The sequence below is a fragment of the Emticicia fontis genome, assembly GCF_054779675.1.
In genome coordinates this window covers 1-57,671 of sequence record NZ_BAAGXU010000030.1, presented here as the reverse complement: position 1 = coordinate 57,671, position 57,671 = coordinate 1, and the positions used below count along the sequence as shown (strand labels likewise).

The window sequence follows — 57,671 nt, the reverse complement described above, 5'->3', positions numbered from 1 at the left end:
TTCTTTACTGCTCCTCATCTGAAAGTACTACACGTAGCACCAGAATATTGTTTTATTGACCGTTTTGAAGCCATGAAAAATCTGGACTATATTACGGCCGATATTGAGTCTCCACTGGCAAAGGTAAAGATGGATATTCATCAGATACCTTTTGAAGCTAATACTTTTGATGTAGCCTTCTGCAACCATGTGATGGAACACGTAGAAGATTACCATAAAGCCATGTCAGAATTACATCGTGTACTGAAACCGGGTGGCTGGGCAATCATCCAATCGCCACAGGACTGGACAAAAGAACATACTTTTGAAGACCCGACTATTACCGACCCTCGTGAGCGCGAGCGTATTTTCTGGCAAAACGACCATTTACGTTTATTTGGTAGAGATTATGGCAGAGAACTTGAAAAAGCAGGTTTTAAAGTAAAAGAAGACGATTTTGTATTGAAAATGCCAAAAGATTTGGTAGAAAGATATGCATTGCCGGCTGGAGAGATTATTTATTTTTGTGAGAAGTAAGTCTATTGAGTGAATGAGTGAGTTAGTGATTGAGTGATTAATTATCACTTTTAACTCGATTACTTTAATAAAAACTACGCTTACTGTACTATTAACCTAATTAAAAATCTATTCGCTCAATCACACATTCACTAAATCACTAAAAAATTCAACACCTATGAAATTCGAAGATAAAATAGTAATCATTACGGGTGGTAACTCTGGTATTGGTAAGGCTGCTGCGCTGTTATTTGCTCAGGAAGGGGCTAAAGTGATGATAGCTGATTTAGCTGACACATTAGATACCGAATTAGCTGAAACAGTAGAACGAACAGGTGCTGAATTGAGCTTGGTGAAAGTGGATGTCACAAAGCTAGACGAGATTGAAAACATGTTTGTTCAAACTATTAGTCTTTGGGGGAAATTTGATATACTGGTTAATTCAGCAGGAATTTTAGGGCCACGTATACGCACAGAAAAATATCCTGAGGAAATTTTCGATAAGGTGATTGATGTTAATGTAAAAGGTTTGTGGCATTGCATGAAGGTAGCACTTCGATATATGGTTGAGCAACGTAGCGGGAATATTGTTAATATTGCTTCGGTAGCCGGGCATCTGGGTATGGTTGGGCATATTGCTTATTCGGCGAGTAAACACGCTGTAGTTGGTATGACTAAAACAGCTGCTATTGAATTTGCCAAGCATGGGATCAGAATCAATGCGGTTTGTCCGGGTTTTACGAAGACACCGATGCTAGAAGGAGCAGATACCGATGCCGCTTATCTGGAAGCTTTACAATATGCTACGCCTATGAAACGCTTTGGTAAGCCAGAAGAAATTGCTAGTGCAATTTTGTATCTGGCGGCAGATGATGCCTCATTCATTACTGGTCAGAGCATCATTGTAGATGGTGGTCTGATTTTACAATAAAATACTTCTACCCTATTCTCTATAAGATTGTATGAAAAACGTTTTTGATTTAACCGATAAAGTAGCCCTTATCACCGGAGCAAGTAAAGGAATTGGAGAAGCGATTGCAAGAATATTTGCTGAATATGGTGCGAAAGTAATTATAAGTAGTAGAAAGCAAGCCGACCTCGACGAGTTGGCGAACGATATAAAGGCATCAGGTGGCGAATGCACAGGTATAGCTGCCCATGCAGGAGAAATCGCTCAGCTTAAACTATTGGTTGAAAAAACAGTTGAGGTATATGGAGGCATTGATATTTTAGTGAATAATGCTGCTACTAATCCGGTGTATGGGCCAGCATTAGATTGTGCAGAAAGTGCGTTTGATAAAATCATGCAGGTGAATGTGAAAGCTCCGTTTGAGCTGGCAAAGATGGTGCACCCGATTATGAAAGCCCGTGGTGGTGGAAGTGTAATTAATATCAGTAGTATAGCGGGGCATACACCAGACCCAGGCTTGGGGATTTATAGTGTAAGTAAAGCTTCATTAAATATGCTCACTAAGGTATTAGCCAAAGAATGGGGTGAAGATGGAATCAGAGTAAATGCGATTTGTCCGGGATTGATTAAAACCAAATTCAGTCAGGCTTTGTGGGATAATGAGAAGACTCTGGCGCATTTTACCAAACGCTTACCTATCGCTCGCATGGGTACAGTGGAAGAAATTTCGCCAATGGCTTTGTATCTGGCTTCATCAGCCTCTGCTTATACCACCGGAGGATTGTTCTCGATTGATGGCGGAACGATTATCTGATTTTAATTCCCTTTTTGAGATTAACCCTTGTTTGTTTTGGAAAAGCCCAGTGTTTGTGTCATTATACCCGTTTATCAGCAGAGTCTAAGCCCCTATGAAGCTATCTCGCTTGAGCAGGGGGTCAGGATTTTAGGCAAATACCCTATTATACTTGTAAAGCCAGCTTCTTTAGATGTTAACTATCTTTTAGATAAGTATCCTCAGTTGCAGACACAGAATTTTGAAGATGCCTACTTTAAAAGTACATTGACTTATAATAAATTATTGCTGTCGGAGGAATTTTACAGGCGTTTTCTGGCTTATGAGTATATGCTTATTTATCAGTTAGATGCTTTTGTGTTTAGGGATGAACTACCTTATTGGTGTAGCCAATGCTATGATTATATAGGTGCTCCGTGGAGGATTGAGATAGATTTTGATGCCAGATGGAAAGAGTGGATATGGAATCTGAAAAAGAAAATAGCCATCTGGTTTGATTTGAAAGAAGAGCGTTACGGCAAATATGGGCCAAAGGAGATTATCATGAAACGTGGGGTTGGCAATGGAGGATTCTCTCTAAGAAAAACCCAGAAACTTTTAGAACTGATTCCTAAAAATCAGAAGAAAATTGAACAATATTTAGCGCTAGCCAAAACGCATCCCGCCTACAATGAAGATATGTTCTGGTGCATTGAGTTGAACCGTTATTTTCCAAAACTGAATATTCCTGATTGGCGAACAGCATTAAAATTTGCGGTAGAACATATGCCTGAAAAGGCATATCAGCTAAATAATGGCCTGCCTTTTGGCTGCCATGCCTGGGATATTTACGAAACGGAATTCTGGAAAAAATATATTCGGGAATTTGGGTATCAGTTATAACAATTGAGTGAATGAGTGATTGAGCGAATTAGTGATTAGTAATTATTAATTCAATCACTCATTCACTCAATCACTCAATTTTAAGAAACTATGAGGAAATATTGTGGAACGCCACGAGAGACTATTCCATTCACTATATTGGATTTCTTTGTGGATATATATGCGAAACTTTTTTTTAAGAGGCGTGCCCGAAAGATAGATGCTTCTTCTCCCAAACGTATCCTGATTGCTTCATTGGGTCATTTAGGAGATGCGCTTACCGTTACTTATATTTTCCCACTTATTAAGAAAAAGTATCCCGATGTAAAAATTGACTTCCTGGCACCTAAATGGTGTGAAGCAGTTAACCAGTATAATCCCTATATAGACCGTACTATTTACATTAATCATTATCAGACTAACCGTAAGAAGATTTCTCGCTGGGAGAAAATTAAGGAGCATTATCGTACTTTTAAAGAAGCTTTGCCCCTGTTGCAACAGGAATCTTATGATTATTACATAGATATTAGATATAGCGATGCAGTAGCGCATTTTGTTTTACCTTATATTAAGGTAGGCAAAGCATTCGGTTTTGCCCGCCGAGGGCTAGGAGGCTTATTAGATAAAGAGTTTGACGTACCACAAGGTGAGTTTCATCATTTTGATATGTATTTCATGCTGTTAAAAGAAATTGGTGTTGAGGCAACGCTGTCTGATGTCGAGCCTTATTTTCCGATTTCTCCGGGTACTACTTTTGAAAAGATTAAACAGAAGATAACTTTACCCAGAAATTCTTACCTTATGCTTTTTCCTGAGTCAGGTGGCGAGCATAAGCAATTATCACCATCCTTCTGGGCCTCGATTCTGACAGAGATTCTAGAAAAAACCGGGTATTATGTATTATTATGTGGGCAAACTGGTCTTTCGAAGAAAATATGGAATTTGGTTGAAATACCTACTTCTAATCGGGTGATTGATACTTCAGGGAAAATCAATATTCACGAGATAGCACTTTTATCGCAGAAAGCTAGTTTTGCATTGACACTTGATTCTTTTCCTGAGCATTTGTGTTGCATCTTTTGTAAAACGATTTCCGTCTATAAGGGCACAGGATATCCGTTTTTCCCTTTGGCTAATTTTCCTGTCTATTTGGTACATAACCATAAGCCAAGTGTAGATCTGGTTTTCGATCGTGACAATGTTGAATTAGTTTATGAGGAAAACCTGGAAACAACTGAAGTTAAAGAATTGATTTTGAACAGAGTAAGTACTGTAACTATAGATGAGTAAAGTTGTATTAGATGGCGCTGTTTTAGGTCTGGGATTCTTTCATGAGCAATCCCGCACGGGTATTTATCGGGTAGCAGAAAACCTGATCAGAGGATTGTCGAAAGGCAATGCTGCTGAAGTAGCTGTGGCCAGTACCGAGCACCTGCCTGAAACGATTGCTTATCTGAAAAAATTTCATCTGAACTGCAACTTTCCGATTGTTAATAAGCCTAAAGATATACAGATTGCCAATTTTGAAAATAATATTGTTTCATCCTTTGGCTATAAATCTTTACCTCAGAAGGTTGTCAGAGAAATTTTCACCCGTCTGCGTGCCCGATTCAAATCCTTTTATAGTTTTGATGTAAATACCTTAGGTGCCTATGATATTTATCATTCACCATTCCTGCCAATTCCGCAAGAATTAAGAGGTGCCTCAAAACCTACTAAAGTCATTACCATTCATGATTTGATTCCACATTTATTTCCATCCTATTTCGGTGAATGGAATGTAAATATAATGAAGAAAATCCTGGCAAGTATTGATGAAAATACCTATCCTATCTGCGTATCAGAGGCTACCAAAAATGATTTATGCGAGGTAACGGGTATTTCGCCAGATAGAGTCTTTGTGGCCCAACTAGCTGCATCGGAGGATAAATTTTATCAGGTACGGGATCATGAGGAAATTGAGCGTATTTTACAGAAATACGACATTAATATCCATAAACACTATTTATTGTCGATAGCAACACTTGAGCCTCGCAAGAATATTGAACGGACAATCAGAGCATTTCTGAAACTGGTTCAACAAGAAAAGATAGAAGATTTAAACCTTGTGCTGGTTGGTACAAAGGGTTGGGATTTTGAAACTATTTTTGCTGAAATAAAGGCCAATCCGCTCTTAAAAGAAAGAATCATTGTGACAGGCTTTGTGGCCGATGAAGACCTTGCGGCTCTTTATTCTGCTGCTACTGCCTTTGTATATCCTTCTCTCTATGAAGGCTTTGGCTTACCTCCACTTGAAGCCATGCAATGCGGCACACCCGTGATTACTTCCAACAAAAGTTCACTTCCAGAAGTGGTAGAAGATGCCGGTATATTGGTTGAACCTACCGATGAAAATGCCATTGCCGATGCTATGCTGAAACTCTACACCGACAAAAATTTGCGTCATACCCTTAGTAAAAAATCTTCGCTACAAGCACAAAAATTCTCCTGGAAAAAATTTACTGAGCAGCACATTCGGATTTATCAGCAAATTTCATAAATTCGAAACTTGTATAGACAAGTAATTATTCAACCTAATTGAAAAATATGTTTTTCTCTAAGAAAGCCTCTGCTCTCTTTTCGGTTAGCGCTGCCTTAGTGTTGGTTACTGCCTTTGTGCCTACCCCTCCTGAGGATGATAAAAATAAACTTTATGTACCCGACGACCTAGAGGCTACCCTTTGGGCAGAAACCCCAATGCTGCACAATCCTACCAATATGGATGTAGACTATAAAGGGCGTATCTGGATAACCGAAGCCGTAGACTACCGGAATTTCAATACTAAACCCGGCGATCGGGTAAATAATGAACAGAAAGGAGACCGGATAGTAATATTGGAAGATACGGATGGAGACGGGAAAGCGGATAAATCAAAGGTTTTTGTGCAGGATAAAGATTTGATAGCTCCCTTAGGTATTGCAGTAATTGGCAAAAAAGTCATTGTTTCGGCAGCACCAAACCTGATTGTTTTTACTGATGAAAATGGAGATGATATACCGGATAAAAAAGAAATCTTGCTCAAAGGTTTTGGTGGTATTGACCATGACCATTCATTACATTCAGTTACAGCCGGGCCAGATGGCAACTGGCATTTCAATACTGGTAATGCCGGGCCGCACAATGTGACTGACAAAAGTGGCTGGACACTGCGCTCGGGTAGTTCTTATTATGGAGGTACGCCTTATAACAAATCAAATCAAGGTAACCAGAAATCGGATGATGGAAGAGTCTGGGTTGGTGGGCTGGCCTTGAGAATGGATACAGAAGGTAAAAATCTGAAAGTGATGGGGCATAATTTCAGAAATAGTTATGAGGTTGGTTTGGATTCTTATGGAAATATGTGGCAGAATGATAATGATGATCAGGTGATTACATGCCGGGTGAGTTATTTAATGGAAGGTGGAAATGCTGGTTATTTCAGTGCCGATGGTACACGCTTCTGGCAGGCTGACCGTCGTCCCGGACAAGAGATGTTTACTGCACACTGGCATCAGGATGATCCAGGGGTTCAACCAGCCATAGATAATTCCGGCGCAGGCTCTCCTACCGGCATTGCCTTTTACGAAGGTGACGCTTTAGGTGAAAAATATAGAGGTACTCTATTGAGTTGTGAAGCTGGGAGAAATGTCATTTTCTCTTACCAGCCAACTATTCAAGGTGGTGGATTCAAGATGGAACGCCATAATATGATTAGTTCTTTTCCGAAAACTGATGACCATTATATCTGGCATGATGAAAGCGAGGACGTTCGTAAATGGTTTCGCCCGAGTGATGTAGCAGTGGGTACTGATGGCGCCATTTACATAGCCGATTGGTATGATCCTGTGGTTGGCGGCCATGCGATGCACGATAAAAAAGCCTATGGCCGTATTTTCAGAATTACTCCTAAAGGTAAAAAGTTAGCCCCTCCTACTATTGATTTATCAAGCGTGCAAGGGCAGATTGAGACTTTAAAGAATCCGGCAATTAATGTGCGGAATCTTGGTTTTGAGGCACTTCGCAAAGGTGGTAATGTGGCAGAAGTAAGTAAATTATTAAAGGATAAAAATCCGTATGTACAAGCAAGAGCGGTGTGGTTATTAGCTAAAATGGGTGATGAGGGGATAAAAGAAGTAGAAAAGGTTTTGGATGGTGAGAATGTTAATCTAAAAATCACGGCTTTCAGGGCTTTGAGACAAGTAAAAACAGATATTCTGCCGACTGCTGAAAAGTTATCAACTGACCCAAACAAAGCTGTGCGGCGTGAAGTAGCCATTGCTTTGCGTGATTTACCTTTGACATCTATTAAAGGCATTGTGAATAATCTGATAAAAGCGTATGATGGCAACGACCGCTTTGAGATAGAAGCCATCGGGCAGGCCTTAGATGGTAAAGAAAGTGCTTATTATCAATCCATCAAACCTACTTTGCCGCAAAATGCTATTGTCTGGAATGAACCGACAGCTAGTTTAATCTGGCGTTTGCATCCGGTAGAGGCAGTGAATGATTTGAAACTCAGGGCAACTGCTAAAAATCTGACCGAAGCGCAAAGAAAGCAAGCTATTACGGCGCTGGCTTTTATTAAAGATAAACGCGCTGTGACAGCGATGTTAGAATTAACTAAAAATCCTTTAAAAGATGTATCGGAACAGGCTTTCTGGTGGGTAAATTTCAGGAAGACGAATGATTGGGCGGATTTAATGGATTGGGAGAAAGCTGTTAATACGCAAATGTCAGCACAGCAAAAACAAATGCTGGCTCTGGAGAAACAAATGCTTGATAAAAATCAGCCACAGGCAAGCCGTGAAAAAGCAGCTGAAAAACTAGCCAATGATATGATTGGAGGCAAAATGCTATTAAGCCTGGCAGGAGAAAACAGATTACCTAAAGAGGTAAGAAACGTGGTAGCTGAGCATATTTTTAATAACCCTGATAAATCTATTCGCATGATGGCGAGTGATTATTTTCTGCGCCCGAGTGGCAAAGAAATATCAGTCAATTTGGCTATTGAAATGCCGTCTGATACAAGGAAAGGTTATGAGGTTTTCAGAAAGAATTGTGCTACGTGCCATAAGTTTGGGAAAGAAGGCGCTGAAATTGGCCCTGAACTCACACAAATCGGAAATAAATTTGATAAAGCAGGTTTGCTCGATGCCATCGTGAATCCATCAGCGAGCATGGCATTTGGGTATGAGCCTTTTATTATTACCACCAAAGATAAGAATACATATTATGGTTTTCTGGTAGGTGATGGGGAAACTGTTACCCTAAAAGATGTAGCGGGGCAACTAACCAGTATCAAAAAAGCGAACATTGCCAGCCGTAAACAATTAAAAAATAGTCTGATGCCTGAGCCGTCTTCGATGGGATTGAAAGAAAAGGATTTATCCGATCTGGCAGGATTTTTATTAAAATTGCCTTTGGCTGAATAAAAAAAGGCCCGCAATTTCAAACAGACATTGCGGGCCTTCTTATTATTACAGCTTACGCCAAAGTAGCGTCAACAGTTATTTTGGTATTCAACAATTTAGAGATTGGGCAATTTGCTTCAGCATCTGCTACTAACTCATCAAATTTTTCTTTTGAAATCTCAGGAACTTTGGCTGTCAAAGTCAAATGAGAAAGGGTGATTTCGCCATTTTCAAAAGTAATTTCACATTTAGTTTCAAGTGTGTCCGGCGTAAAACCAGCACCTGAAAGATTGAAGCTAAGTTTCATAGTAAAACATCCGGCATGTGCCGCTGCCACTAATTCTTCAGGGTTAGTACCTATACCCTCTGCAAAACGAGAATTGAAAGAATATTGAGTCTGATTCAAGACTGTACTTTGAGTAGTCAGATGTCCATTACCTTCTTTACCTGTTCCTTGCCAAACGGCTGTTGCGTTTCTTTTCATTTTGTTGAATTTTTAGATGTACAAAATTTTCGTTGCAAAAGTAATCTTTTTACGATTCGAGCGTTAAAAATTCCGATAAACTTATTGCAAATTATTAATGGATCATTTATGCTATCCAGAAATTTGGAACGATTTTTTCAGTATTATCTCTAAAAACAGTATTTTTGTTTAACGTGTGCTTCATCTACTTGTTTCGGAAATGCCCTTAAGATTAAAACTGATTTATATACTCTGTTGTTTGATTGATGCATTAGCCTTTACGTTTCATAATAAATGGCTTGTTCCGTTTGGTGCCTTACCGATGCTTTGCTTAATTGTATTCTATGTATTCGGACGCAAAGGAGAATATAAAATCAAAGACTATTATTATACCCTTGCACTAGCATCAGCTGCCATTGCTGATTTCGTGTTTGAGTTCAGAAGCATGACGGCCAAAGTAATTTCAATGATACTTTTTGTATTCTGTTTTTCTTTCTACATAGCCACTATTCGGGGAGAAGTAGAAAAAAACACGCCATTAAAAGAATTGGTAAAAATATTCGTGCAACTGCTTCTTATTGTGTCTCCACTTTTCTTTGTTTTTTCATCGATACCGACCGATTACTTTTTCTCGTCTATCATTTATATGGTATTTTTATCCTTACTATATATCAATGCTTGTTTGCGTCAAACTAATAAAAGTAGCTATCAATGGTTTTTGGCTGGGGTATTAGCCTTTGTTTCATTAACTGTAACGGATATTTATTTTGGTTTTGTGATTAAAATGCCTTATGGTGATCTTATCAATAAAATCCTTTATCAGTTTGCTCAATATGGAATCTTTGTTGGCGTTATCAAAACTCACAAGAATTTTTATGTAACTTCAACTAAAAATACAGCCTGACATATTTCGAATTAATAACTGTCAATCAGAAGTTTGGCACTTTTTTTTCAGCGCTAATTAAAAAAATCACTATTTTTGTTAACTATTGCTTCATGTCCCACTTTCTGAAATGCCATTAAGATTACTATTGATTTATATTGTCTGCTGTTTAATTGATGCTACTGCCTTTTTATTTCATCAAGAGTGGACGGTTTTTTTAGGAGCTTTGCCCCCTGCCTGCTTGCTTACCTTTTATCTTTCGAGACGTAAAAGGGAATTTAAAGTACGAGATTATACTTATTCCATCGGACTTCTACTGGCTATTATTGCCGATTTTACTATTGAATTTGAGAGTGTGGCTTCTAATGTATTAGCCTTGGTATTTTATATGCTAAGCTATTCTTTCTACATTGCCACTGTCAGGAAAGAAACAGTTTTTACTGCTTCAAATAGAGAAGTGCTGAAAGTGGTGGTCAATATATTTCTGATTATTTCGCCTATATTATTTGCTTTTTCTGCCATTCCATCCGATTACTTCTTTGCTTCCATGCTTTATATGGTTTTCTTAGCCTTGCTTTATACTTCGGCTCTGCTAAGAAAAACCAACAAAAGCAGCTATCAATGGTTCTTAACAGGAGCTTTAGGTTTTGCGACGCTTACGGTCTGCAAAGTCTATTTTATGTTCATTTTCAAAATCCCTTACGATACGGTTATCATCAAAGTGATTTATGATTTTGCCCAATTGGCCACATTTATAGGCATCATCAAAACCTATAAGAATTTTTATCCCGGTAGCGAAAAATGAGGATTATAGATAAACCCTACAACATTGCCCCATAAATCTTTTACCGCGCCTACTATAATACCACCGCCAACCTCGGTAGGTTCTTCGAAAGGTGTTGCACCATTGGCAATTACATTTTCGTAAACTTCCTGTACGTTTTCAACACCCCAGTAGGTTACTACGCCATCTGCTTTGGAGTCATTTTTGGCATCTGGTTGTAAGCCTAGTTCATAGCCGCCAACGTTGAAACCTATGTAAAAAGGTTCGTCGAAATAAGGTTCAATGCCGAATACCTGACTATACCATGCTTTGGCTTGGGCAAGGTCGTCTACTCTGTAAATAGTGGTTCTTAAACCTAGAAGTGGAGATTTCATTGTTGTTTTTATTGGATTTATTGAGCCTGCGCGGCCCGGTGAATTAGTGATTTCAATTTAAAAATAATACCTTATTCCGGCAAATTTACTTGCTGGCTTTTAATTTTTTGTAAATCTCTTAAAGCATAGACAAACTATTTATTTACTTCTGCAATGTATTTAAGAATGGCATCAATGTCTTCGTCTTTGAAATCAGGGAAGGCGGTCATTTGAGTTTTGTTGAATTTTACATAAAGCTCATTCGCATATTTATCTCCACTATCTAGTACTTTCTTTGGGTTTCTTACCCATTTTCGAATCCAGTCAACTTTTTTTCTTTGTTCGATTCCTTGTAAACCCGGACCAACTACAGCCTCATTAGTTACTGCATGGCATTGCGAGCAGTTGTCTTTAAACAAAGTTTCACCCTTTGTACCGAGTTCAGATAAATTTATCTCTGTAACTACTCCACAAAAAGCAGCAGGTGGCGGTTCTGGCGATTGATTATCGATATAATAGAAGGCGGTGGCTGCGAAAATTACCCATGAGAGGCCATAGAGTATAACCAAAGTTTTGAATAGTTCTAAAACTTTGACAATTGTTTTTTGTACATCCATTTTTGATTGTTTTTAGTCAAATGGATAACATTGGTTTCTGGAATTTAGTGCTGGGGATTGATAAAATAAAGACAAATTTAGGCTTCATCTTTGCTTTATAACTCATTACGTAAGATATTTGCAAAAATACCTCTCGAATCTGAATGTCTGCCGAACAAGTTATATTAATTAACCTATTGTTATACTTAGTAGGATTTTCGTTTTTATTATTCAAACGAAACACTTTAAGTGAACAATCTGTTGGTTTACTTTCGGTAACGCTCAATGTTATAGGTGTTCTTTTCTCAATGGGTATCCGCCTGAGCGATATTATGGGCGAGGTGATTCACTACGATTGGTTTTATATCGGCGATACCCTCTTCAGTATTGATATTATATTTAATGACCTCACTTTTCTGATGTATTTCCTGGTGCAGTTTATAGCACTTTGGGTACAGGTTTTCTCATTTAAATACATGGCCGGTGACCCGAGCTTCGGGCGATACTACGCTTATATCAACCTGTTTATTCTGGCAATGGTAGGTATAGTGGTATCAGGCAATCTGCTCATGATTTATATGTTCTGGGAGCTGGTAGGTGTCTGTTCTTACTTATTGATTGGATTCTGGTACGAAAAACAATCGGCTACTAATGCTGCAAAAAAAGCCTTTCTGGTCAATCGCATAGGTGATATTGGCTTTCTGATTGGGATTTTTCTGATTTATCGATATTTCGGCACGTTTGATATTGCTTTGATTGTTGAAAAAGCCAAATTGATTCCGGCTGCCCAATTCAACACTCCCATTTTAACTACGATGGGCTTATTGATTTTCTGTGGTTGCATTGCCAAATCGGCACAATTGCCTCTGCAAGTCTGGTTACCTGATGCGATGGAAGGCCCGACACCTGTTTCAGCCCTGATTCATGCAGCTACTATGGTGGCAGCAGGTATATTTCTGATGGCAAGGCTTTTCCCGATTCTGAATCATGATGCACTATTTGTAATGGCTATGGTGGGTACTGCCACTGCCTTTTTTGGTGCTTGCTCAGCGTTGAATCAATATGACATTAAAAAACTACTGGCCTATTCTACCATTTCTCAATTAGGATTGATGGTGATAAGTTTAGGAATAGGGGCTGTCAATGCAGCGCTTTTCCATTTAGTAACCCATGCTTTTTTCAAGGCTGGTTTGTTTTTATCGGCAGGAGCGGTTATTCATTATACCCATCATCAACAGGATATGCGGCATATGGGGAATTTACGTAAGCAAATCCCTATCATCTTCTATTGCTACACTATCTGTGCTGCGGCTTTAGCTGGCATCCCCTTATTCTCAGGTTTCTTGTCAAAAGACGCCATTATTGTAGCGGCGTTTGAGTGGGCAGCTAATCAGCCCTCGCAAGTTTATTTTATCGTTCCAGCAGTTTGTTTGATTGTATCAGGTATGAGTGCCTACTATATGATGCGCCAGATATATCTGGTTTTTCTGGAAAGAGAAGACAATCCTTTGGAATTGATTTCATCAGGAGCCTTGAGTTTTTATAAAAATGTGGCGAAACGCATAGAGGGTATTGTAAAAGTAGAAGATGATAATAACGATGAAGATAAATTAACTCTTGAGTCATTCTATGAGGCGCTTTCGGTAATCGGGCCGATGGAATTGTCGGTAATTGTGATGGCAATAGCCTCAATAGGCTTTGTTTTCTCAATAAACCCTTTTTATGCTGAGAGCAGCTGGTTTTTTGAGACTTTCCCACATGAATCCAAGAATTATCACTGGATAGCTTATGTAGCCATTCTGGTATCTTTGAATGGTGTTTTGCTAGGCTATATCTATACGAAGGAAGAAAGCAACAGATTGGATAAATACAAAACCCAGCCGGATGGTTTTATTGCGCGGCTGGTATTTCATAACTTTTATCTGAGCGAATTATATCAGGCGGTATTTGTGAATCCGATGGTGTGGATTAGTCCTATTCTGCACAAATTTGACGGCATCATTATTGATGGATTTGTGAATCTGATGGCGAAGATATTTGTAGGTATTTCGGTATTTGTGCGTTGGATTGAAGAAAATGTAATTGATGGAATTGTTAATTTTATTGCAAATCTGATCAATAAACTGGGGCATTATACCCGTCAAATACAAAATGGGAAAGCACAAACCTACATCATTACGATTTTTGTTTGTCTGGTCTTAATTATAGTTTTATTAATCATATAACCTAAAACAAATTCTCGTTCTGAGAATCGTGGCATGAATAATATTTTACTTTCAACATTGATTTTCCTTCCCATTATTGCGGCGGCATTGGTGTTGTTATTGCCTAATGCTTACAAAGATTCGTTTAAATGGATTTCAATATTGGTAAGTATTATCAATCTTCTGAATATTTTTACTCTCTATAATACTTTCGACCGTAAACTATCCACTTTTCAGTTTCTGGAACAATATGAATGGATACGAATGGGGCTTGGTAATCTGGGTATACTTTCTATAGATTATATTTTAGGAGTTGATGGTATTAATATGCCGATGGTTCTGCTTTCAGGCATTATATTTTTAGCGGGTGCGGTGGCTTCATTTAATATTGAGCATCGGCCTAAGGCTTATCATGCATTGTATTTATTATTATCGGGTACTGTAATTGGTTGTTTTGTAGCACTTGATTTCTTCCTGTTCTTTATTTTCTTCGAATTCATGTTGTTGCCTATGTACTTCCTGATAGGAATCTGGGGGGGTGAGCGCAGAGAATATTCAGCCATTAAGTTTTTCATTTATACATTTGTTGGCTCTATTTTTATCCTGATTGTAATGATTGGTCTGACGATGTCGGTCAATGATACCTTCTTCTCACAGGAACTGGGCACAGTTGTTCATACCTTCGATTTCAGGTTTTTAGGTGATTTCAAAAACTATATTTCCGGTTCATTACTATCACCAGATAGCACTCAGCTTATTTTTGGTGTTCCGGCACGTATGTTTGCCTTTATTTTGCTGCTGATAGGCTTCGGAATTAAACTTCCGACAGTACCTTTACATACATGGTTACCTGATGCGCACGTTGAAGCCCCAACTCCCGTATCTGTTATTCTTGCGGGTGTATTGCTGAAAATCGGTGCGTATGGCTTTATTCGTATTGCTTATGGGTTCTTCCCTGATATGGCCTATGAATGTACTTACATAGTGGCCGGAGCGGGTGTATTATCTATTATTTATGGCGCTTTTAATGCTTTGGCTCAGGAAGACTTAAAGAAAATGATAGCCTATTCTTCGGTTTCTCACATGGGTTTTGTATTATTAGGCCTGGCTTCAATGACAGCCGAGGGGGTTAACGGAGCAGTTTATCAGATGTTTGGGCACGGGATTCTATCAGCCATGCTCTTCCTGATTGCCGGCGTGCTTTATGATAGAACACATAATCGTTTGATTGATAATTTCAGAGGGCTATCTTCCAAAATGCCACTTTATACTGTAGCCGTTACGATAGGCTTCTTTGGCGCTTTAGGCTTACCCTCTTTGCCAGGCTTCATTGGTGAGTTCTTTACATTGATGGGTGGTTTCCGGTCAGAGGTTTTACCTGATTGGGTGCCTATGTTAGCTACTCTTGGCCTGGTATTATCTGCAGGTTATTTTCTCTGGACATTGCAAAAGATGTTCTTCGGGAAATTCTGGGTTAATCGTAATCATGAAAACCATATGAAAGACCTCGATATCAGAGAAATGGTGATGCTCTATGGGTTAGCAGCTATGGCTGTGATATTTGGAATTTTCCCGAATCTGATTTTTGATATAAGTGGCGAAACCGTCAAACTATTTTTACAGAAATTTTAAAAGAACAAGCATCTGATGCTTCAAATGATAGCTACTAATGATTAGTAGATAACACAGGTAATGCTCGAAAAACTCTCACATATTTTATTCAGTACAAGGCTGTTATTGCCGGAATTGGTCTTTGCAGGGATATTTTTAATCATTGTTACGATTGTTGCTTTTTCAAAAAAATCCCGTCATAGCCATAACCTTTATAATACCCTTACCATCAGTATCCTGATTACGATAGGCTTTGTATTCTATGTGTTCCTGAGTTTTTTAGAACAATATTTCGACTCAGGAGTAATGCTGTTCCACAACCTCATTTATCTGGATAAACTGAGTATTTTCTTCAAAATTATCATTACCATTTCGGCCATTTCGGTTATTCTGCATTTATGGATAATCGGTTATAAGGTAGTTGGTGAGTTCTATGCGATTTTTCTGGCTTTAATCTTAGGGCTTTTTGTTCTGAGTATGACTACCCACCTGTTGATGCTTTATGTGGCTCTGGAAATGGTTTCTATCTGCTCGTATATTCTGGTAGCCATTAATAAATCAAAAGCTAATGCCGAGGCAGGGATTAAATATTTGCTGACAGGTGCTACGAGTTCGGCAGTAATGTTATACGGAGTGTCTTTACTGTATGGAATGACTGGTACATTGAATTTTGGCAGTCAGGAGTTTGCTACTTTCCTGGCACAAAATCCTTCGTGGGTAGCCAATGTTGCCGTATTTATGACCATTGGTGGCTTATTATTTAAACTATCTGCAGCCCCTTTTCATAGCTGGACGCCCGATGTATATGAAGCTACGCCTACTCCTATTGTTGCTTTTCTATCTATTGCTCCTAAGATTGGTGTCATCATTGTAATGATTCGTTTCCTGAGTGGCCTGAGTATTGATTTCAGATTGATTTTAGCCATTGTAATTATAGGTTCTTTATTTATAGGCAATTTATCTGCTTTGTGGCAGAATAACACCAAGCGGATGCTGGGTTATTCTACCATTGCTCACGCAGGTTTTATGTTAGTGGGCTTACTGGCACTCAATCAGTTTGGCGTGCAGTCGGCTATTTTTTATGTAACCACGTATCTATTCATTACCTTATCGGCCTTTCTTCTGGTCGATTTATTAGCGCTCAAAACCGAGAGTTATGAATTATCAAGCCTGAAAGGATTGGGACAAGAAAATATTTTTCTAGGTTTGGCGGCGGTAGTAATTATGATTGCACTGGTGGGCTTCCCCCCTACTGTAGGCTTCACGGGAAAACTGCTGATATTCACTGCCCTTTGGGACTCTTATCAGGATTCGGGCAATAAGCTTTTACTAATCGTTCTGATCATCAGTTTATTGAATACGGCTATATCGTTATTCTATTATCTGAAAATCCCATTCTACATGATTTTCAAAGAGCCGCAAGGAAGTGCCCGACGCTATGAATTAGATACATTGAAAAGCATTTTCTTATTCCTTTTTATTTTCGTACTGGTTTATTTATTCATCAAGCCAGATTTGATTATGACCATGATTGAAATGCTCTAGGTCTATTTCAATCGTGTCAGTTTCATAATCAGAGAATCTTTCTGGTACATCCCGCGCATCACCATTGTGCTATCCTGAATCTGATAGTTGAGTTTCAGCGAATCATTTTTATTGGTAGAGTTTTGGAGTGCTACTTTAACCAGATGCTTGGCTTCGTCTACTTCATATTGTCCGTGTAGGTCTTTGCTATCATTAAACTGATACGGATTGTATTTAATCAGGCATCCATAACGCCATTCAAAATAAATCTTCGACCATGCTGAATCAGCTGTTGCTACTGAAGGAATAGTTGTGCGGTTATGCATTGTAATTTCGTCTACTTTCCAGACCCCATGAATGGCCGATTTAGGCTGAATGCTACCTCTGAGCAGGTAGATATGCAGAAAGGCCCCACCTATAATAATTACCCTGAGCAGATTTAAAAAGACGGTTTTTTTATTGAAATAGAAGTATTCTTTATAAGACAAAAAGGCGTAGACGAGTTTGTCGACATCAAGAAACATCAGGAAAATCAGGATGAAAGTGTAGTGTAATGAATTGTAATAAGCCAGTGAAGAAATCTGATAGAAATGGTCTATGAAATCGATGTTTACCAGAATTGGTAATAAGATAAAAGTTGCCAGCAGGCGGGTTTTGCGGAAAATGAGGAGAATTGCCCCCCCTACCTGCATAGCTCCTAAAATAAATGCAAAAGTAGGTGAATAGCCAAAGTAGGTCCAGGTAAGCCAGAATCCATTCAACTCTCCAACCGGACTTTCCAGAATAAAATTAGGCGCCTGAAATTGTGTTTTTAATATTTTGGCGGCTCCATAGGTGGCTATATAATGCGCTACATAATAAGCAATAATCGGCTGAAACCACTGGTGTAAATCTGTTTTCTTAATAAACTTATGCCAAACAAAAGCCAGTCCCGCACTCAAAGCCAGTAGCACTCCGCAAACAATCCAGATGAGTTGAGCATTGGTAACAACCTGCATTTGTAAGCCTGTAGCGAAATCGAAATACTGGGTAAGACCAATGATAACCAGTAGCATAAAAAAGACCTCGAAGAACTTGAGGAAGTAGGACTTGTTAGTTTTCATGTGGAAGTATAAAGTTAATTGAGGCGGGAAAATTAAGCCAAAACCTTGGGAATTTCAAATTTTGCCCAAAGATTTGATTGAGTGACGGCTTGTAAATATGCGTACTCTCTTATAAAAAAAGTGAATTATGAGTAAGAAAATATTTTTGAAAAGTTACTGGTTATACATGATAATTGCCCTGTCAAAATTTGATATAGCACTTAATAAAGCATAGGTGAAGCATATACATAAGCATAGATAGTGTAGGTAAATAAGGTGATAAAACTAAAAAACATATAAGTTATTGAAATTGTAGTCCTGATGGAGGCTTTAGAGATTTTTTTGAAAATACCATTTGATAGGGCGTCCTCGAATGCTGTTCTCACCCTCAAAGTCTCCCGTGAGAGTTGAGGAGGAGACTAACAGTCTGATTTTAGCGAAAATCTCTCCAAATGCTTTGAAATCATAATTGTAAGTCGGAAATTTAGGGGAGGCTCAGTCTTGGATGATGATTTACATAACTTTATGACCATGGACGAAAATAAAAGAGAGATTAATACAAGTGGCAGCGACATAACTTGCTTTATAACAACCGCAATAGCGACACCAGAAAAGGTATACAATACGGTGAATACCTTTTTGAACAAGGGTTTGAATAATTTCAAGGCAGTCAGAGTAGAGACCACCAAAACTAAACCTGAAAAGGTAGACGCTACGGTGACTACCTTTTGAGACAATGACAGAAATGGTTAGCAGAAAATCAAATTAGTGACCTCTCAAACGGAACAGAAAAAGGTTAAAAATTGCATGGTAAGAATAGTCTAACACCCACCAAATTTTTATCTATATTGCATTGTATTTTCTGAACGAGAAAAATTAATTCCACCCTACATTTTATGATTCTCTAACATCTATCAACATGAAAAAACAACTCTTACTATTCATTCTATTTATCTCATTCATTACTCAAGCTCAACAAACGGTTGATTCTCGCCAGAAAGAAATCGTTTTTACGAACGTTTCGGTGATTCCGATGACCTCTGAAACAGTTTTACCTAACCAAACAGTTGTGGTTAAAAATGGGGTAATTACAAACATAGGCTCAAAAATCAATTATGATAAAAGTGCTTTGGTAATTGATGCCAAGGGCAAATACCTGATGCCAGGCTTAACTGAAATGCACGCACATGTGCCACCGACAGATGATTTAAAGGCTATAAAAGATGTGCTGTTGCTCTTTGCAGCCAATGGGGTTACGAGTATCAGAAGTATGTTGGGGCATCCGCTTCATCTGGAGGTACGGAGCCAGATAAAATCAGGAGAGATACTGGGGCCTCGTTTGTATACTTCTGGGCCGTCATTTAGCGGGCAAAGTGTGAAAACACCCGAAGAAGGTATTGAAAAAGTAAGAAGTCAGAAAAAAGCAGGCTATGATTTCATGAAAATGCATCCGGGTATTACCAAAAATAATTTTGAAGCCATTGTAAAAACAGCCAAAGAAGAAAATATGCCCTTTGCAGGACACGTATCTTTTGGCGTAGGTGTATGGCGTTCAGCAGAAGCAGGATATGCCACTATAGACCATTTAGATGGTATTATCGAGGCTATGATGCCAAGACTGGATACCTTAACTGAAGCTGAAGCTGGTTTGTTTGGCTTATATGTAGGCCATAATGCTGACGTAACGAGACTAGATAAAATCCTGAAAACGCTTAAAGACAATCATGTGTGGATAGTACCAACCCAAACTTTGGCTGAGCATTGGCAATCGCCTAATCGTACTTCTGAAGACATATTATCATGGCCAGAAATGAAATATATGGATAAATCGACATTGGATGGTTGGGCAAGAGCTAAAAACAGTACCATGAAAAACCCACAATATAAGCCAGAATCGGTATTAAAATTTATTGATGTAAGGCGCCGAATTATCCGTGAATGTCAGCGCCAGGGAGTTGGCTTATTGTTAGGTTCTGATGCTCCACAGGTGTTTAGTGTACCTGGATTCTCTTTAAAACACGAATTGGATTATCTGGTACAATCAGGTTTGACGCCTTATCAGGCATTGCAAACCGGTACGGTGAATATCGGCAAGTTTTTCAAAAATGATAATCTGGGTGTCATTAAAAAAGGAGCGATTGCTGATTTGGTATTGTTAAATGATAATCCTTTGAAAGATGTAACAGCCGTTGGTTCTGTACAAGGGGTTATGCTTGATGGCCGTTGGTTGGCGAAGAATGAGATTGATGAGATGTTGAAAAAGCTGGTGAAGAATTAAAAATAATAGTTTCTGGATATAGATGTATAACAATACGTCTATCGATTTAAATGAACTTATTTATATTAAAAAAATAGAATTTATAGGCCAGTGGAGGCGTATTACATTATGTCTCCACTAAATTTAAAATTATAACTAAGAAAAAATGGATGAAAAGAACCATTTCTATTTCAGTTTTCTTAGTTTTGCTCAACTCATAAGACTCTGAACACGGTATGCCAACAAAATCAAATCTCGAAAAGCTACAAATACTTGACCGTAAAAATGCTGAAGCCGAAGAAGGTGGAGGAAAAAAAAGAATAGAAAGTCAGCACGCCAAAGGAAAACTCACTGCTCGCGAAAGGATAGAATTGTTGTTAGATGAAAACACCTTTGAAGAAATCGGCAAGTTTGTGATGCATCGAAGCAAAGATTTTGGGCTTGATAAGGAATATTACCTGGGCGATGGCGTGGTAACCGGCTATGGTTCGATTGCAGGTCGGTTAGTCTATGTGTTTGCACAGGATTTCACTGTTTTCGGAGGTTCTCTTTCTGAAACATATGCCGAAAAAATCTGTAAAATCATGGATATGGCCATGAAAAATGGCGCACCTCTGATTGGACTGAATGATTCTGGTGGGGCTAGGATACAGGAAGGCGTTAATTCATTGGCAGGGTATGCTGATATTTTCTACCGGAATACTTTAGCATCAGGCGTTATTCCTCAAATCTCTGCCATCATGGGACCTTGCGCCGGTGGTGCAGTTTATTCTCCTGCATTAACAGATTATATCTTTATGGTAGAGAACACTTCTTATATGTTTGTAACAGGGCCAAATGTGGTGAAAACCGTTACGCATGAAGATGTGACTTCTGAGGAATTGGGTGGAGCTATTACCCATGCTACCAAATCAGGGGTTACCCATTTTGTAGCGGCCAATGAGGTGCAATGTATCAATGATATCAAAAGATTGTTCAGCTATATTCCATCTAATTGTGAGGATCAAGCTCCGTTTGTTCCTTATGAATCTGATGGCAATGAAAAACGTCTTAAACTGGCTGACTTATTGCCAGAGAACCCGAATCAACCATATGATATCAGAGAATTAATTGATGAGTTGGTAGATACAGGTAGTTTTTTTGAAGTACATAAAGGTTTTGCCGAAAATATTGTTGTGGGTTTTGCTCATATGGGAGGTCGCAGTATAGGCATTGTGGGTAATCAACCTTCTGTGCTGGCCGGGGTTTTGGATATTGATGCCAGTATCAAAGGGGCTCGCTTTGTTCGCTTCTGTGATTGCTTCAATATTCCGCTTTTGGTTCTGGAAGATGTACCGGGATTTTTACCGGGTACAGATCAGGAATGGAATGGAATTATCATGCACGGGGCAAAATTATTATATGCTTTCTGCGAAGCTACAGTTCCACGTATTACAGTTATTACCCGTAAGGCCTATGGTGGTGCGTATTGCGTAATGAACTCTAAACACATTGGAGCAGATATGAATTATGCCTGGACCTCGGCCGAGATTGCCGTGATGGGTGCAGCCGGAGCAGCCGAGATTATTTTCCGTAAAGAAATCAGCGAAGCCAGCGACCCCAAAGCAGAATTACAGAATAAGGTTGACGAATATACAGAGAAGTTTGCGAACCCTTATAAAGCTGCACACAGAGGCTATATTGATGAGGTAATCAAACCGGAGGATACTCGTGAGAAGTTGCTGAAAGCCTTTAAAATGTTGGAAAACAAAGTGGAGACACTGCCGAGAAAGAAGCATGGCAATATACCATTGTAAGAAATGTTGAGTTTCGATTGTTAATTTTCGAATAAGAAATTCCTCATTTGACAATTAGAAATCTGAAATAGACAATTCAGAAACGTTTTACATAAATTTGTAGTTAGTTTTAGGAGTACTGACTTTATTTACACTTAATTATATTTATTCTTAGAAAAGACATCACTCTTTTCAAAAATTGTTATCTCAATTATGCTTGGAAAAACCGGAGTATTAATAGTAAATTTAGGTACACCTGACACTCCGAATGTACCTGATGTTAGAAAATATCTACGAGAGTTTTTGATGGATGGCCGGGTAATAGATATTCCTTACGCAAACCGTTGGCTTCTGATTAATCTCATCATTGCCCCTTTTCGTTCACCTAAATCGGCCAAAGTTTATAAAGAATTATGGACTGAAAAAGGCTCTCCATTAAAAATTTATGGAGAAAGGAATGAGAAGCAATTGCAGGAAGCATTAGGTGATGAATATGTGGTAAAACTGGCCATGCGCTACCAGAACCCAAGTATTGAGAAAGGATTGAAAGAATTGCAGTTGATGGGTTTAAGCAAAATCATCGTAGTACCTTTCTTCCCTCAATATGCTTCGGCTTCTACGGGTTCGGTTTATGAAGAAGTGATGCGGATAATTAGTCAATGGCAGGTGATTCCTCAATTGAAATTTGTTAATTATTTCTATAATCATCCAAAATTCATTAAAGCCTTTGCTGACAATGGCAGAAAACACCTTGAAAAGGGTAATTACGAATACGTAGTTTTCAGTTACCATGGTCTACCTGAAAGACAAATGACTAAGGCCGATTGCACAGGTAATACCTGCAAATTGGGGAGTTGCTGCGATAGTATTCATGCTTTGAATCAACATTGTTATAGGGCTTCTTGTTATGAGACTACGCGTTTATTGGTCAAAGAATTAGGTTTGCAAGAAGGCACTTATACCACTAGTTTTCAGTCACGTCTAGGTAAGGAGCCATGGATTCAGCCTTATACCGACAATGTAGTAAAAGAACTAGCACAAAAAGGCATAAAAAGAGTGCTTGCCTATTCTCCTGCTTTCGTGGCTGATTGTCTGGAAACTACAATCGAAGTAGCCGAAGAATACAGAGAGATGTTTGAAGAACATGGCGGTGAACACTGGCAATTGGTTGAAAGCCTCAATGACTCGGAACCTTGGATTGATTTGTTGACCGATCTGGTGAAACAACAAGAAAATTAAATACAGATAACCCCATAGAAAGAGGCTTGTGCTAAACAAAAGCATAAGCCTTTTAGTTTTTAGGCATAAAGTCCTCACACAAAACTATGTCTTATGAATACTATTTCTATCTGGGCAAGCCGTAACACCAAAAAGGCTATCACAGCAATCGTTATTATTGAATTTGCCAAAAGTATCATCGGGTTCGACATTGGTCAGCATTTCTTACCCAAGCTCTCCACAGGTTTTATTGAACTAGCCGTTTTAGGACTCGTTCTATTAATCACTTTTGTTCAGGCTAATTATAAGTATCAGGCACAATCCCTTAGTAAGGAAGCGCATCGTCAGCTACGCTTACAAAGCACCGGAATCGTCTTTCTGAGTAGCCTTTTATTATCTATCTTTTTAGGTAATCATTTTAAAAGTTTAGGTTATTCTATCAATAGCCCATTTACTGCTAATGCAGCAGTTAGTATATCAGCTGATAGCGTGCAAACTACAACTACCACAGTAGCGACAGAGAAAAAGCTTCATACAAAACACAAGTTCCGTTTATTTGCAAAGAAAACTGCTGACGATGATCCTTATAGCAATCGTCGCATTGGCTATGTATTATTGTTTTTATTGAGCCTTGTGCTTACTTATGTAGGCTTATATCTTACTTGTGGCATTTTATGTAGTGGCTTTGGTGTATTAGCATTACTCGTATTTCTGACAAGTCTGGGTGTTTTTTCAAGCGGACTCTACTTTCTTATTAAGGCCTTTAGCCATCCAGTCAAGCCTATTTCTATGATGGATAGAGCCGAAAAAAGAAAAGAACGCAGAAAATTCCTGCTCATATGGGGTATATTGAGCGTCGCCACTGGGATATTCTTATTAATTACCAATTCCTCAAATTAATTTAAGCCAGGAGTCCTGCCCTGACTTGTAAGCAAGACTCTTGGCATATTTATTTAAAACCCACAAAATTGATTTAAGTGCCCCTTTTAAAACCCAGCCGCGTGTCCGTCCTTTCTTGGATCAGATGCTCCGGTAAAGGTTTTTCGCTCAGGGTCATAGCGAATGGCCTGATAGCCACCATATAAACCCAGAATAAACCCTACTTTATGCCCTTTTTCCATTAAACCTCTTACTGTTGAGTATGGGAAACCAGACTCCATTGTCACCATGCCGCCATCTGTCATTTTTTCTCCGGTAGGTTCAGATGAACCCTCGTGATTCAATCGTGGAGCATCGCCCGCCTCTTGCAGATTCATGCCAAAGTCTATTACATTCATCACAATCTGCACGTGCCCCTGTGGCTGGAAAGCACCACCCATTACGCCAAAACTCATATAAGGTTTGCCATCTTTGGTAATAAAAGCAGGAATGATGGTATGAAACGGGCGCTTATGAGGTGCATAAGTATTATTTTCTCCCTCAGTTAAGCTATACATTTCTCCTCTATCCTGAAACATAAAACCTAATCCGTCAGCCATCATACCTGAGCCAAATCCTCTATAATTACTTTGAATCAGGGCTACCATATTGCCTTCTTTATCTGCAACAGTTAAGAAAATTGTATCACCATCTTTCAAAGCAGGGTTACCTGCTTCATAGCTGGCTGCGGCTCTATTCGGGTTGATTAGTTTACGTCTTTCAGCCGCATATTCTTTCGAAATCAATTGTTTTACCGGAATTTTAGCATATTCTGGGTCGGCATAATACTTGGCACGGTCTTCAAAGGCGAGTTTTTTAGCTTCCGTAAACAAATGCATGTGTTCGGTGCTACCATAAGGAATTTTCGAAAAATCATAAGCTTCCAGAATATTCAACATTTGAAGCACACAGATACCTTGTCCGTTGGGTGGTAACTCCCATACATCATAGCCACGATAATTGGTTGATACAGGGTCTACCCAGGTTGAGGTATGGTCGGCAAAATCTTTGGCAGTCAGGAAACCGCCATTTTTCTTCATAAATGCCTCAATTCCTTGTGGAATCTCTCCTTTATAAAAAGCATCGCGGCCTCCCCTGGCAATTTTCTCTAGCGTATTAGCCAGATTCGGATTCTTAAATATGTCGCCCTTTTTAGGTACTTCTCCATTCGGATAATAATGTTCTTTTACATTCGGAAACTTACCATACAAACGAGGCACAGCCGCCAATGAACTGGCTAACTCACCATGCACCGGAAAACCATTTCTACCATAATTGATAGCATGAGACAAGATTTTCTCCATAGGTAATTTACCAAATTTCTTATGCAGTTCGAACCAGCCATCTACACAACCAGGTACGTTAATGGGCAAAGGGCCGGTAGAAGGCAAATGGGTCAATCCTCTTTTTTTCAGTTCTGCTAATGTCAGGCTATAAGGAGAACGACCCGAAGCATTTAATCCATATAATCTCTGCGTTTTGGCATCCCATACAATGGCAAATAAATCTCCACCTATGCCATTCATGTGCGGTTCTACTACGCCTTCCATCGCATTGGCCGCAATAGCGGCATCAATGGCCGTGCCTCCCGCTCTCAATACCTCAATGGCGGCTTGTGTGCTTAGGGGATGCGAAGTACAGGCCATGCCATTCTGAGCGATTACTTCAGAGCGGGTGGCCTTCACACCGCCATATACACGGTCTTGCGGCCTGGCTGATTGAAAAATGGATAGTAACATAAGGCAAAGGAGGAGTTTTTTCATTGTAGGTTTTGGTTAAATAAATATTTGTTCGTTATTATATTTTGTTGATTGTCTGCCAATCAATACGGGCCTTTTTCAAAAAGGTTCCCACCATAAGGTCAACCTTTTCTGGTTCCGGTTGAGTGGAAAATACTTTCATAAACCCATCATTCAAAAAGGTATACACCGTAGTGACTACCTTTTCTGGTTTTGTTTCCAGGGTTGTTACTTTCACAGACTTCTGGTGCAAAAGGTATTCACCGTAGCGACTACCTTTTCTGGTTCTGTTTCCGTTACTTGTACTTTGATAATATTGCGCTTGAAGCGCTTTCTTTGACAGGACATTCCTTTCTTTTCGTTCATAGCAATTTTATTAGGTAAACGGCCAGTCGCAGATTGTTATCCCATGCTGGACGTCCCTTAAATTTCCGATTTTGGATTGTGTTTTCAAAGTATTTAAGGAGATTTCAGCTAAAATCATACTGCTGGATTATTGTTTTTAGTTTAAAGGTTTATTGTATCCTATATCCCCTTATTCACTCAGCGTTTTATCAATAATTTATAACAAAGAATACTAACATGAAATTTTATGTGTTATTATTGAGACAATAAATAGATAAACCGGAGGCGACCATCGCTCGTTTTGCTTCATTAATAGTTTATGAAATTCTGGATTGCTAGTGTTATTTGCTGTTGCTCCTTTACTGGTTTTGCTCAACAGGCAAAAATGAATGACTATGGAGATGTGAAAGTCGTATGGAATAATGATATTAAAGATTCTGTTTTCAGAGATTTTCAGGAGGGTATCAAGCGCACAAAGATATTAGAAGCCATCGCGCGTGATGTCAATGGTTATCTGGCTTTGCCGGAAGATCTCTATATTACCTTTGACGAATGCCACAGTAGCAATGCTTTTTATGATGAAAGCAGCAAAAAAGTAACAATTTGTTACGAAATGGTTTCTTATCTCTATGAATTATTCAAAACCAAAACCAAAGACCGTGCACAACTGCGTGAGATGGTAATTAACACGACTCTCTTTATTTTCTACCACGAAATGGGCCATGCGCTGATAGATTTAATGGATTTGCCCGTTACAGGAAAAGAAGAAGATACAGTTGATAACTTTTCTGTTTTCTTATTGGCTGATGGCAGTAGAAAAGGGTCTTTAGCAGTTTTAGATGGGGCCATTGCCTTTTACCTGATGGGAGAATCGGAACAGAATATCCCTTTAAAAAACCTGCAACTTTGGGATGAACATTCGCTTGACCATCAGCGCTTTTATCATATCATATGTATGCTCTATGGCTCTAATCCTACACAGAATCAGGCCCTGATTCGTCGGAAGATGCTGCCAATGTCGATGGTTAGCCGTTGTATGGAAGATTATCAGAAGATAAAAAAAGGCTGGCTGAAAGTACTGGAACCCTGGATAAAAAAATAGGGAAATGCCGATTGGCATTTCCCCGTGTTTTAGATGCAAAGTAGGCTTAATAATTGTAATCGTAATTGATTTTGATTACTTCGTACCAAATCTCTCCCTGATACACCACTGCTTTATATTGCACACCATCTACTATATAATAAGTTTCTCCGTCAATAATTACTTGTTCGTAACCATCAGGTATACTTTCAACCAATGCGCCTACCGGAGGCGGCACTACTTCGTATTGATTACCAACTGGTCGGTAATATGAACCATTATAATATCCATAGGAATGACCAAAGAATGTATACATCTGACAATCTAATGGCAATACGCTGATTCTTAAGCCAATCGGCGGAAATGAAACCCTAAAGGTGTTTCCATAAGGTCTGTAATAGATACCGTTGTAGTAACTATAGTTAATTCCTCCATAATAGATTGGCATACAAGCAGATGGCAATACATTTACTACAACGTTTCGACGTGGTAAATTATAGTATCTCCAGCTTGGACTACCATATCGCCCGTCGTATCTTCTGCTATTGTTATCATATCTGTAGCGTCTATCGTCATAACCTCTACGGTCATATCTGTCATAGCTTCCGCCTCTGTTGCCATAACTATTATCTCTACCACCTCTGTTATTATCCCAGCCACCTCTGTTGCCATAGTTATTATCTCTGCCACCTCTTGGGGTATTATCCCATCTGTTTCTATCTCCGTTGTTATTATCTCTTCCGCCACGTTCTGCATAGGTTCTGTCATTGTCATTCCCTCTACCACCTCTATCAGCTCCGTTTCTGTTGTTATCAGTCCATCCACCGCGATTGTTATCGGGTCTTGGCGTTTCTACTCTGCCTCCACCTGTACGAACATCCGGTTGTGGCTGAACTCTATCCGGGCGATTCAGTATACTACTTCCTCTGTCTTCTCTTCCTGCTGAACCTCTATCCGGGAAAGAACCTCTGCTTTCGCCTCTTGATGATGGCGCTGGAGTTTCCATTCGGCTGCCACGGGTTTCACCGCCTCTACTGCCAAAGCCGCCGCCTTCGCTGCCACCACGGCTCATGCCTACTCTATCGCTACCACCGTTTCCCCTCTCAACAGACCTCCTTTCAGAGCCACCGCTTCTTTCGCTCCTGGCACCGCCACCATTTCCACCCTCGTGCTCTCCTCCTCTTCTGCCTTGAGCAAAAGTATCAAGTGAGCCAAGAGTTAAACCTGCCATCAACATCAATGATGCAGCAATGCCTACGCTCTTTGTTGAAAAAGGTGCAGGTTTTATAGCATTTTGTTTCATTTCTTTCATTTTCTCCTTATTTATAGCTTATAGATGCTAATATTAGGTAAATGGTTTAATCTGATAACTATCGTTAACAATCATTAACATTATACAATCTTTAAACAGAAAAATCCTATCTACGTTATTTAGCAAACTTTAGCTTTCCAGTTTCAAAAACTAATCTTTTCTTTATTAATAACGCTGATAATGAGGTGATTATTCATTAAACACCGATCAATTCTCACAACCTCCGATTTTAGCCGTAAATACACTCCCACTGGTTGCTAAAAATCCGGCTCGTAGTTCAACTGCTTTTCCTGCATCATAAGTACTATTACCACCCGTCAATTGGTTTGAAGCAGTAATTTTATTAGATACTCTTTTATTTACTACACCGCTGCTCATATTATCGGTGAGCATACAGCCATGCGCGAACTCCTGCCACTCGATGGCATTGCTTACCCGTCTATTGACTAAAGTGGTTTTTACTGTATCATCTATATAAATTCGGGGGCGAGTAGCAAGTACCTGAACGGTAGCCAAAAAAGGCAATGAATAAAGAGGCAATAATATCAATCTGGTTTTCATAGGCATTGTTTTCTATGGCTTTATTGTAGCACTATTTCAGGACATGACACCTCTATTAAACAAAAAAGCCATCTTAGAAAAGATGGCTTTTTGCTACAACCCTAACCACTATGATGAAACAAAATTCTACTTTAATATTTTATTACGTTGACCAAATCCTCTACTTAATCCGGTAGAGTGATAGAGTACATATATGCCAAGCAACAACAACACACCAACTAAAAGGATTTGTAGCGGGTAAATCATGGCTATATTGTTGAGACTATTTCCGATTTCTAAAAGCGTAAACATTTTCTTATATATTATCTAGTTGAATGAACAATGCAAAGTTCTGAAACTCTATCGGAATATTTTAGCGTAAAAACCCCTAATCTTTATACGTGTTCTATGGTATTTTTCAAAAATTTATCCAGAACAGATTGAATATGAAGAGATTCTGAATAAAAATAGGTTAGTACAAAATACCTAAACATAAAGATCATAGAAGCAAACTCCCATTCTCCTGTTTCAAAATTACTATTACTTAGACGTAAAATTTCTATGAATGTTACAGAATATACGAAAATTTTTATTCTACGGTTGCTTATTACCACTTAATCAAAAAAATATATTTTATAAGCTCCATACTTAGTGAGAAAATAGCAGATTTGGCAGAAAATGCGTAAATAAATCAACATTCAAGCCCGTAGCATTTTGAGTACTTATATTTTTTAACCATTATTGTAATAAATAAAAAATCCGGATTGTGCTCTACTCCCTCAGGAGCGCCAGATCCGGTGCCATTAACCTAAACAATACGTCTCTTTTGGGGAGAGAGAAACCACTTCATTATGAAACTAAACATTACCTGGAAAATTTTTATAGGCATGACTTTGGGTATCATCGTAGGCTACCTGATGAATGTCTATCTTACCTCTGACCCCGAAGCACTTGCCTCTTATAGTGTATACCTGAATCTCTTAAGCAAAATTTTCCTGCGCTTGATAAAAATGATTATCGGGCCTTTGATTTTCTCTATTCTGACAGTAGGTATAGCTAAGTTGGGCGACTTTAAAACGGTTGGACGTATTGGAGCCAAAACGCTGGGTTATTTTTATTTTGCTACTATTTTATCCTTGCTCACAGGTTTGATTGCCGTGAATGTGCTCAGACCCGGCAAGATGATGCAAATAGATTTGCCAGCATCAGGTGCAGATACAGGTATTGAATCGAAAAAGATGACTCTGGAAAACTTCTTTACCCATCTTTTCCCGCAAAGCTTCTTTGAAGCATTGGCAACCAATGAAATCTTACAGATAGTAGTGTTCTCTATTTTCTTTGGTATTGCTACTGCTGCTATTGGCGATCATGGTAAAATTATCATTAAAGGACTAGATGCGGTAGCCGAGGTGATGTTTAAGATTGTAGGCTATGTGATGGGCTTTGCTCCTTATGCGGTTTTTGGTGCCGTAGCAGCTGTAATTGCACAAAAAGGTTTAGGTATTCTGGGTGGTTATTTATATCTGATTATCTGTTTCTTTGCTACACTGGCTTTCTTTATACTGGTTGTCTTACCGCTTATCTGTCTGTTTGCCAAAGTACCTTATTGGAAGCTCCTGGCTTATGTAAAAGATGCGTTGTTCTTATCATTCAGCACGGCGAGTTCAGAGGCTTCTATGCCTTTACAGATTGAACAATTGAAGAAATTCGGAGTATCAGAAAGAATCGTGAGTTTTGTATTGCCATTGGGTTACTCTTTCAATCTGGATGGCTCTATGATGTATATGACTTTTGCAACCGGATTCATTGCCCAAGCCTATGGCATCGAACTATCAATAGGCCAGCAGATAACGATGTTACTTACTTTGTTGATTACCAGTAAAGGTATTGCCGGAGTACCTCGGGCTTCGTTGGTAGTTATTGCTGGTACGATGTCTCTATTCAACTTACCGGCCGAGGGTTTAATCTTATTATTTGCCGTAGACTGGCTATTGGATATGGGTCGCTCTGCTACTTCTGTGGCAGGCAATGCCGTTGCAACGGCGATTGTAGCTAAATGGGAGAATGAATTAGGGTCTGCGAAGGCAGTTTAAATATATAAAGAGTTATACTCTGTAAATAAACATCTTAAAAAACACCTGATTTTGTCAAGCCAAGGCAGTGCCTTGGCTTGACTTTTATATACCTAGAGGATTATCTCAGACTCCTCTCCAATACCTCAACCAAAGCCCACATATCTTGTTCGGTATTATAGACATTCGGAGAAACACGAATGGCTACCGTGCGATTGGAGACGATGATTTTATTATTTAATAATTGCTCCGTAAAGCTTTGATTATCGATGCCTTGTGGGAGACTGATCCCTAATAAATGATGCCCCCGATAAGCTTCTGATTCAAGGCTACAACCCATGTTGACCAGAGCTTCTAAGGGCTTTTGTGAGATGCTCTGGCAGTATTGCTGAATATTGTCTACTCCCCAGTCCAGAATATGCGAAAGGGCCTCTTCTAACATTGGGAGCTGAATAAATTGCGAATACTCTCCTGCATTGTATCGTTGGGCAAAGAGGCGATAGTCTTTCTGATAGTTGATGAGTTGAGCGAACTTATCACTATTCACCCGATTGAGCCATGATTCTTCTACCGGAATGCCTTCATCGAAAAACGCACCGAAATAAGCCAATCCAATACTATAAGGCCCTAAAAGCCACTTATATCCGGCACAAATGACTGCATCAGGTTGGATAGTTTCTACATCAAAACTCATTGCCCCTACTGATTGAGTAGCATCAACAATCATTAAAGCGCCTACTTCTTTGCAACGCTTTGAAATTTCTGCGAGATTGAACTTTACCCCATATATCCAATGGATATTGGGTACAACTATCATCGCTGTTTCTGTAGTAATGCTATTCAATATGGCTTCATTCCATAGCTGCCCACGATTTCCTAAAGCATCAGGCTTAGCCACAGTATGATAGCTTAATGATAATTGCTGACTGACTCTTTCAAAGGCATACACATTATTCGGAAATTCATCCTGAACAAGAACAATATGCTTCTTGGTAGAAATATTCGGTAAGCGATGCAGGTTATTGGCTACTACTGCCATGCCATAAGATACTGCCGAAATAATAGCAACCCGCTGTGGATTATCTATATTGAGCAGTCGGGCAAATAGTTTTTGTACTCTTTCGGCTGGCTCAAAGTGGCTTTTAGGGTCAATCGTAAAAGGCCGGCTGGCTTTCATCAGCATACCTTCTGTACCTTTCTCTATCGACGTTTTGAGCATTGGGGCATAGGCTGCCCCATTCAGATAAGTAATGCCCTCTTCCAGGGCAAATAAATGTTTTTGGTTAGTCATATCGTTCCGGCTTATACAGCGAAATATCGATGCTTGTTTGCTCATTGTCAACAATTTCCTGTACTAATTTTCCGGTGCCCGGTGCCAGGCTTAATCCCATCATGGCATGACCAGAGGCAATAATCAGGTTTTTGTATTTATTCGTACGACCAATATATGGCAAGCCATCCGGCGAACAAGGGCGTAATCCTGACCATACTTTCTCCTGCTTAGGTACTTCTATCGAGTAATCGGGAAAAAACTCTGGTACGGCCTTAATAATGCCTCGTACGCGATTCATATTAATATCCTGATTGATGCCCCCTATTTCCATAGTTCCTCCAAAACGAATCAGGTTATCAGCCATAGGTGTAATGGCCACTCTGGCTTCCAATAAAATAGATGGAATGTTCAGCTTTTTACCTGTTTGCTGTTGAAGCGTAGTACTATACCCTTTTCCGGCCTGCATTGGCAGATTAATGTTCAATTGCTTAGCCAGAATTGGCGACCATGACCCCGTAGCAATAATTAGTTGCTCTACAGCTATCGTCTTACCCGATTGCGTTTTAATGCTTTTAATCGTACCATTATCCGCCTCAAAACCAGTTACCTCAGTATTATACAAAAACTCAACCCCTTGTTTTTGCAATAAATCCTTTAGTTTCTTAACTAATGCATTCGGGTATAAGTGCGCATCACCCGGATAATAGACCGCTCCGGCTACCTCAGGTTTAACTTCCGGCTCTAACTGATGCAAAGCAGCCAAATCTAAAACTCTGGCTTCAATGCCCAGTTTATTAGCCGTTTCAGCTACTTCTGCTTCCTCATGGAAATTATGCTCGGTTTTGCAAAGCATCATCAGGCCACGTTCTTCAAACGAAAAATCGTTTTTCTCATCTTTGGCAAAATCCTGATAGAGCTTTTTAGCCAACAGGCTTATATCACGCAAAGCAGGCATTGCCTTTTCAACCTGTTTAGGATTAGCTGCTTTAGCAAACTTCAATCCCCACGAAATTAAATCCCAGCTCAGTCGTGGTTTTACATAGAAAGGACTTTCCGAATTAAACATCCAGCGGATACCTTTCTCAATCATGCCCGGTACTGCCAGGGGGATAAAATGGCTGGGAACAATCATTCCTGCATTGCCATACGAACAGCCATCTGACCCATCAGTACGCTCAATGATGGTTATTTTATGCCCTTTTTGCTGCAGATAATAGGCCGAATATAGCCCGATAATACCACTGCCTATAATGACTGTATGCGGTAAATTTGCGTTTGTAGCCATGAATATTGTCTATGATTAATGTCTTATATCACCTGAAAACCGAAGGCATAAGGATCGTCCTGGTCATCAATCGTGATGGTATTATTACCATAGATTCTTGCCCAGCCCTCAATGCTTGGGTAAATGGCATCAAAATCACCAACTTTAGTTGTTCCTTCAATGCGACCGATAAACTTACTACCAATAATGCTCTCATGCACAAATTCATCACCTGCTTTCAATTGACCTTTAGCTGCCCACTGCGCCATACGAGCCGATGTACCAGTACCGCACGGTGAGCGATCAATGGCCTTATCGCCATAAAACACGGCATTACGTGCGGTTGAAGTGGGGTCGAGTACTTTGCCAGTCCATTCGATATGGCTTAGGCCATTGATGGTTGGGTTTTCGGGATGCACAAACGTATGCTTTTCGTTAATGCGTTCTCTCAACACCCTTGCCCAGGCAATCAACTGGTCGGCTTTGAAATGCTCCAAACCCGGGAAATTCTCCTGCACATCTACAATGGCATAATAATTTCCACCATAGGCTACGTCTACTTTTAAAGTACCTAAATCAGGACATTCTACCTCAATATTCTCAGCAGCCAGAAATGAGGCGACATTGGTTAATTTAACCGATTTGACCTTGTTTCCTTCTTGTTTATATTCTATCATTACCAAACCGGCCGGGGCTTCCATTCTCACAAAGCCAGGCTTTTTCGGCTGAATTAAACCATGTTCAATAGCAATGGTGATGGTTCCGATGGTTCCATGCCCACACATCGGCAGACAACCACTGGTTTCGATGAATAATACGGCCACATCGTTTTCAGGGTCATGAGGCGGGTAGAGAATACTACCCGACATCATGTCATGTCCGCGAGGTTCAAACATCAACCCTTTGCGAATCCAGTCGTATTCGCGCAGAAAATGCTGCCTTTTTTCAGACATATTTTTGCCCTCTAAGATTGGTCCTCCTCCGGCAACCAAACGTACCGGATTCCCACAGGTGTGGGCGTCTATACAAAAAAAGCTCTTTACCATGTTTTTAATCAGAATTGAGGTAATACTGGTCTGGTAGCCAATGAATCATTGATGATTTTCAATACGCGTTCACGCTCTTCACCTACCAATGGCAATCGTGGTTCACGTACCCATTCAGTACCTAATCCGGTAGCTACTTCTGCTAATTTGATATTCTGCACAAATTTAGTGGAAACATCCAGGTGCATCAGCGGGAAGTGCCAGCGATAAATTGCTCTCGCTTCTTCAATCCGTCCTTGTTTCACTAATTCGTATATTGCAACAGTTTCACGTGGGAAAGCATCCACTAAACCTGCCACCCAACCATCAGCACCCATTACTAAGCTTTCAAAAGCCAGATCGTCTACGCCAGACAAAATCTTGAATCTATCACCCAAAGCATTAATAATATCCGTCATGTAGCGGATGTCTCCCGTTGATTCTTTCATAGATTCAAAGTGAGGATTTGCCGCCAACTCACGAAACATAGGAATAGAAATAAACGTCTTGTAAGCCAATGGATTGTTATAAGCCATCACAGGCAAATCGGTAGAATCGGCTACTCTGTGCAGATAATGCAGGGTTTCTCTATCATCAGATGGGTAGCGCATCGGTGGCAATAACATAAAGCCTTCTGCACCCGTTTGTTCACATTCTTTGGCAAAAGCCATAGCTTCGCGTGTAACGCATTCTGCAATACAAATTACTAAAGGCACTCTGCCAGCAATAGTATTCTTAGCAGTTTCAAGCAAAGTCAGTTTTTCTTCTTTAGTTAAAGTACCATTTTCACCTAATGAACCGCAGATGATAATGCCATGCACACCTGCTTTGATTTGTTCATCGATATTAAAAGAGAAAGTTTTCAGGTCAAGACTTTCGTCCTGAAAAAAATTAGTAGTTACTGCCGGATAAACACCTGTCCAAGAAGGTTTCATAAGATTTGTATTAGTTTATGAATGATTCGATTTGATGATACAAAGCTAGCTTATACAAAATATAAAAACTTATGCTTGCTTTGCTAGTAGTTATACTTTTTTACCCCTAATAGTTGTCTGGTATTTTTTATTGGGGTAAATTAGTATTTATCATTATCAATCAAATCATATTTGTTGAATCAGCGAATAAATTAAGTGGCTAAAATTATAATGGTATTTTTCGCATTCAGTACTGCCAGAGGGCGGCACATAAAGTAAACTTTTATTCGAAAATCCGAAATAGAAAATCGACAATTATATAGATGAAACCTCTATTATTCCGAATACCTAAAACAGAAACAGAATCGTTTCGTGTACAGATTGATGATTTGCCTTATTTTTATGATACCCTGCATTTTCATCCGGAATGGCAGATAACATTAATGATAGAGGGCACAGGAACCCAGTTTGTGGGCGATAATGTAGAGCGGTTTCAGCCATATGATATTTATTTGCTAGGCAGTAATCTACCTCATGTTTTCAGAAGCGATGCTGAGTATTATACTGAAAATTTAAGAGCGTATTCTATTTCTATTTATTTCAGAGGAGATATTCTGGGAGAAAATTTCTTCGATATTCCTGAGACCTTACATCTGAAAAGCTTGTTAAATGAGGCATCCAGAGGGTTTAGAATCAGATGTAAAGAGGCCAATGCCCTAACAACCTTAATTGATTCCGTCACGAATAAAAAGGGATTCGAGAAACTCCTGACTTTTCTTGAAATACTCAATGCACTTTCGATATCGCCGAATAAAGAATTTCTTTCAAGTATTACTTACCAAAGCACTCAGAAGGAAACTGATAACCAGCGCATTAATGATGTATTTGAATTTCTGATGCGGAATTATGAGCGGGAAATCAACCTGGAAGAAGTGGCTGAAATTGCCAATATGACTCCTAATGCCTTTTGCCGTTTTTTCAAGCTTCGCACCCGAAAAACTTTTTCTGAATTTCTGAATGATATCCGAATTGGTCATGCCTGCCGGATGCTGCAAAGTGGCGATAACAGTGTTCTGGAAGTTTGCTATGCCAATGGCTTTAATAATGTATCCAATTTCAATCGCCAGTTTAAAAATCGAACCCGAATGACCCCCAGCGCATATTTAAAAAAATATGATACCTAAACATAAGATTAAATTTTATACATTTGTATAACTTTACCCTATGAATCCTGCACATGGTATAATTTTTGACCAACTTTTCACGTCAACTGCTTTACGATTTTTGCTCGCACTAAGAAAATAAATATTATTTTTTGCAAAAATTAAATAGGATAAAATAATTCCTGTACTAAGAAAATATGTTTGAGACACATCAGTTTAGTCCAATTCTTGATAAAGAATTTCTTACAGAAAATTACGATACAATTGAGTATCTGGTAGAAATTTTCGGTGATTTTTTAGCACTCATGCCCGAGGAAATTGAGGATATTAAAACAGCACAAGCCGAAAAAGATAAAGATAGAGTAGTAAAAAAAATACACGCCATCAGTTCGGCTATCGGCTTTGTAGGTGGTACTGATTTATCAGACCGAATGAAAAAATTTGAGGTAAATGCAAAAACTGACCCCGAATTTGACATAAACAACGAAGAATCGAACACATTAGTGAATGAGATTGATGAATTTATCGGCGTCATTCAAAACGAATACGATCAATTGAGTTAAACAAGTTTTCTTCAATACAAGGCATTTCAAAGTGTCTTGATTATTAATAATCAAGACACTTTTCTACACAAATTTTTCTACACTAATTTTAATTTAATCTTAATAGAAAAAATAGTTATCGAGCGGTATCATTCGTTTTTCTGGCATTTGCTTGGCTTGATTTTTGCTTTGTTTTGGGTAACAGGATGTCTTATATTTTCAGGCAACGATACCCACTATGAGCCTACAAAGCAATACACAGATAATAGACACAGATGAACAAACCATCTGGTCAAATAAATATGTCAGGTTTTTTAAATCTACTATTGGGATTCATAATACCATCGATCATATGATGGGCGTATTACTGCAATCGCTGAAAAAACTGGATATTGCTGAAAAAATCTACTACGTTCAATTTTTGCATAATGATGTTGCTGAGATAGCCTTTAGCACCGACTCTGCGCTGGTAGGGCTCAAGATTCCGTTCTGTAAATCGCATGGCCTCACTGAGAATACTTTCAAAATTATAGAAGAAGAAACTTCGGCGTTCAGCTTCGAAAAGACACACAAGAAAGTTATTGTACAGGCCATTAAAACCGACCATACGACGGGGCTTCTGGTAAAAATATGTGCCGGAGATGCCAATATCCATAGTGCTTACAGATATTTCTCGTTGCTCTGCAAAATCAGGTTTGAAGAGATTGTTTCAACCTATCAGACAACAACCGATTTAACAGAATTGAATATCAGGTTCGAATCGATATTGAGTAAAAGTCCGATACCGATTGTTTTTGTAGACGAAAGTGCCAATGGTGTTTTTATGAATACAAAGGCTTATGATTTATTCGGATTTTCTTCTGATGAGCCTGTTACTTCACAAAAGGTTGCCGAAGGCTTTAATAAATTAATCGGCAAGTTGCAGAATAAGGAAGAGGTGCAAAACAAAATGCAGGAGTTAATGTTCTCTAGCTCAATAGACCGCTGGAGATGGAAATTCGGTGCACCAATAAACCGTACATACAATGTTATTACACAGCTAATTCATGTTAACCGTTATACCGGAAGAATCTGGATTTTTGAAGATGTAACGATTGAAGAACAAGTTGAAGAGCGTTTACAGGTCATTAACCACCAGTTGATACATCTGGCAGAAAAGGAAAGACGTGATAATGTGATGAAAACCACTTTCCTGGCCAATATGAGCCATGAGATTCGCACGCCTATGAACGGGGTTATTGGTGCGGTAAGCTTACTGGAAAACACGGTTCTATCAAACGAACAATTTGAATTAGTAAATATTATCAAGAAAAGTGGCGAAAGCCTTATTTCCTTGATTAATGATATATTAGATTACTCGAAAATTGAAGCAGGTGAATTGACAATTCAACCAGAGGTATTCTCGTCGGTTGAATTGTTTGACGATTGTGTAGATGTATTCTATGCTACGGCACTTGAAAAATGTATACAGTTACGGGTGATGCTCAATCCAAATCTGCCTGTATATATTAAGGCAGATAGAAACAGATTACGCCAGATCATTCTGAATTTTGTTTCCAATGCCGTTAAATTCTCGCCAAATGGCAGTTGGGTAACTATCAAGGTTTCTTCAAGGATTATTGATGGTAAACCTACACTCTCCTGCAAGGTAATTGACCAGGGCAAAGGGATTGAGGCTAATGAACAGGAGTTAATATTTGACCGTTTCAAACAATTGACCAACAAACATTCAGGAGGAACAGGGCTAGGATTGGCTATCTGTAAGCGCCTGACTGAGATGATGGGTGGGGTAATTGGTGTGAAAAGCAAACTAGATGAAGGTGCTGAGTTTTTCTTTGAAGTACCGTTTGAGAATACTGACGCCAAACCAATTCTTCTGGGTGATTTGTTTACGAAATATGCCAGTACTGATGCTTGTATATGGACATTGGATTCAGAAAAGGCAGTTGAGACATTTGAGCAGTATTTTAAAGACAAGAAGCTAGAGTTGGTGGCTTTTGAGTCGGCAGAACAATTTTTTACTGTACCTCAGCCGCCTCCATCGATGATATTAGTAGATTCGATGCAGATAAATGGCGAACTGGAAAAGACCATCAATGTATTCAGAAAAAATGGTATATCAGAACAGGTACCTATTGTAGTGATGGGCTATAGCCATGAGAAAGAAACTAAAGCCTATGCTGAATTCGGATATAGTGATATGATGATTAAACCATTGAAGTTGAAGAACTTAATGAAGATGGTTGAGAAATGGGTGTTCAAGAATGTAATACAACAGCCTGCTCAGAAAATTGAGGAAACTAAGCCAACAAAAATTCTGACCGACCATAGTGTGTTGGTAGTAGAAGATAATGAGTTTAATCAGAAAATACTGAAGCGTATTCTGGAAGGGGTTATGGATGATTTTGATATTGTAGAAACTGGAGAAAAAGCTGTGGCTGAATCAAAAACTAAGAAGTATGATTTGATTTTTATGGATATTCAGCTTCCGGGCATTAATGGTATCATGACCTCAAAACTCATCAGAGAAACCTATCAGGATAGTGACCAACCGTTTATCATTGCGCTGACAGCCGATGTATTCCTGAAAGATTCAACTGCTTTAGAAGAGGCAGGTTTTGACGATTATCTGCCAAAACCTTACCGTCAGAAGGAAATATTGGGTAAAATAGATAATTACCTGCAACGCCAGTCTCACATGGTTTTATAACCTGCTGTTGAGAACTTAATTGGTTTTGTACTGACTTCGGTACAAATCATACTGAATTTATCTCCTTCTTTTTTATTGATTCCTTGTACTTCAAGGGGTACACCTTTCATATCTGAGGGCATGGGTGTGCCTGTGCTTTTGGCCAGTTGTTGTGCCATAATTTTGTAGAAACTCGTCGAGTTAATGGGCAATTTGTCGGTCATCCATACATAAGAAGTATAATCGGCGGTTTCGGTCAGCCATTCTTCGCATTTATAGCCTAAAATGGTTTTGGTTCTTCCTGTTTTCTTTGGGGTTGACACTTTCATTTTAGGGTCATTCTGCATATCCTTCATGGTTTTGTCTAAATCAAACGGAATACCCATAATCATTTTCTGGTCGTCCATAAACATAATCATCGACTTTTCGGCATAGTCAATTACACCGCGCATACTTGTGCCTTGCCCCATGTTTAAGGCAATACCAAAGATGTTTTCAGTTCCTGCAGGAAAATACCACATTTGTTCACCTTTTGAGGCTTTTCCATCATTTGTAGCAGTTACCTGAAATTTAAGCGAACCTGCAAAATTGTATTCGGGCTTGGGTTTTACTTTTTTGCCGCCGCTCATAGCTTTTGCAAAGTCCTGAGCACTTTGGGCATAGGTTGATACACTCACTAATGCAATTAATACAACAAACAGACTGTTTTTCATGATATAAGGTTGTTTTATACGAAATTAAACTAAACTTTCTATCAAACGAAAATGAGCGGCTTATGTTTTGGCTTATTTATTGAATGGAGGTTAATACCCACAAAAAAATCCCCATAGCAACTATGAGGATTTCTATATATAAATAAGCAATGGCTTAATTTCCTAAACTTCCTAATTTATCAACAATCAACCCTTCAAGATATTCTTTAATAGAATCGATTTTGATTTGTGAAACCACATCTTCGGCAAAGGCCAACAATTGTAAACGAATGGCTTCTTTCTTCGGAATACCACGTGATTGCATATAGAATATAGCTTCGTCGTTCAGTTTACCTGTGGTTGTACCGTGCGAACACTTTACATCATCCGCCCAGATTTCCAATTGTGGTTTGGTATTCATGGTTGCTTCGTCAGTCGTCACCACATTGCGGCAGTTCTGATAAGCATTGGTTTTTTGCGCATCTTGTTGCACAAAGATTTTACCATTAAAAACCCCAGTCGACTTATCCATCAGAATACCTTTATACAATTCATTGCTTTGGCAATTAGGTTTTCTGTGGTCAACTAAAGTATGATTATCAATATGTTGTTTACCGGTTGGCACATATAAACCATACATATGGCTATCAATATGCTCACCATCTAAAACAATATTGAGGTTATTTCTTACAAAACCACCATTTACTGTCACAGTAGCAGCATAAAAATAGCTTCTATCTTTCTGATATACCTGTGTAGTCCCTATGTGGTGCGTTTTATCGCTTTCGTTTTGTACTTTATAATAATCGGCTCTGGCGTCTTCAAACAATACAAACTCGGTTACTGTATTGATAAAGTACTTGTTATCACCTATGGTACGATATGCCTCTGCAATTTTCACTTCGGCATTTTTGCCTACTACAATCAGGTTTCTTACCTGTGAGCCAACATCTTCTTTGCGGGTATCGCCAATAAAACGCAGGATAACAGGTTCTTCTAAAGTCTTGTTATCGGCAATATGCACTACTACACCATCTTTTGCCAAAGCAGTATTCAAGGCAGTGAAGGCATCGTTTTTATAATCAGCATATTGTGCAAAATATTGGTTTATCACCTCTGGCATTTTCTCTTGAGCTTCGGCAAAAGGAACTACCTGCAGGTGTTCGCTAGGGCTTTCGATATGCGATAATTCTGCATGAAATACGCCATTAATAAAATACAATACATTGCCTTTCAGGTGTGGCAGATGTATTTCTTTTAAATCTTCATTGCTGAAATCAGAACCTGCTTCGAAATTGTAGTTTTGTTTTACCAGACTCGAAACATTGCTGTATTTCCATTCTTCATGACGGATAGTTGGGAAACCCAATCTGTCAAAATTTTTCATGGCTTCGCTACGCAACTGATTGATAGGCAAAGCGCTTTTACCATTCAGCTGTGTCTGCAAAGTCTGAAAATCAGCAATTAATTGATTTTTTAAATCTGTATTTTCTATCGAACTCATCTTATATTTCTGCTACTGCTTCTAATTCTATTTTATAGCCAAAGTGTAATTCTTTTACCGGAATGATTGACCTGGCCGGTCGGTGATTTCCGAAAAAGCTGGCATACATTTGATTGACAATCCCCCAGTGGTCTCCGTCTACAATATAGGCAGTGGTTTTTACCACTTTATCTATACTGCTCCCTGCTTCTGCCAGAATCTGTGTGAGGTTATCAAAAACCACAGTTAACTGCTCTTCAATGGAAGATTCAACAGGTAATTTTTCGGAGTTTTTTATTCTGATGGGTAAAATGCCTGAGGTATAAACCATGCCATTGCTCACAATTGCGTGTGAATAATGACCTACGGGTTTCGGACTTTCAGGAACTTGAATAATTGTCATGGGTAGATAGGTTAAGCTACTTCAAGCGAATCAACTTCTGCTTTAATCCAGTCATAACCTTTTTCTTCTAGCTCAAGCGCTAGTTCTTTCGTACCCGATTTCACGATTCTACCTTTGTATAGTACGTGTACAAAGTCTGGCACGATATAATCTAATAAACGTTGGTAGTGCGTTACTACGATAAACGAGCGGTTTTCGTCTCTTAGTTTATTAACTCCTTCGGCTACAATTCTAAGGGCGTCAATATCTAATCCTGAATCAGTTTCGTCAAGAATACATAATTGAGGCTCTAGCATAGCCATCTGGAAAATCTCGTTACGTTTCTTTTCTCCACCCGAGAAACCTTCGTTCAATGAGCGTCTCAACAAAGTGTCGTCAATCTTCACTAACTTCGCTTTTTCCTTCATTCTTTTCAGGAATTGCGCAGCATCCAAAGGCTCTTGTCCGTTGTATTTACGGATTTCGTTTAAAGCAGTTTTGAGGAAATTAATGGTGGTTACACCCGGGATTTCTACCGGATACTGGAATGCAAGAAAGATACCTTCAGCGGCTCTTTCTTCAGGAGACATATCTAATAAATCTTTACTGTTAAACTCAACAGTACCGTTGGTTACTTCATAGTCTTCTCTACCTGCCAGCACTGAAGCAAGTGTACTTTTGCCCGAGCCGTTTGGTCCCATAATGGCGTGAACCTCGCCCGGTTTTACTTCAAAATTTATTCCACGTAATATTTCCTTCTCCTCAATTCTCGCATGTAAATTACTGATAGTGAGCATTTTTTAAGCTATATTTTAAATGATTCTTGACTACTGATTGTTTGAGTACTCTGATAGATAATAAAAATCAGGCTGCAAAGATACAACCAAAATAGCCAAGATGCTATTCTTATTCAATTATAATAACCCTAAATAGTCGTAGCTCGTTCCTTTTAGCCTATAAAATTTGATATATACGTATTTAAATAAAATTGCTGGGTATTAAAAATCAATATTTCAAACAAATGGCTAAATAACATCTCGCATTATCAATCTGTGCAGCATCTCACGGAGACTAGCCCCCCATGTTATTCCATATCACGCCACCACCTCATACAATTTCATTATCTTGGCCTTATTTTTCAATGTTACTTCTCCTACTTCCTTACAATTAAAGGATTCTTTTACTTTTTCGTAGGTAGATTCGCTGATGATAATCTGGCTTGGTTTGGCGGCAGACTGTAAGCGTTGGGCTGTATTTACTGCATCGCCGATTACAGTATAGTCTAATCGTTTTAAGGATGCAGAACCAATATTACCCGAAATCATTTCGCCTGTGTTGATACCGATAGATACTTTAGGCAAATAAGTCGCATGGTTCGGTAATACCTCCTCAATTTTATCAATTGCCGAACGCACAGCTAATGAAGCTTCAATGGCGCGGTCAATATGGTACTCTCCTTTGAAAACAGCCATCACGGCATCGCCCATAAATTTATCTACGTGTCCTCCCTGATCAATGATGCCTTTTACCATCACATCAAAGTATTTGTTAATAAGGCTCACAACAGTATCTGGTGTTTCTTTTTCTGAAATAGATGTAAAACCACAAATATCTATAAAAACAACAGTGGCTTCGATAGTTTCATTAGCCGTCAGGGATTTCTCAAACTCATGGCTGTTCATGAATTTAAGCACCGTTTCATCCACATACATTTTCAGGATATTATTTTCTTTGATAGCCTGCAATGTCTGGCGCAGTTGTGTTACGTGTTTGATGGTTTTCTCAACCGTTACCTCTAGGTCTTCAAAATTAATGGGTTTGGTTAAGAAATCAAATGCCCCGCGGTTCATGGCTACTCTGATATTATCCATGTCGCCATAGGCCGATACTATCACAGCTTTTAAGAGCGGGTGATTATCGGAAATCTTACTCAATAGGGTCAGTCCGTCCATTTCTGGCATATTGATGTCACTCAGAATCATATCAATATCCGGAAACTCCTGTAATATTTTTAAGGCTTCGGCACCATTTTGTGCGAAGCTGAATTCATAGGTTTTTTCTCGAATCTGTCGGCGGAATTTCTGTTTGATGAGGGTCTCTAAATCAGCCTCATCGTCTACAACCATTATTTTGGCGTTCATATCGAACTAATAAGTTTTTGTTTGAGTTCTGCAAAATCTAAAGGCTTGGTGAGGAAATCATTTGCTCCTAATTTCAGTGCTTGTGAGTGGCTTTCTTCATCGCCATAAGCAGTAATCATCATAATTGTCGGAGGGGCGCTTGGCGAAGTAGTACGGATATGCTTCAACAGTTCTAATCCACTCATGCCAGGCATATTGATATCTGATAGAATCAACACCGCCTGAGAATCTTGTCCATCTAAATAGGCTAAAGCCTCTTCGCCAGACCCACTAAAAGCAAAATCAAATTCACCTGCCCTGATTTCCCGACGAAAACGTTGTTGGAATAGAACTCTTACATCTTCTTCGTCATCAACTACTAATATTTTCATAAAAACTGGGTTAAGCGATTAATATATTTCAAAGATAAGGCAATTTGATGATAAACGTTGTCCCCTCTCCTTCTTTTGTTTCCACTTGAAGCGTTCCGCCATGGCCTTTGGTAACAATATCATAAGCCAGTGAAAGCCCTAATCCGGTACCTTGCCCGGTTGGTTTTGTGGTAAAGAAAGGCTGGAAAATCTTGGCCTTCACATGCTCCGGAATACCCGTTCCATTATCAGATACTTTTATTTCCACTTCGCTAGCTAGCTTCTTAGTACTGACAATCACCTGGCCTTTGCCTTGCATATCTTTCACGGCATAGAAGGCGTTATTGATAAGATTCAATAGCACCCGGCCAAAATCCTGAGTTATCAATGGAATCTTAGGCAGACTTTGGTCTAAATTGGATTTAAAGTCGGCATTAAAACTTTTGTCTTTAGCTCTGATGCCGTGATACGCCAATCGCAGGTATTCATCGGCTAGAGCATTTACATCCGTTGCCTCTTTTTTGCCTGTGCTTGCCCTTGAATGCTCAAGCATCCCTTTTACAATGCTACTGGCACGTTTGCCATGATGGTTGATTTTTTCAAGGTTCTGGGCAATATCTCCTAACAATTCTTCTTCCAGTCCCTCATCCCGCTCAGCTTTTTCTTTACTTCTTTCATCGTTTAATTCTTCAATCAATTCTTTGCTTAGCTCAGAAAAATTATTGACAAAATTCAACGGGTTCTGTATCTCGTGTGCAATACCTGCTGTCAGTTCACCTAAAGAAGCCAATTTTTCGCTTTGAATCAACTGGGTTTGGGTAGCTTTCAACTCTTCTAATGATTTGGCTAGTTCGGCTGTGCGTTCAGCCACTTGTTTCTCTAATACCTCATTCTGTGCGGCTAAGATTTGCTGTTTTTCCTGTTCATGTGCCAGATTCCTGGCAGATAGTTCTTCTATTTCTATCAGCTTATTACTTAAAGCCTGATGGGTTTTGGTGTATTCTCTCACCAGCGAAAGGGATAAGCCGACAGGAATACTAAAGAACATGATAATGAGAATAAATATACCAAAATTAAGAATAAGGCTACCTGAACCATTACCGGTTGATCCCTCAAGAAATAATATAAAAATAGCGAGAATAGCCGATGCGGCTACAACTACCAATGAGTAAATAGGCACTTTAGCGTTTGAATCTTTTCTGCGGTCGGCTAGTACACTTACTCTGATGAAATCGACAAATAATAGCAGAAACGGAGGCCATGATTCAATAGCCCAGGTCAGGCTCCAATTGAAAATATAACAGAACATACTCCCGATTACCATAAAGGCAAGCATGTAGAAGATGAATCCGAATTTCTGATTGAGGTATTGATAGAGGGATACATTTATGAGAAAAACGCCCAGATAGGTAGTAATCACAGATAAGAGACCATATATCTCTTTAGACGAAATTTCTTCCTGATAACTTTCCAGACTTCTCAGAAAAAAGGCCAGTGTCAATAAAAGCATCGTTAAACCTAAGCTTAAACTTACTTTTCTGGCTCGGTTTGAGAAATAAAAAGAAAAATGCAGGATGGCAAAAATCAGGAAAATACCTGTAAAGAAATAGTAGAATCCGGCTGTACGGTTAGCCTGTTCTTCCAAAAATGCTCCTATGTCTTTTGCATTATGAACTCTAAAATGAAAGATTTCGGAGTTTGTACCAGGATAATAGAAATTATCTTTGGTAAATGAATATCTGACTGCCAGAACGTGCTTATTGGTATCCGAAAAAATAATCGGTAAGGCGGTGGTATTAACGTCTGTATGTTCTTTATCCGGATCTTTGCTGACTACTCCTAATTTATGCAAGAGTTTACCATCCAGGTAAATTTCAGAAGCGCCCATTTGTTTGACGCTTATCGAAAGTGGCTGATTCACCAATGCCTCCGTAACCTGAATTGGGCGTCTGAACCACGCTATTTCAGCATTTCTTAATTCAGGAAAATCTTCAATAGATTCATTTACTAAGAGTTTCCCCCATTTACTATCATCAAAGTCCCGTTGTGCCCAAAGCTGATTATCACCTGTATGCCATTTCCAATGGTTACTTAAGGTATAACCATAACCTGGAATACTATCCAATGGCGTAAATTTCTTTTGTTTTTGCCCCAGCGCCTGTATGCTTAAAAGCAATATAAAAAACAGGTAAAAATGCTTCATGAAATCGTTGATGTCTTCTTTATATTAGGTAATGTTACTGGGTATTGAGTGGTTAGTTTTTGTCTGAACTTTGATTTAGCTGATTAAAGTGATTTATATGATGACATTTATAGAGTAATACCTAATCAGTTTAGTCATTCAATCAGGTAAATCAAAGTTCAGACAATCACTCATTCACACAATCACTCAATCCTTAATTCACAGGTATGGTAATCACAAATTCTGTCCCCTCCCCTTCTTTAGAATTTACTTCAAGAACACCACCGTGGCCTTTGGTGATGATATCGAAGGCTAATGATAGGCCCAGGCCTGTGCCTTGTCCGGTTGGTTTGGTGGTAAAAAATGGTTGGAAAATCTTGTTTTTTACGCTTTCAGGGATGCCTGTGCCGTTGTCGGTTACTTTAATTACAATTTCCTTATCTGCTTCTACAAATTCAGTACTTACCTCTACCGTTGGTTTATAGCCTTCAATATTCAATTTTGATTTTTGTTGTACAGCATAAAACCCATTGTTAAAGAGATTCAATAATACCCTTCCGAAATCCTGTGGAACGATTTTAACTTTTGGTACTTTAGAATCAAGATGCGTTTTGAAGTCAGCATTGAAAGTTTTGTCTTTAGCTCTTAGACCATGATACGAGAGGCGCAGGTATTCATCAGCCAGATCGTTCATATCTGTTTCCTCCTTCTGCCCGGTGCTTGTGCGGGAGTGTTGCAGCATTCCTTTTACAATGCTGGCCGCCCGCTTGCCATGATGGTTGATTTTCTCCTGATTCTGTACCAGATCACTTACCAACTCTACTATTAGATCTTTATCCTGGTCTTCTCTGTCCAGTTCTTCCTGTAATTCTTTTGCGAGTTCAACACTTAATTCTGAGAAATTATTCACAAAATTGAGTGGATTCTGTATTTCATGAGCAATTCCTGCGGTGAGTTCTCCTAAAGAGGCCATTTTTTCGGCCTGCACCAACTGATTCTGGGTAGCTTTTAGTTCGGCAATGGTTTCTTCCAGTTCGTTTTTCTGTTTTGTCAATTCTGCTGTTCTTTCTGCCACCTGATATTCCAGTTCCATTTTTTTGGCCTCGTTTCTTAATCGTTCTTCTTCGGCTTTTTGTCTCTGCTGTTGCTCTACCTTATTCTGCTTATGGGCGTAGAATCCAAAACCAATCATCCAGAAAAAGGAAAATCCATAGGCTGTACCAAATAGTTCGTCGTATTCTTTATAAAATGAGTGGAATAGCACATCAAAAAAAGTATCTATGAAAATCATGATAACGACCGGTAATACCGCCGTAAATAAGGTACGGGTGTTCCGGTTGTATCTGGCTCTATAAATAAGCAATGCCCCGACTAATATAAAAATCTTATAGTACCAGTCATTGATAAACTTCAAGCCGGGTATATTCGCCAACAGGAATAATGGTACTACGAATAACCAGGTATTTTTTAATATCCTATCATATTCAGGGAATCTTTTGGGCGTATCATAATACATGCGTAGAAAGCGTATTACAAAAAATGTAAATATGCCCTTTTCTACCATATCACTGTAGTCAACTTTCATAGTGTTTTCGAAGTAAGTCGGGGTAAATGGTTAAAATTATCTGGCTATGCTTAAAGATTCTATCAGATTGTCCGGTTGTGTCTGGCATTCTCAACCAAAAATAGCGAAGAATCCTGCAAAATACAATTTTATCGGGTCAGGAACGCATTGATGAGTATTTTCCTGATAAAAAAGAGACGTGTTAGGATTATTTGAATAAAATTTGTGATAATATTTGCAATCTGAAACCGTAGATACTTACCGGTGGTTTTCCTATAAGCAAAAATGATTTACTAATGGATATTGAAAAGGCAGAAGCGTATGTTTTCGACAAGCTGGAAGATAGTTTATCTGATACGCTGTTTTATCATGGGTTACATCATACTATTGATGTGAGCAATGCTGTTTTACAAATAGCTATAGCCGAGGGCATACACGATAAAGAAACGCTTAATATTCTGCAAACTGCCGCGCTATACCACGATCTAGGCTTTATTAGTACCTACCAAGGGCATGAAGAAGAAAGTTGTAGGCTTGCCAGGGTTTCTTTGCCTAATTTTGAATACAACGAAACTCAGATTGAGAAAATATGCGGGCTGATAATGGCTACCAGAATACCCCAGAATCCTACTAATCATCTGGAGCGAATCATGGCTGATGCTGACCTTGACTATCTGGGTCGTGAAGACTTCTGGCCTATTTCCCGTTCGCTCTATGATGAATTGTTTGAAAGAGAAATGGTAACAGACATAGAAAGCTGGAACAAACTACAGATAGGCTTTCTTGAAAACCACAGCTATTGGACAGAAACCTCCAGACAATGGCGCAACCCTGCTAAATTGAAACGGATTGAGGAGTTAAAAAAGATAATCAATGAATGATTTAGTGATTTGAGAGAATAACTTATTCAATAATCACTCAATCGCCGGGCGTCGGGCGCTCATTCACTAAATCACTCAATATTAATGCCCCGACAGCCTCTTCAATTTATCATTCTGTGCCCGGATACGTTGGCATAAAATTCTTAATACACTGCGGAGCAATTCGTCGCGTTCCTCCATCAGATCGTAGAAATCGTCCTGGTCTATTCTGAATAGCAATACATCACTTTTTGCCAGCGCAGTTGCCGAACGTGGTTCTGAATCCAGTAAGGCCAGTTCACCGAAAATATCTCCTTTGCCCATCGTGGCAAAAATCACTTCGTGATCCACAATCCCGATTTCTCCAGAGTAAATCACGTACATACAATTACCTATGGCTCCTTTCTGAAAAATCTCCTGCCCTTCATGATACGTTACTTCGTTCATGATAGGCACAATAGAGGTAAGTACGTTTTCAGGAGTTTCAGAGAATAGTGGTGTATTTTTCAATACAATTACTCGCTCCAGTTCAGATATTTCGTTTTCATCGTGTCCGTGGTGCATAGCTAAAATATCTTTATATTTTTCTGTTAAATTCGGGTGTTTATGTATAATTTCTTTCGTGGCTTCAAAGAAAAGTTTCTTCTGAGAACCGATATACTTTTCAAAAAGCTGATTTCTGCTGTTCTTAAATTCCCATTTACGCAGGGCTGCTACGATTGTCCAATCGCCAAAAGCCAGGCTTCCTTTCTCTAATACATATTGAACAATGGGCTGAACCGTTATATCCTTATTGAAATAGGCTTCAAAGGCGACTTTTTTCTTATCTACATCCGAGTCGTCGAGTATCGCATGGAGGCATTTATAAATAGCCCTTGGAATAATATTATCCAGAATTTCCAAAGCATTTGCCCGCTTTTCTTTTGATGAATGTTCTACGCCCATCATGGCATCCTGAACCATATCTTTATCATACAGCAGCATCAGCAGATAGAAAATACGGTTAGATGATTGCCCGAGTTCGTGGTGCAGCAAAGTATCTTCTAATATGCCAAAACCATATAATAGCTGATATGCATGAGCTAGTTCTTCTTCCAGCAGTTTTTCAAACATGGCCTCGTAGTCTTCGGTAGTCGAGCGCTTGGCTAATACCTTTAAGGCTAGTTGCCTTACATTCAACGATTCATTTTGTGCCAGTCTTATCAGCAATCTTTCACTGGCAAGACTCTGGTATTTTTCGCTGAATAATACTACTTTTTGGAGTAAGCCAATATCACCGCCTTTTGTCAGAGCCTCTACTTCTTCAAAACCTCTGCCACCTGATTTTATGAGGCTATTGATGGCTTTTTTACCCCAGATACGATCTTCTAATAAATGCACCAGACTTTTGATGAGGGCAGATGAATCAATGGCACCTGCTACATCTATGGCTTTTTCTTTCACCTCTCCTACTCCTTTTTCCAGACATATTCTCACGAAAGTTTCATATTCTTTCAGGCGCAAAGCTTCTATGATTTCCAACGCTACTACAATATGTTTGGTGTCTGTGCTTTCGCAGAGTTCGTCCAATCTGGTTTTGGCTTCCGGTCTTTGCAATTTCCAGCAGGCTATAATTGCGCCTTCTACTGTGTAGATATTTCTGGAGTTCAGATATACCGAGCGTTGTTCGGGTGTGGTAGCTGCGGCACAAGCTATTTCTGCCGAAATGCGTCTGGCTAACGGATTGGTTTCATTTTCATTAAAAATCTGCAAAAACTGTGGTTCTAAAGTTAAATGCAGATTCCGGACAACCGCCAGAATATGCAGGCGCACTTTATCCGATTTATTCTTTAATAATATCGAAACCTGATTCTGGATTACTTTAGGCTCAAACTTCACCATCCAGTCAATAGCGCTGATTACTTCTTCAGGCTTATCACTTGTCAGGTTTTTCAGAATAATGCTCAGGGCATCGCCTTGCACAACCAATTCGTTACTTTTCAGGAACCGTTTACTCAAGGCATTCTTTAATTCTATAATATAGCGTTTATAGGCTTTATTGAGGAAGAATAGCGCTAATAATGATAAAAGAACAGTAAAAGCAAAAGCAATCCAGATTTCGGAAGAATGAACAAAGTAAGAAATTAATAATAATATACCCGCTACTCCCATACCCAGTGGCTCATAAAAACCTTTGGCCAGGGTATGTCCTTTTAATCTTTGCTGGGTTGATAATGGCTGAAACATTACCAGAAAGACAGGGTCGAAGGCTGTTCTTCTCAACACCTCAAAGCAGAGATAAGCCGCACTGAAATCAAACAAGAGTGAGCTATCATCATGCTTATAAGATGACATTCCTACCAGCAATACTGACATCAGCAAGGTACCAATCGGTAAAAGCAAAAGGGCATTTTTCAACCCGAATTTATCAATTACCCTACTTGAAAACAAAAGTTTTACGATGGTAGAGATTGCATAGGTAATAGCAAGCAAGTACCCAACAAATTGTATTACATCATGTTGACTATGGAATTTATACTTCACATTCACAAAGAAATTATACTCTACCCAAGTGGCAGAGGCAGCAATGGCTACCAGACCAATACACATCTCAAACACCAGATGGCTACCGCCAAATAGGGTTTCTACAATTCTGGATTCGGTATGGCGGCGGATTTTATTCTGATGGTGGCTTGGGATGTCAGTGAGTTCAAAAGTACGTTTCTGGGTAAAAAAGGCCAACAAGAAAGTAAAGAATGCTACTAATACTAATATAGCCAGTACGGAAGTCGAGTGAATAACCGCTGCTAAAATAGCTCCGATTGCCTTGGCAGGCACATCGCCTGAGCCAATGACACTAAATAATCGCTTACTTTGACGCACATCAAAAACCAGTGCCGATACACCCCAGAATTCGAGATTTACCAAAAGATAAATTACCCTGAATCCTACCATGATACCAATGGCTACTGCAGTGGAATGATTGAAAAACAGGATGGTTCCTATAATAATAGATAGCACTAATACGGCCAGTAGAACCCGTACACTGAGTTTCTTCAAGACCAGATGATGTTCGTAGTATTCATAAATTTTACCTACGCCCATCATGGCAAGGGTAGAAACAATGTAGGCGATGGGCAGAGATATTTCGGGGTGATGCTCGAGTAAAATCAGGTTCGCTGAAACGTATACTAAAACGGTTCCTATACTAATAAAGAAATTGTGTAGGAAAAATAATATAAGCAGTCTTGATTCTCTCGGGCGTTCTTCGGTTTGGGGTATCCCACTCATACTTTTAGTTTCAACCATTTGCATTTAGGAATGGACAACGCAATTTAGGAATGTTTTTTAAAAGATTTGTTAAGTTTCCGCATTTGCCAGAAAGAAAGAAGCAGGAAAAATCAAGTCGTTTTGATTTTTTTTCAATATCTTGTATTATTGCAAAGTAAAATGGCATTTTTCAACGAAAATATCGCACTCCCTCAAAAACTACATTATCACGTGGATAATGCCGGAGAGATTGCCTTAATCAATTGCTATTTCTACAAGCCACAGCCTATTTTAGTAGCCTTCTTCCAGCTACTCTTTTTCATGGCACAATTCGGGTTTTACTAATTGAGATTGAAATTAACTTTCTTGTCTTGAACTTTGCCGCGACGTCGGGCCGTTTTAGCTGATTAGACTGATTTAAATGATTTTTTAATGATGATTATAACAAATAATTTTCAATCAGTGTAATCATTAAATCAGCTAAATCACAGTTCAAGACAATGCAATCACTTAATCACCCATTCACTCATTAGTAAACTCTCATGCAAAATATATTTGTTTCTTCTGAAGTAGGCACGCTTCGTCGCCTCATTATTCATAGCCCTGACAGTGGTCTGGGCAAAGTTGTTCCGTCTAAAGCACAGGATTGGTTGTTTGAGGATATTGTCCATCTGCAAACCATGCGCCGTGGCGAGTACGACTATTACGTAAAGATTTTACTATATTTTCTGGATAAAGAAAAAGTGAAGGGCAAACTGAAAGATATTGATGCTGACACAAGTCGCGATTTCTATAAACCAGAAAAAGAAAAGTATTTCAATTCTGATAAAGTAATTGAGTTTGAAAGACTATTGGCAGATATTCTGCAAGTTAAAGAGGTTCGGACTGAGCTTACGGCTGCAGTTTGTGCAGTAGAAGAATGTTCGTTTCAGTTTCAGAAAGAACTGGCTAATTTATCGGTAATCGATTTATCTAAAGTATTGATTACAGGTACAATGCCTAATAACAAAATGCTTTTCCCACCGATTCCGAATCTGATTTTCACACGTGATATTGGGATTGTGGTCAATGATCATCTACTACTGAACAAACCTGCCAAGTATGCCCGTACCCGGGAGTCCTTATTGGCTAAGTATATATTCTTCAACCACGAAATCTTTGCTGATTTAAGGAGCAAAATTATTGAGATAACAGAAGATGAGAATCATTTTCTATTAGCCGAAGATGAACAGGAAGGCCGCCTGAATACCCTTGAAGGTGGTGATGTGATGATGATTGCACCTAACCACTTATTAATTGGTGTCAGCGAACGTACTTCTGTGGAAGCTGCCCGACAGGCAATTGATTTGCTTTTTGCCAAAAAAGTAGTGAAGAAAGTTACCATTATCAAGATTCCACAAAAACGGGATTATATGCATATTGATACCATTTTCACGCAAATCAAGTGTAATGTATGGGTATTATTAGGGTCTTTGGGGCGTGTGCAGGAAGAAGCTGAAAGGCAACAAACCTGGGAGCAACTGGGACAAAAGCCGGGCTATGAAACGTTGATTATTAAACAGTTTATTGATAAATCTGATGGAGTAAAAATCCGGGATTTTGCCAATCTGGAAGACCTGTTAAGTTCGATTACCAAAGATGATTTGAATTGTTATGATGAAATCAAATTCATTTACTCGGGTAATAATCAATTCCCGTATGGTGCTAGAGAACAATGGACGGATTCATGTAATTTATTGGCACTGAAAGCGGGCGTGGCTATTGGTTATGACCGGAACGACCACACAGCACAGGCTTTCAGGAATGCGGGTTTTAAAACCATCAATGCCATTGAATTGCTGGAAAAATTTGAGAGCAACGAGCTATCACCTGAAACCTTGACTGATACGATTATTATGCTTCCTTCGGCCGAATTATCACGCGCCAGAGGAGGTTCACATTGTATGAGTTTGCCTATTCTGAGAGATAATGCGATTTGATTTATTTCTATTTATGGAAGAGACGTGTGCAATACGTCTCTTCCTATTTTATCACCTAACACACCGTATGAAAACCAAAATCCTACTCCTGTTATTCTTTTGTACAACACAGCTTTTTGCACAAAAAAAATCTTATTACGTATTTACTTCATTCAGAGACAATGGACAAGATGGCTTGCATCTGGCCTTGAGTGAAGATGGTTTTAACTGGAAGCCTCTGAAAAACGACCAGTCATTCCTGAAACCACAGATTAATCATCCGGATAACCTGATGCGTGATCCGGCCATTAAACAAGGGCCAGATGGGACTTTCCACATGGTCTGGACGGTCTCATGGAATAGTAAAAACGGGAAGCTTGTAGGGTATTCAAGCTCAAAGGATTTGATTAACTGGACACCTCAAAAGGCGATTCCGGTAATGGAAAAGGATACTGCCGTTAGAAATGTATGGGCACCGGAGCTATTCTACGACAAAAAGCAAAAAGACTGGTTAATCATCTGGTCATCGACCATCAATGGGAAATTTGCAGAAGATACTACTAATCTGAGTGAGAGTAAATACAGTCATCGTTTTTATTATGTCCGTACGAAAGATTTCCAGACTTTCAGCGAGACCAGGCTTTTTTATGATCCGGGCTTTAATTGCATAGATGCTACTCTGTTGGAAGATAAAGGCAGGTTTTATCTCTTTATGAAAGACGAAAGGCTAAAACCTGTCAAAAAGAATTTACGACTAGCCGTTGGTGATACACCTGCCGGGCCATTTAAAGATTTATCTGCTCCTTTTACCATCAGTTGGATAGAGGGGCCATCAGCCATTAAAATCGGCGAATATTATTATGTCTATTTCGACCACTATACCAAGCCTCATTATTATGGCGCTTATCGTTCAAAAGACCTGAACGATTGGCAGGAAGTCTCAACACAGATGAGCTTCCCCAAAGGCATGAGGCATGGAAGTGTGATTGAAGTATCTAAGAAAGTAGCGGGGAAATTATTGAGTGAATGAGTGATTTAGCGGCCGCTGCGGTGATTTAGTGATTTAGTGATTTAGTGATTTAGTGATTTAGTGATTTAGTGATTTAGTGATTAAAATATTGAGGATTAAGCATTTGCACTATAAATCCTTTAATTAATAATCACCGCAGCGGCGGCCGCTAAATCACACATTCACTCAATCACTAAATTAATCCAAGCTTCTCCCGCATCGCCTTAGCCCCATCGCACATAGCTTTTAATTTCTGGCGGGATGCCCAGCGGGCTGTCTGACTTAAGCCGCAATCAGGAGCAACAGCCAGTTTTTCTGCCGGAACGTATTTAAGACAGAGTTCTATGCGTTCCATTACGTCTTTTATGGTTTCGCAATAATAATTTTTCACATCAATGATGCCCACGGCTACGTCCATCTTCTGAGCAAATTCGGCTAATAATTCTACTTCATCAAACTCACGATTGGCCATTTCGATATGAATTTCGTCTACATTCATATCCAGAAAATCAGGCAACATAGGGTGCAGTTTACGATACCCAACCGGGCGGCCTTTGAAATTACCAAAACATAAGTGTGTAGAAACACGTGCCTTGCCCACTACTCCGGCAATGGTACGATTAAAAATATCTACAAATCGCTTGGTATCTTCTTTATAGGCATAGCACGACATTGAGGGCTCATCAACCGTGATTTCAGTGCAACCTGCGGCTACTAAATCTTCCAGTTCTTTTTTTACAAAAGGCAATAGCCCTTCGGTTACTTCAAAACGGTCTTTGTAAATTTTCCCATCAGGCAACATACGCCCGGATAAGGTATAAGGCCCGGGAACTGATGCTTTCAGGGTATGGCCTTGAGGTGCTAATCTGGCCAGTCGTTGGTATTCTTTTACAGCGCCTAGTCCTTTTTGTGCAGTTAAAGGCTCTATAATAGAGTGTTTACCACGTTGATCATGCGCCGGAGGGCCAAATTTACGGGTTTCTGAATGATTCGGTTCAAGACCTTTGATGAAGCCGTAAAAGGATAAATTAAAATCCAGACGGGTTTGTTCTCCATCAGTGATTACGTCCAGCCCGGCAGTAGACTGGTCGTGAATGGCGGCAATCACTGCGTCTTCAATCATTTCTTCTATATCTGCCGCACCAAATTTATCAAGGTTCATAGAAGAAAATTCAAGCCATCCCGGAAAAGGATAACTGCCTACAACGGTTGTTCTAATAGGTTTTGGTTGCATATTTTTATTGAGTGAATGAGTGATTGTGTGAATTAGTGATTGAGTGATTGAGCGATTTAGCGAATTTTAGGTTTTAAACTTAATGTCTTTTGTGGTAATTAATTTATAAAATATCTAGTATACCTTATTAGCTAATTCACCACTCACTAATTCGCTAATTCACTCAATCACTAATTCACACAACCACTCAATTATTTATAAGTCTCCTATGATAATTAATCTGTCCTAAATGGTAATTGAAATGGCCATAGAGGTGTATGATGAAAAACTCGTTGGTATCATTGCCTCCATGAAATTCTTCTGTATGGTTTTGTGCCAAAACCTCATCAGTCAGGTTTTCTAATACGCCCTTAATCATTTTTCTGGCATCCTCAATCTTTTCGATTAAAGTACAGGTTAAACGCATTAAAATTTGAATAGTAAAAATGAATAAAGACCTTTGCTAAATGCA

48 protein-coding genes (1 of these 48 running past the window's edge) are annotated in these 57,671 nt (G+C 39.2%); 26 read left to right on the top strand and 22 right to left on the bottom strand.

The window, feature by feature from the left end:
* The 7 genes from ACYVFA_RS15035 to ACYVFA_RS15005 all read left to right on the top strand — a co-directional run.
* Positions 1–516, top strand: partial view of a class I SAM-dependent methyltransferase gene (locus tag ACYVFA_RS15035; protein WP_460472662.1) — the 3' portion only. It extends 252 nt beyond the left edge of the window; the window shows 516 of its 768 coding nt (coding positions 253–768); its start codon lies beyond the left edge, outside the window; its stop codon occupies positions 514–516.
* Between the two features lie 157 nt (positions 517–673).
* Positions 674–1,426 carry an SDR family NAD(P)-dependent oxidoreductase gene (locus ACYVFA_RS15030; protein WP_460472661.1) on the top strand — a complete coding sequence of 251 codons (753 nt, stop codon included), beginning with the start codon at positions 674–676 and terminating at the stop codon, positions 1,424–1,426.
* 31 nt (positions 1,427–1,457) lie between these two features.
* Positions 1,458–2,219 (top strand): SDR family NAD(P)-dependent oxidoreductase, encoded by a 762-nt coding sequence (locus tag ACYVFA_RS15025; RefSeq protein ID WP_460472660.1) that lies wholly within the window; start codon positions 1,458–1,460, stop codon positions 2,217–2,219.
* Positions 2,220–2,255: 36 nt separating this feature from the next.
* A complete protein-coding gene (locus ACYVFA_RS15020; protein ID WP_460472659.1) occupies positions 2,256–3,080 on the top strand; it encodes a DUF5672 family protein in 825 nt (274 codons plus the stop codon).
* Positions 3,081–3,170: 90 nt separating this feature from the next.
* A complete protein-coding gene (locus ACYVFA_RS15015) occupies positions 3,171–4,349 on the top strand; it encodes a glycosyltransferase family 9 protein (RefSeq protein ID WP_460472658.1) in 1,179 nt (392 codons plus the stop codon).
* The gene (locus ACYVFA_RS15010; RefSeq protein ID WP_460472657.1) at positions 4,342–5,598 is read left to right on the top strand and encodes a glycosyltransferase family 4 protein; all 1,257 of its coding nucleotides are present in this window, start codon (positions 4,342–4,344) and stop codon (positions 5,596–5,598) included. Before ACYVFA_RS15015 ends, ACYVFA_RS15010 begins: the two co-directional genes overlap by 8 nt.
* Before the next feature lie 47 nt (positions 5,599–5,645).
* Positions 5,646–8,510: a PVC-type heme-binding CxxCH protein gene (locus ACYVFA_RS15005; RefSeq protein WP_460472656.1), complete on the top strand. Its 2,865-nt coding sequence runs from the start codon at positions 5,646–5,648 to the stop codon at positions 8,508–8,510.
* Positions 8,511–8,562: 52 nt separating this feature from the next.
* Here the strand turns inward: ACYVFA_RS15005 and ACYVFA_RS15000 are convergent, their stop codons facing one another.
* Positions 8,563–8,973 carry an OsmC family protein gene (locus ACYVFA_RS15000; protein ID WP_460472655.1) on the bottom strand — a complete coding sequence of 137 codons (411 nt, stop codon included), beginning with the start codon at positions 8,971–8,973 and terminating at the stop codon, positions 8,563–8,565.
* A 175-nt stretch (positions 8,974–9,148) separates the two neighbouring features.
* Between ACYVFA_RS15000 and ACYVFA_RS14995 the strand changes: the two genes are divergently transcribed.
* A complete protein-coding gene (locus ACYVFA_RS14995; RefSeq protein ID WP_460472654.1) occupies positions 9,149–9,856 on the top strand; it encodes a hypothetical protein in 708 nt (235 codons plus the stop codon).
* Between the two features lie 109 nt (positions 9,857–9,965).
* The gene (locus tag ACYVFA_RS14990; protein ID WP_460472653.1) at positions 9,966–10,640 is read left to right on the top strand and encodes a hypothetical protein; all 675 of its coding nucleotides are present in this window, start codon (positions 9,966–9,968) and stop codon (positions 10,638–10,640) included.
* Here the strand turns inward: ACYVFA_RS14990 and ACYVFA_RS14985 are convergent.
* The gene (locus tag ACYVFA_RS14985; RefSeq protein WP_460472652.1) at positions 10,619–10,993 is read right to left on the bottom strand and encodes a VOC family protein; all 375 of its coding nucleotides are present in this window, start codon (positions 10,991–10,993) and stop codon (positions 10,619–10,621) included. The two genes, ACYVFA_RS14990 and ACYVFA_RS14985, sit on opposite strands and share 22 nt — an antisense overlap.
* 134 nt (positions 10,994–11,127) lie before the next feature.
* The gene (locus ACYVFA_RS14980; RefSeq protein WP_460472651.1) at positions 11,128–11,589 is read right to left on the bottom strand and encodes a c-type cytochrome; all 462 of its coding nucleotides are present in this window, start codon (positions 11,587–11,589) and stop codon (positions 11,128–11,130) included.
* Between the two features lie 143 nt (positions 11,590–11,732).
* Between ACYVFA_RS14980 and nuoL the strand changes: the two genes are divergently transcribed.
* The 3 genes from nuoL to ACYVFA_RS14965 are packed head-to-tail and all read left to right on the top strand — an operon-like array spanning position 11,733 to position 16,928.
* Positions 11,733–13,793, top strand: coding sequence for an NADH-quinone oxidoreductase subunit L (nuoL, locus tag ACYVFA_RS14975; protein ID WP_460472650.1), 2,061 nt, complete (start codon positions 11,733–11,735; stop codon positions 13,791–13,793).
* A gap of 33 nt (positions 13,794–13,826) precedes the next feature.
* Positions 13,827–15,404, top strand: coding sequence for a complex I subunit 4 family protein (locus tag ACYVFA_RS14970; RefSeq protein ID WP_460472649.1), 1,578 nt, complete (start codon positions 13,827–13,829; stop codon positions 15,402–15,404).
* 60 nt (positions 15,405–15,464) lie between these two features.
* Positions 15,465–16,928: an NADH-quinone oxidoreductase subunit N gene (locus ACYVFA_RS14965; protein WP_460472648.1), complete on the top strand. Its 1,464-nt coding sequence runs from the start codon at positions 15,465–15,467 to the stop codon at positions 16,926–16,928.
* Positions 16,929–16,930: 2 nt separating this feature from the next.
* Here ACYVFA_RS14965 and ACYVFA_RS14960 read toward each other — a convergent pair whose 3' ends face one another.
* Positions 16,931–18,010: a hypothetical protein gene (locus ACYVFA_RS14960; protein WP_460472647.1), complete on the bottom strand. Its 1,080-nt coding sequence runs from the start codon at positions 18,008–18,010 to the stop codon at positions 16,931–16,933.
* Between the two features lie 510 nt (positions 18,011–18,520).
* Here ACYVFA_RS14960 and ACYVFA_RS14955 point away from each other — a divergent pair.
* The 5 genes from ACYVFA_RS14955 to ACYVFA_RS14935 all read left to right on the top strand — a co-directional run bounded on the left by ACYVFA_RS14955 (position 18,521) and on the right by ACYVFA_RS14935 (position 24,139).
* Positions 18,521–18,721 carry a hypothetical protein gene (locus ACYVFA_RS14955; protein ID WP_460472646.1) on the top strand — a complete coding sequence of 67 codons (201 nt, stop codon included), beginning with the start codon at positions 18,521–18,523 and terminating at the stop codon, positions 18,719–18,721.
* 187 nt (positions 18,722–18,908) lie between these two features.
* Entirely contained in the window at positions 18,909–20,267 is a 1,359-nt protein-coding gene (locus tag ACYVFA_RS14950; protein ID WP_460472645.1) for an amidohydrolase family protein, read from the top strand.
* A gap of 215 nt (positions 20,268–20,482) precedes the next feature.
* The gene (locus ACYVFA_RS14945) at positions 20,483–22,042 is read left to right on the top strand and encodes an acyl-CoA carboxylase subunit beta (RefSeq protein WP_460472644.1); all 1,560 of its coding nucleotides are present in this window, start codon (positions 20,483–20,485) and stop codon (positions 22,040–22,042) included.
* 192 nt (positions 22,043–22,234) lie between these two features.
* Complete coding sequence (gene hemH / locus ACYVFA_RS14940) at positions 22,235–23,260, top strand: ferrochelatase (RefSeq protein ID WP_460472643.1); 1,026 nt, start codon at positions 22,235–22,237, stop codon at positions 23,258–23,260.
* 93 nt (positions 23,261–23,353) lie between these two features.
* Positions 23,354–24,139, top strand: a complete 786-nt coding sequence (locus tag ACYVFA_RS14935; RefSeq protein WP_460472642.1) for a hypothetical protein — start codon at positions 23,354–23,356, stop codon at positions 24,137–24,139.
* 86 nt (positions 24,140–24,225) lie between these two features.
* On the opposite strand, the gene ggt is transcribed toward ACYVFA_RS14935, so the two are convergent.
* On the bottom strand, positions 24,226–25,920 hold the full coding sequence (ggt, locus tag ACYVFA_RS14930) for a gamma-glutamyltransferase (protein WP_460472641.1): 1,695 nt from the start codon (positions 25,918–25,920) through the stop codon (positions 24,226–24,228).
* 640 nt (positions 25,921–26,560) lie between these two features.
* On the opposite strand from ggt, the gene ACYVFA_RS14925 reads away from it, so the two are divergent.
* On the top strand, positions 26,561–27,343 hold the full coding sequence (locus ACYVFA_RS14925) for a DUF4344 domain-containing metallopeptidase (RefSeq protein WP_460472640.1): 783 nt from the start codon (positions 26,561–26,563) through the stop codon (positions 27,341–27,343).
* 46 nt (positions 27,344–27,389) lie between these two features.
* On the opposite strand, the gene ACYVFA_RS14920 is transcribed toward ACYVFA_RS14925, so the two are convergent.
* Positions 27,390–28,634, bottom strand: coding sequence for a DUF6515 family protein (locus ACYVFA_RS14920; protein ID WP_460472639.1), 1,245 nt, complete (start codon positions 28,632–28,634; stop codon positions 27,390–27,392).
* Positions 28,635–28,841: 207 nt separating this feature from the next.
* The gene (locus tag ACYVFA_RS14915; RefSeq protein ID WP_460472638.1) at positions 28,842–29,195 is read right to left on the bottom strand and encodes a 3-coathanger stack domain-containing protein; all 354 of its coding nucleotides are present in this window, start codon (positions 29,193–29,195) and stop codon (positions 28,842–28,844) included.
* A gap of 830 nt (positions 29,196–30,025) precedes the next feature.
* Between ACYVFA_RS14915 and ACYVFA_RS14910 the strand changes: the two genes are divergently transcribed.
* Entirely contained in the window at positions 30,026–31,267 is a 1,242-nt protein-coding gene (locus ACYVFA_RS14910; RefSeq protein ID WP_460472637.1) for a dicarboxylate/amino acid:cation symporter, read from the top strand.
* Positions 31,268–31,367: 100 nt separating this feature from the next.
* Here the strand turns inward: ACYVFA_RS14910 and ACYVFA_RS14905 are convergent, their stop codons facing one another.
* The 4 genes from ACYVFA_RS14905 to ACYVFA_RS14890 are packed head-to-tail and all read right to left on the bottom strand — an operon-like array spanning position 31,368 to position 35,743.
* The gene (locus tag ACYVFA_RS14905) at positions 31,368–32,537 is read right to left on the bottom strand and encodes an aminotransferase class V-fold PLP-dependent enzyme (protein ID WP_460472636.1); all 1,170 of its coding nucleotides are present in this window, start codon (positions 32,535–32,537) and stop codon (positions 31,368–31,370) included.
* Positions 32,530–33,804, bottom strand: a complete 1,275-nt coding sequence (locus ACYVFA_RS14900; RefSeq protein WP_460472635.1) for an NAD(P)/FAD-dependent oxidoreductase — start codon at positions 33,802–33,804, stop codon at positions 32,530–32,532. Before ACYVFA_RS14900 ends, ACYVFA_RS14905 begins: the two co-directional genes overlap by 8 nt.
* A gap of 23 nt (positions 33,805–33,827) precedes the next feature.
* Positions 33,828–34,829, bottom strand: a complete 1,002-nt coding sequence (locus ACYVFA_RS14895; protein WP_460472634.1) for a 4-hydroxyproline epimerase — start codon at positions 34,827–34,829, stop codon at positions 33,828–33,830.
* A gap of 8 nt (positions 34,830–34,837) precedes the next feature.
* Positions 34,838–35,743, bottom strand: a complete 906-nt coding sequence (locus ACYVFA_RS14890; protein WP_460472633.1) for a dihydrodipicolinate synthase family protein — start codon at positions 35,741–35,743, stop codon at positions 34,838–34,840.
* Positions 35,744–36,045: 302 nt separating this feature from the next.
* Between ACYVFA_RS14890 and ACYVFA_RS14885 the strand changes: the two genes are divergently transcribed.
* The 3 genes from ACYVFA_RS14885 (at position 36,046) to ACYVFA_RS14875 (ending at position 40,137) form a co-directional block, all read left to right on the top strand.
* Positions 36,046–36,906 carry an AraC family transcriptional regulator gene (locus ACYVFA_RS14885; RefSeq protein ID WP_460472632.1) on the top strand — a complete coding sequence of 287 codons (861 nt, stop codon included), beginning with the start codon at positions 36,046–36,048 and terminating at the stop codon, positions 36,904–36,906.
* A 176-nt stretch (positions 36,907–37,082) separates the two neighbouring features.
* Positions 37,083–37,448, top strand: a complete 366-nt coding sequence (locus tag ACYVFA_RS14880; RefSeq protein ID WP_460472631.1) for a hypothetical protein — start codon at positions 37,083–37,085, stop codon at positions 37,446–37,448.
* Positions 37,449–37,665: 217 nt separating this feature from the next.
* A complete protein-coding gene (locus ACYVFA_RS14875; RefSeq protein WP_460472630.1) occupies positions 37,666–40,137 on the top strand; it encodes an ATP-binding protein in 2,472 nt (823 codons plus the stop codon).
* On the opposite strand, the gene ACYVFA_RS14870 is transcribed toward ACYVFA_RS14875, so the two are convergent.
* From ACYVFA_RS14870 to ACYVFA_RS14835, 8 genes are all read right to left on the bottom strand, one after another.
* A complete protein-coding gene (locus tag ACYVFA_RS14870) occupies positions 40,122–40,829 on the bottom strand; it encodes a DUF4412 domain-containing protein (protein ID WP_460472629.1) in 708 nt (235 codons plus the stop codon). The two genes, ACYVFA_RS14875 and ACYVFA_RS14870, sit on opposite strands and share 16 nt — an antisense overlap.
* 154 nt (positions 40,830–40,983) lie before the next feature.
* Positions 40,984–42,312 carry a SufB/SufD family protein gene (gene sufD, locus ACYVFA_RS14865; protein WP_460472628.1) on the bottom strand — a complete coding sequence of 443 codons (1,329 nt, stop codon included), beginning with the start codon at positions 42,310–42,312 and terminating at the stop codon, positions 40,984–40,986.
* 1 nt (position 42,313) lies between these two features.
* On the bottom strand, positions 42,314–42,694 hold the full coding sequence (locus ACYVFA_RS14860; protein ID WP_460472627.1) for a RidA family protein: 381 nt from the start codon (positions 42,692–42,694) through the stop codon (positions 42,314–42,316).
* 11 nt (positions 42,695–42,705) lie between these two features.
* Positions 42,706–43,470: an ABC transporter ATP-binding protein gene (gene sufC / locus ACYVFA_RS14855; RefSeq protein ID WP_460472626.1), complete on the bottom strand. Its 765-nt coding sequence runs from the start codon at positions 43,468–43,470 to the stop codon at positions 42,706–42,708.
* A gap of 297 nt (positions 43,471–43,767) precedes the next feature.
* Positions 43,768–44,814 carry an adenylate/guanylate cyclase domain-containing protein gene (locus tag ACYVFA_RS14850; protein ID WP_460472625.1) on the bottom strand — a complete coding sequence of 349 codons (1,047 nt, stop codon included), beginning with the start codon at positions 44,812–44,814 and terminating at the stop codon, positions 43,768–43,770.
* Positions 44,811–45,185 carry a DNA-binding transcriptional response regulator gene (locus ACYVFA_RS14845; protein ID WP_460472624.1) on the bottom strand — a complete coding sequence of 125 codons (375 nt, stop codon included), beginning with the start codon at positions 45,183–45,185 and terminating at the stop codon, positions 44,811–44,813. The genes ACYVFA_RS14850 and ACYVFA_RS14845 overlap by 4 nt, the downstream gene beginning before the upstream one ends.
* A 28-nt stretch (positions 45,186–45,213) precedes the next feature.
* Positions 45,214–47,367: an ATP-binding protein gene (locus ACYVFA_RS14840; protein ID WP_460472623.1), complete on the bottom strand. Its 2,154-nt coding sequence runs from the start codon at positions 47,365–47,367 to the stop codon at positions 45,214–45,216.
* Between the two features lie 193 nt (positions 47,368–47,560).
* Positions 47,561–48,931: an ATP-binding protein gene (locus ACYVFA_RS14835; RefSeq protein WP_460472622.1), complete on the bottom strand. Its 1,371-nt coding sequence runs from the start codon at positions 48,929–48,931 to the stop codon at positions 47,561–47,563.
* A 275-nt stretch (positions 48,932–49,206) separates the two neighbouring features.
* Here ACYVFA_RS14835 and ACYVFA_RS14830 point away from each other — a divergent pair, with 275 nt between their 5' ends.
* The gene (locus tag ACYVFA_RS14830) at positions 49,207–49,791 is read left to right on the top strand and encodes an HD domain-containing protein (protein WP_460472621.1); all 585 of its coding nucleotides are present in this window, start codon (positions 49,207–49,209) and stop codon (positions 49,789–49,791) included.
* An 81-nt stretch (positions 49,792–49,872) separates the two neighbouring features.
* Here the strand turns inward: ACYVFA_RS14830 and ACYVFA_RS14825 are convergent, their stop codons facing one another.
* Positions 49,873–53,040 carry a cyclic nucleotide-binding domain-containing protein gene (locus ACYVFA_RS14825; protein ID WP_460472620.1) on the bottom strand — a complete coding sequence of 1,056 codons (3,168 nt, stop codon included), beginning with the start codon at positions 53,038–53,040 and terminating at the stop codon, positions 49,873–49,875.
* Positions 53,041–53,199: 159 nt separating this feature from the next.
* On the opposite strand from ACYVFA_RS14825, the gene ACYVFA_RS14820 reads away from it, so the two are divergent.
* The 3 genes from ACYVFA_RS14820 to ACYVFA_RS14810 all read left to right on the top strand — a co-directional run bounded on the left by ACYVFA_RS14820 (position 53,200) and on the right by ACYVFA_RS14810 (position 56,007).
* Positions 53,200–53,364: a hypothetical protein gene (locus tag ACYVFA_RS14820; protein ID WP_460472619.1), complete on the top strand. Its 165-nt coding sequence runs from the start codon at positions 53,200–53,202 to the stop codon at positions 53,362–53,364.
* A 197-nt stretch (positions 53,365–53,561) separates the two neighbouring features.
* Positions 53,562–54,998 (top strand): arginine deiminase family protein, encoded by a 1,437-nt coding sequence (locus ACYVFA_RS14815; RefSeq protein WP_460472618.1) that lies wholly within the window; start codon positions 53,562–53,564, stop codon positions 54,996–54,998.
* A gap of 67 nt (positions 54,999–55,065) precedes the next feature.
* Entirely contained in the window at positions 55,066–56,007 is a 942-nt protein-coding gene (locus ACYVFA_RS14810; protein ID WP_460472617.1) for a glycoside hydrolase family 43 protein, read from the top strand.
* A 172-nt stretch (positions 56,008–56,179) separates the two neighbouring features.
* On the opposite strand, the gene ACYVFA_RS14805 is transcribed toward ACYVFA_RS14810, so the two are convergent.
* Positions 56,180–57,220 carry a methionine synthase gene (locus tag ACYVFA_RS14805; protein WP_460472616.1) on the bottom strand — a complete coding sequence of 347 codons (1,041 nt, stop codon included), beginning with the start codon at positions 57,218–57,220 and terminating at the stop codon, positions 56,180–56,182.
* A gap of 187 nt (positions 57,221–57,407) precedes the next feature.
* The gene (locus tag ACYVFA_RS14800) at positions 57,408–57,626 is read right to left on the bottom strand and encodes a hypothetical protein (RefSeq protein WP_460472615.1); all 219 of its coding nucleotides are present in this window, start codon (positions 57,624–57,626) and stop codon (positions 57,408–57,410) included.
* Positions 57,627–57,671 lie beyond the last annotated feature (45 nt).

Bases quoted from the DNA above. Each gene is read 5' to 3' on its own strand.
- ACYVFA_RS14945 (WP_460472644.1), top strand. From the start codon at position 20,483: ATGCCAACAAAATCAAATCTCGAAAAGCTACAAATACTTGACCGTAAA.
- ACYVFA_RS15025 (WP_460472660.1), top strand. From the start codon at position 1,458: ATGAAAAACGTTTTTGATTTAACCGATAAAGTAGCCCTTATCACCGGA.
- ACYVFA_RS14950 (WP_460472645.1), top strand. From the start codon at position 18,909: ATGAAAAAACAACTCTTACTATTCATTCTATTTATCTCATTCATTACT.
- ACYVFA_RS14860 (WP_460472627.1), bottom strand. From the start codon at position 42,694: ATGACAATTATTCAAGTTCCTGAAAGTCCGAAACCCGTAGGTCATTAT.
- ACYVFA_RS14875 (WP_460472630.1), top strand. From the start codon at position 37,666: ATGAGCCTACAAAGCAATACACAGATAATAGACACAGATGAACAAACC.
- sufC (WP_460472626.1), bottom strand. From the start codon at position 43,470: ATGCTCACTATCAGTAATTTACATGCGAGAATTGAGGAGAAGGAAATA.
- ACYVFA_RS15015 (WP_460472658.1), top strand. From the start codon at position 3,171: ATGAGGAAATATTGTGGAACGCCACGAGAGACTATTCCATTCACTATA.
- ACYVFA_RS14805 (WP_460472616.1), bottom strand. From the start codon at position 57,220: ATGCAACCAAAACCTATTAGAACAACCGTTGTAGGCAGTTATCCTTTT.
- ACYVFA_RS14915 (WP_460472638.1), bottom strand. From the start codon at position 29,195: ATGAAAACCAGATTGATATTATTGCCTCTTTATTCATTGCCTTTTTTG.
- ACYVFA_RS15010 (WP_460472657.1), top strand. From the start codon at position 4,342: ATGAGTAAAGTTGTATTAGATGGCGCTGTTTTAGGTCTGGGATTCTTT.
- ACYVFA_RS14880 (WP_460472631.1), top strand. From the start codon at position 37,083: ATGTTTGAGACACATCAGTTTAGTCCAATTCTTGATAAAGAATTTCTT.
- ACYVFA_RS15030 (WP_460472661.1), top strand. From the start codon at position 674: ATGAAATTCGAAGATAAAATAGTAATCATTACGGGTGGTAACTCTGGT.
- ACYVFA_RS14905 (WP_460472636.1), bottom strand. From the start codon at position 32,537: ATGACTAACCAAAAACATTTATTTGCCCTGGAAGAGGGCATTACTTAT.
- ACYVFA_RS14990 (WP_460472653.1), top strand. From the start codon at position 9,966: ATGCCATTAAGATTACTATTGATTTATATTGTCTGCTGTTTAATTGAT.
- ACYVFA_RS14815 (WP_460472618.1), top strand. From the start codon at position 53,562: ATGCAAAATATATTTGTTTCTTCTGAAGTAGGCACGCTTCGTCGCCTC.
- ACYVFA_RS14910 (WP_460472637.1), top strand. From the start codon at position 30,026: ATGAAACTAAACATTACCTGGAAAATTTTTATAGGCATGACTTTGGGT.
- ACYVFA_RS14825 (WP_460472620.1), bottom strand. From the start codon at position 53,040: ATGAGTGGGATACCCCAAACCGAAGAACGCCCGAGAGAATCAAGACTG.
- ACYVFA_RS14830 (WP_460472621.1), top strand. From the start codon at position 49,207: ATGGATATTGAAAAGGCAGAAGCGTATGTTTTCGACAAGCTGGAAGAT.
- ACYVFA_RS14870 (WP_460472629.1), bottom strand. From the start codon at position 40,829: ATGAAAAACAGTCTGTTTGTTGTATTAATTGCATTAGTGAGTGTATCA.
- ACYVFA_RS14895 (WP_460472634.1), bottom strand. From the start codon at position 34,829: ATGGTAAAGAGCTTTTTTTGTATAGACGCCCACACCTGTGGGAATCCG.
- ACYVFA_RS14835 (WP_460472622.1), bottom strand. From the start codon at position 48,931: ATGAAAGTTGACTACAGTGATATGGTAGAAAAGGGCATATTTACATTT.
- ACYVFA_RS15000 (WP_460472655.1), bottom strand. From the start codon at position 8,973: ATGAAAAGAAACGCAACAGCCGTTTGGCAAGGAACAGGTAAAGAAGGT.
- ACYVFA_RS15005 (WP_460472656.1), top strand. From the start codon at position 5,646: ATGTTTTTCTCTAAGAAAGCCTCTGCTCTCTTTTCGGTTAGCGCTGCC.
- ACYVFA_RS14920 (WP_460472639.1), bottom strand. From the start codon at position 28,634: ATGAAAGAAATGAAACAAAATGCTATAAAACCTGCACCTTTTTCAACA.
- ACYVFA_RS14955 (WP_460472646.1), top strand. From the start codon at position 18,521: ATGGACGAAAATAAAAGAGAGATTAATACAAGTGGCAGCGACATAACT.
- ACYVFA_RS14935 (WP_460472642.1), top strand. From the start codon at position 23,354: ATGAATACTATTTCTATCTGGGCAAGCCGTAACACCAAAAAGGCTATC.
- ACYVFA_RS14885 (WP_460472632.1), top strand. From the start codon at position 36,046: ATGAAACCTCTATTATTCCGAATACCTAAAACAGAAACAGAATCGTTT.
- ACYVFA_RS14800 (WP_460472615.1), bottom strand. From the start codon at position 57,626: ATGCGTTTAACCTGTACTTTAATCGAAAAGATTGAGGATGCCAGAAAA.
- ACYVFA_RS14850 (WP_460472625.1), bottom strand. From the start codon at position 44,814: ATGAACGCCAAAATAATGGTTGTAGACGATGAGGCTGATTTAGAGACC.
- nuoL (WP_460472650.1), top strand. From the start codon at position 11,733: ATGTCTGCCGAACAAGTTATATTAATTAACCTATTGTTATACTTAGTA.
- ACYVFA_RS14965 (WP_460472648.1), top strand. From the start codon at position 15,465: ATGCTCGAAAAACTCTCACATATTTTATTCAGTACAAGGCTGTTATTG.
- ACYVFA_RS14900 (WP_460472635.1), bottom strand. From the start codon at position 33,804: ATGGCTACAAACGCAAATTTACCGCATACAGTCATTATAGGCAGTGGT.
- ACYVFA_RS14960 (WP_460472647.1), bottom strand. From the start codon at position 18,010: ATGAAAACTAACAAGTCCTACTTCCTCAAGTTCTTCGAGGTCTTTTTT.
- hemH (WP_460472643.1), top strand. From the start codon at position 22,235: ATGCTTGGAAAAACCGGAGTATTAATAGTAAATTTAGGTACACCTGAC.
- ACYVFA_RS14980 (WP_460472651.1), bottom strand. From the start codon at position 11,589: ATGGATGTACAAAAAACAATTGTCAAAGTTTTAGAACTATTCAAAACT.
- ACYVFA_RS14970 (WP_460472649.1), top strand. From the start codon at position 13,827: ATGAATAATATTTTACTTTCAACATTGATTTTCCTTCCCATTATTGCG.
- sufD (WP_460472628.1), bottom strand. From the start codon at position 42,312: ATGAGTTCGATAGAAAATACAGATTTAAAAAATCAATTAATTGCTGAT.
- ACYVFA_RS14820 (WP_460472619.1), top strand. From the start codon at position 53,200: ATGGCATTTTTCAACGAAAATATCGCACTCCCTCAAAAACTACATTAT.
- ACYVFA_RS14840 (WP_460472623.1), bottom strand. From the start codon at position 47,367: ATGAAGCATTTTTACCTGTTTTTTATATTGCTTTTAAGCATACAGGCG.
- ACYVFA_RS14810 (WP_460472617.1), top strand. From the start codon at position 55,066: ATGAAAACCAAAATCCTACTCCTGTTATTCTTTTGTACAACACAGCTT.
- ACYVFA_RS14985 (WP_460472652.1), bottom strand. From the start codon at position 10,993: ATGAAATCTCCACTTCTAGGTTTAAGAACCACTATTTACAGAGTAGAC.
- ACYVFA_RS14890 (WP_460472633.1), bottom strand. From the start codon at position 35,743: ATGAAACCTTCTTGGACAGGTGTTTATCCGGCAGTAACTACTAATTTT.
- ggt (WP_460472641.1), bottom strand. From the start codon at position 25,920: ATGAAAAAACTCCTCCTTTGCCTTATGTTACTATCCATTTTTCAATCA.
- ACYVFA_RS14845 (WP_460472624.1), bottom strand. From the start codon at position 45,185: ATGAAAATATTAGTAGTTGATGACGAAGAAGATGTAAGAGTTCTATTC.
- ACYVFA_RS14925 (WP_460472640.1), top strand. From the start codon at position 26,561: ATGAAATTCTGGATTGCTAGTGTTATTTGCTGTTGCTCCTTTACTGGT.